Raw genomic sequence first — 44,763 nt, 5'->3', positions numbered from 1 at the left:
CCGTACATATACGGCCCCGGACCCCCACCCCGGAGCCCCCGCCCCCGGACCCCGGACGCGCCCGCACCCGCCGACGCCTCCCGCTCCGCAAGCCGCTCCCGCTCCCGCTCCGCAACCAGCTCCTGCCCCCGCTCCAGCACGCCCTCCGGCAGCCGCACCGTCCCCGAAGCCAGCGCGACGAGGTCCACCCGCGCCCCCAGCTCCGCCGCGAACCGCTCCAAGCGGGCCCGGTCCTCCTCCGACCGCATGTCGACCAGCGCAACGACCACGTACCGCGACCGCGGAAACCCCGCGTGCAGCGCCGCGATCGTGTTCAGAACCGTCCGCCCCGTGGAGAACTCGTCGTCCACCAGCACCAGCGGCCCGTCCCCGGCGAAGAACTCCGGGTCCTCCGGCAGCAGCAGGTGCGACGTCGCGTGGCTGTGCTCCTCCTCGAAGCCCCCGACCGTCGCGACCCCGGCCACGGCCCGCCGCGTCGAGTGCAGGTACGGGGCGAGCCCGAGCCCGTCGGCGACGGCGTGCCCCAGTCCCGTGGCCGTCTCGGCGTACCCGAGGACGACAGCCCGCGCCGCCTCCGCGTCGCCGAGCAGCTCGCGGACCCGGCGCCCGAGCCCGAAACCGGACCCGTACACGACCGCCGGAGACGCCGGCACGTGCTTGCCCAGCACGTTGGACACCAGCAGGTGCGCCCGCTTGGGATTGCGCCGCAGCGCCAGCCCGAGCAGTTCGGGAAGCCGCGCGTCACCGTCCAGCGAGACGCCCAGCCGGTCCGCGACCCACCGCCCGGACCACACCCCGCTCACACGCCCGCCCGAACGCTCGCCGCCAGCAGTTCCACAAAGCTCACGTCCTCCCGCGCGACGCCGAACACCTCGGCGCGCAGCATGATCCGCTGGGCCCAGGCCCGGTGCGGCTTCACTTCGTTCATCTTGTTCGTGTAGGCGGACCGCAGCACTCCGCCGCCGTCCCGCTCGGGCCGCAGGATGTCCTGCGCGTCGCTGAACTCTTCGTGGCTGACGACGGACAGGGCATGAACGGGCGCGACGTGCGAAGGATGAATGCAGGTCTTGCCCTGGAGCCCGTTCGCCCGGTCGAGCTGGATCTCCCGCAGCAGGCCGTCCATGTCGTGCTCGATGAGAGCCGTGCGCAGCTCTTCCGCGGGCCCGGCGAAGGGCGTCCGCCGCAGCTGCGGCTTGAACATCCGCTCGTGCTGTCTGAAGTACTCCCACACGGGGCCGGTGACCGTGAAGCCGCTGCCGTCCGCCCGCCCGAGCACGTTCACCACATCGGCGATCACGGACCCGACGATCTGCACGTCGTACGCGGTCATGTCGGGCGCGCGCCGCAGCCCGTACGCGGAGCAGAAGTCGGTGACGCCGAGTCTCAGCGCGAGCACCCGCTCGCGGTACTTGTCGACGGTGCGGGAGATCCCGGCGAGGGTCTCGCGCCGCGTCTCCAGGTGGAGCAGTTCGGGCGACTCCAGCACCGGCATGGCGAACAGCCGCTGCCCGCACTCCGCTTCGGCCTCGGTGAGGGCCTCCAGGAACGGCACTCCGCGGTCCTCGGTGAACTTCGGCAGGACGAAGCCGGAGAGCAGCCGTACGGCGGGCCCGAGCCGCCGTACGAGGTCGGTGATCTGTGCGGGCTCGCGCACGCGGATGAAGAGCAGCGGGGCCCGGGCGCCGGCCCGGTCCAGCTCGCTGAACTGCCGGACGAGGTTCTCCTCGGCGGCGACGACGTCGTGGTCGCCTATGGAGTCCTCCAGGCAGAGGACCATGGACACGACCCCCCGCTCGGTCTGCTTGACGACGTCCGCCGCGAGGGACGGCCGCGTGCCGGGGGCGTAGAGCGTGGCGCCGAGGGCGACGGAGAGCGTACGGGCCGGGGAACCGGCGTCGAAGGCGACCGGCTCCTGATGGAACAGCCCATTCCGCACTGAGGGCGCAAGGTGTTCGAAATGCCTCATTACTCTCCCCGTGACCACACCCGCGCGCAGGCTCGTCCAGGCGCAGAGGTGGCCGATTATCGTACGTCCGGCGACGGGTCAAGAGTTCCCCAAGTGCATGAAAATCTGGGACCCCGTATGAGTCGCCGGGATGTCGGAGCGGGGAGCCCACGGGTGCGTCATGTGCCGGTTTCGTGATCGTCGGCACCGTCTCCGACCCCTGCGTTGTCCCCCGGAGCCGCGGGAGGGCAGGATTGCGGACATGACGCACGCCATGCTGAAGGGGTCGAACATCCCGCTGGACGCCCGCGCCGTGCGGGCCGTACTGCGCTGGACCCCCGGCCCGGGCGTCCCGGACGTGGATGCCTCCGCCCTGCTCGTGGGCGAGAACGGCCGCGTCCGCTCGGACGAGGACTTCGTCTTCTACAACCAGCCGCGGCACCCCTCCGGCGCGGTCCGCCACCTGCCGAAGAAGCGACTGGTCGAAGGCTTGACCGACGCGATCGAGACCGACCTGGGCACGCTGGAGCCGTCCGTGCACCGCGTCGTGCTGGCCGCCTCCGCGGACGGGGGCGACTTCGGCCGCGTGCGGGACCTGTGCGTGCTGCTCTACGACGCCGCGGCGGTCCCCGCGGGGCAGAGCGGCGAGCCGCTCGCGCTGTTCGAGGTCCAGCCGGAGACCGGCTCGGAAACCGCCATGATCTGCGGCGAGCTCTACCGCCGCGGGGAGGGCTGGAAGTTCCGGGCCCTGGGCCAGGGCTACGCGTCGGGGCTGGTCGGCCTGGCCACGGAGTTCGGCATCTCGGTGGACGAGTCCGAGGAGACGGCCGGCGCCGGAGGCACCGGGGATGCGATCACGCAGGCCGCGGCGCCGGTGCCGGCACCGGCACCCACCCAGGCGCCCGAAGAGGCGCCTGCCGCCGCACCCACGGGCGCGCAGGTGCCCGGCCCGGCGCCCGAGCCCACCCCGGCGCCGCAGCCGCAGCCGCAGCCGGGTTACGGCTATCCTCCGCCGCCTCCCGTGCCGCCCACGGTGCCGCCGGCTACGTCGCAGCCGCAGCCCGCGTACGGATACCCGCATCAGCCCGCGCCCACGGGCGCGCCCGCCTACGGGTATCCGCAGTACCGGCCCGTGCCGGACCCGTCGTTCCGGCTGCCGCCGCAGGGCCCGCAGTTCCTGCCGAACCGCTGACCGCAGCACCGCCCCGGGGCTCCGCCCCGGACCCCGGCCCTCAAACACCGGACGGCTGAAGAAGGAGAAGGAGCCCCGGCCCTCAAACGCCAGGCAGGCTGACTTTCGACAGGCTCAGACCTTCGTCTTGTACCCCCTCCCCCACTGCAACCCCCACCCGTACAGCCGGTCCAGCTCCGCCTGGAACCCGTACACGTACCGCATCTCGCGCCGCAGCACGATCTCGCCCTTGACGTTCTCCAGCATCACCACGGCGCACGACCGCGCCTCCGGCGCGCGCTCGTCGAGCGCGATCTCGATCCGGGGGCCGTTGCCCGGGTAGAGCGTCACGAGGGCGTGCGTACGGTCGAACGCCGGGGTGCCGTCATAGATGTAGACGAAGATCAGCAGCCGTTTGAAGTCGGCGCGGTGGTCCATGTTGATGTAGATCGTCTCGCCCGACCCCGACCCGAAGCGGTCGTCGCCGCTCAGCTGGACGTACGGCGGGGCGTTGATGCTGCCCAGTATGTTGCCGAGGGGCTGCACCACGCCTTTGGAGCCGTCCTGGAGCTCGTACAGACAGGCGAGGTCGAGGTCCACGTTGACCATGGCCGGGCCCTGCGCCTGCACCATCTCCGGCCGGAATTTCCGCATGGGGTGCCGCAGCCCCTGGCCGAGCCCCGCCCTGTCGCCGAAGTCCGAGGTGCGCATCCGCCAGGAGAGGTTGACGCGCAGGTTTCCGGTGACCGCTCCCTGTTTGGTGAGGGAGAACGAGGGATGACGCTTGGTCAGCTCGACGGCGCCGTTGACCCCGCCGAAGTCGAGCTGTTGCGCGGCCGCGCGCCCCCAGTTGCTGAAGAACCTGTCCCAGACCGCCATGACCGACGAACCCCCCACCTTTTCCTCGCACATTTCCCGCTCAACTGCCGCGGGGCGGCCGTGAGGTGAGCCTCACGACCGCCCCGCTGAGAGCGTTCCTCAAATGTGCCAGGGTCACACCCCGGAAGGGACTTCCGCCTTCGCGCCGGACCCGTCTCCGGACTCCGCCTCCTTGCGGTTGCGCAGCACGGAGGAGAAGAAGGACAGCCCGATGAGGGCCACGCCGATGAGGCCCGTGACGACCTCGGGGATCTCGTACTTGATGCTGATCATCAGGATGACGGCGAGGGCACCGATGGCGTAGTGCGCGCCGTGCTCGAGATAGACGTAGTCGTCCAGGGTCCCCTTGCGGACGAGGAAGACCGTCAGGGACCGGATGTACATGGCGCCGATGCCGAGGCCGAGGGCCATCACGAAGATGTCGTTGGTGATGGCGAAGGCGCCGATGACACCGTCGAAGGAGAAGGACGCGTCGATGACCTCCAGGTAGAGGAACATGAAGAAGGCGGCCTTGCCGGCGAGGCCGACGACCGAGGTGCCGCCCTTCTTCGCGCCGGCGGGCACCGCGTCCTCCACGGCCCCGTCCTCGTCGTCCTCGTCCTCCTCGGCCTCTTCGAGGCGGTTCTCGAAGAAGTCGGAGATTCCGCCGACGATCAGGTACGTGATGAGACCGCCGATTCCGGCGAGCAGGACGGTGGTGGCCTTGTCGATCGTGCCCTCACCGTCGTGCACCGGAACGGCGGTGGCGAAGGTGGTGGCGGCGATGACCAGCACCACCAGGGAGACGACGACGGAGAGGGTGTCCAGCTTGCCGAGCTTGGCGAGCGGCTTCTCCAGCCAGGCGAGCCACTTGATGTCCCGGTCCTCGAAGATGAAGTCCAGGAAGATCATGAGCAGGAACATGCCGCCGAAGGCGGCGATGGCCGGGTGGGCGCTGGTGACGAGGGCTTCGTAGCGATCGTGGTCCTGAATCGCGACCCTGACCGCCTCGAACGGACCCAGCTTCGCCGTGATGGCGACGATGACGACCGGGAAGACGAGCCTCATGCCGAAGACGGCGATGAGGATGCCCACGGTCAGGAACATCTTCTGCCAGAACGGGTTCATCTTCCGGAGGATTCCGGCATTGATGACCGCGTTGTCGAACGAGAGCGAGATCTCGAGGACGGACAGTATCGCGACGATCGCGAGCCCCTGCCACCCCCAGAGGACACCGGCCAGGGCCAGTCCGGCCGCCGTGATGGCGAACGACCAACCAAAGGTTTTCAGGAGCACTGGCTACCCAATCCTTCGTTATGGGGTTTCCCCCGCGCCGTGCGCGGCTTTACGAAACGTTGACCCCGAAGTCTAGGGCGATGCCGCGCAGGCCTGATGCGTACCCCTGTCCGACGGCGCGGAACTTCCACTCGCCCCCGTAGCGGTACACCTCACCGAAGATCATCGCCGTCTCGCTGGAGGCGTCCTCGCTGAGGTCGTAGCGGGCGAGCTCGGAGCCGTCGGCCTGGTTCACGACGCGGATGTAGGCGTTGCTGACCTGGCCGAAGCTCTGGCCGCGGACGTCGGCGTCATGGATGCTCACCGGGAAGACGATCTTGTCGCAGGCGGCGGGGACCTTGGTCAGGTCGACCAGGATCGTCTCGTCGTCGCCGTCGCCCTCACCGGTGAGGTTGTCGCCGGTGTGTTCGACGGAGCCCTCGGGGCTCTTGAGGTTGTTGTAGAAGACGAAGTACTCGTCGCCGAGCACGCGGCCCGTGGCGCACAGCAGGGCGCTGGCGTCGAGGTCGAAGGGGGCTCCGGTGGTGGAGCGCGCGTCCCAGCCGAGACCGACGGTCACGTTGGTGAGGTTGGGTGCGGCCTTGGAGAGGGAGACGTTGCCTCCCTTGGCGAGCGTGACGCCCATGATCTTGTTTCCTCCCCGAGTCGAGATCCGGCGCCCCGGACTTGCCGCGGGGCGCCGGTGCGCGTCCGGCGCCGGACCCCCCCCGGGGGCGGGGGTCCGGCGCCGGGCGCGGCCGGCGGGGCTGGTCGGACGTCGACGGTCAGACGTCGACGATCAGACGTTGACGCCGAAGTCCTGGGCGATGCCGCGCAGGCCCGAGGCGTAGCCCTGGCCGATGGCGCGGAACTTCCACTCGGCGCCGTGGCGGTAGAGCTCGCCGAAGACCATGGCGGTCTCGGTCGAGGCGTCCTCGCTGAGGTCGTAGCGGGCGAGCTCGGTGTTGTCGGCCTGGTTCACGACGCGGATGTAGGCGTTGCGCACCTGGCCGAAGCTCTGCTGCCGCGACTCGGCCTCGTAGATCGAGACCGGGAAGACGATCTTGGCGACGTCGGCGGGCACGCCGGCCAGGTTGACCTTGATGACCTCGTCGTCGCCCTCGCCCTCACCGGTGAGGTTGTCACCCTGGTGCTCGACGGAGCCGTCGGGGCTCTTGAGGTTGTTGAAGAAGACGAAGTTCTGGTCGTTGGCGACCTTGCCCTGGTCGTTCGTCAGCAGCGCGCTGGCGTCCAGGTCGAAGTCCGTACCGGTGGTGGTACGGGCGTCCCAGCCGAGACCGACGATGACCGCGGTCAGGTTCGGGGCCGCCTTGGTCAGCGAGACGTTGCCGCCCTTGCTGAGACTGACTCCCACGAGTCCTCCATTGGTTTTCGAGGGGCCAGGAGTCTCACCTGCGCCCCCGTTGTGCGATGGCAACCGGTCAACGTCTGGATCCTAGTGACCGGTTCCCGGCGATGGCATGGTTCTCGGCGCGGATGGCTCCGCACCCGGCTCGGCGCGGCCGGCTCAGAGAGCGGCGAGCGCCTTGGTGTACTCGTCCAGGTCGCGCGCGTCGGGCAGGCCGTTGACGACCGTCCAGCGCACGACGCCTTCCTTGTCGATGATGAAGGTGCCGCGCACCGCGCAGCCCTTCTCCTCGTCGAAGACGCCGTAGTCGCGGCTGACGTTGCCGTGCGGCCAGAAGTCGGAGAGCAGCGGGTAGGTGAGGCCCTCCTGCTCGGCGAAGACGCGCAGCGAGAACGGGGCGTCGTTGGAGACGGCCAGCAGCTGCACGTCGTCGTTGACGAACTTCGGCAGCTCGTCGCGCAGGGCGCACAGCTCGCCGGTGCACACGCCGGTGAAGGCGAAGGGGTAGAAGAGCAGGACGACGTTCTTCTCGCCGCGGAAGTCGGAGAGCCGGACGGTCTCGCCGTGCTGGTTCCGCAGCTCGAAGTCCGGAGCCTTGGTGCCGACCTCGATCGCCATGTTCGAAATCCTTCTTCTCGGCAGGGCCGGTCCGCGAGGCCTGCCCGGCCCCGACCACCGGCGGGTAGGCCGCCAGTGTGTCACTGCGCGCCCCGGGGGACGCACGGAGCCCCCCGGGCAGCGGGCTGCCGGGGGGCTCGGTGCGGGTGTCGGTGCGCCTGCCCGGGGGCTAGCGCTTGGGGGCGGCCAGGCGGGTGCCGCTCCAGTCCTTGGCCACGCTGATGCTCTTGGTCTGGGAGAGACCGGCGGTCTGCGAGGCGTCCTGGATGTCGCTCGGCTCGATGTAGCCGTCGCGGCCCGTCTTGGGCGTCAGCAGCCAGATGTTGCCGCCGTCCTCAAGCAGGCCGATGGCGTCCACCAGCGCGTCCGTGAGGTCTCCGTCCTCATCCCGGAACCACAGCAGGACGACGTCGGCCACGTCGTCATAATCCTCGTCGACGAGGTCCTGGCCGATGAGGGACTCAATACCTTCACGGAGATCATGATCGACGTCGTCGTCGTAGCCGATCTCCTGGACCACCTGTCCGGGCTCGAAACCCAGCCTTCCGGCCGGATTGGTCCGCTCCTCCGCGTGGTCCGCGGTCGCGCTCACGGATTTCCTCCTGTCATCCTTCGAGACGTTGCATTCGGCTCGCGCGTACGCGAAACGATGGGCGTAGTCCACACGTGACGGACGGATCGCGCAAGTACCCGGCCATCGAGACCGCCGAAACGTTGACGGACGCGGACGTCCTGTGGCAACTCCAACCCTGGGGCTGGAGGGGCGAGTGATTCACCACACAGAACTTTGCCCCTTTTGCGAAGTTACTCCATGTGATTCCACGGAGCGACCCCGAACAGCCGTACACGGGGAACCCCCTTTGGGGGCGTAAGGTTGCGATTTGGCCGCCCCGGGCGACCAACAAACGCTGCTTCGTCTCACCCGTGGTGGTTACCGCCCAGTAGAGATGACGTTTCCGCCGCCGCGGTCCACGATGGGAGCCGGCGCCAGATAAGCAGCCCCATATTTGACCGCGTGCGCAGCAACACCGCGTGCAGAGCACGACCACGACCGACAGCGAAGGAACAGCGTGGCTTCCGGATCCGATCGCAACCCGATCATCATTGGCGGCCTTCCCAGCCAGGTCCCGGACTTCGATCCCGAAGAGACCCAGGAGTGGCTCGACTCGCTCGACGCAGCCGTCGACGAGCGAGGCCGGGAACGTGCCCGCTACCTCATGCTTCGCCTGATCGAGCGGGCTCGCGAGAAGCGCGTCGCCGTGCCCGAGATGCGCAGCACGGACTACGTCAACACCATCGCGACCAAGGACGAGCCGTTCTTCCCCGGCAACGAGGAGATCGAGCGCAAGATCCTCAACGCGACCCGCTGGAACGCGGCCGTGATGGTTTCCCGGGCGCAGCGCCCGGGCATCGGCGTCGGCGGCCACATCGCCACCTTCGCCTCCTCCGCCTCGCTGTACGACGTGGGCTTCAACCACTTCTTCCGCGGCAAGGACGAGGGCGACGGCGGCGACCAGATCTTCTTCCAGGGCCACGCCTCCCCGGGCATCTACGCCCGCGCGTTCCTGCTGGACCGGCTCTCCGAGCAGAACCTGGACTCGTTCCGCCAGGAGAAGTCCAAGGCCCCCTACGGCCTGTCCAGCTACCCGCACCCGCGCCTCATGCCGGACTTCTGGGAGTTCCCGACCGTCTCGATGGGCCTCGGCCCCCTCGGCGCGATCTACCAGGCCCGCATGAACCGCTACATGGAGGCGCGCGGCATCGCCGACACCTCCAAGTCGCACGTGTGGGCGTTCCTCGGCGACGGCGAGATGGACGAGCCGGAGTCGCTCGGCCAGCTGTCCATCGCCGCCCGTGAGGGCCTGGACAACCTGACCTTCGTCGTCAACTGCAACCTGCAGCGCCTCGACGGCCCGGTCCGCGGCAACGGCAAGGTCATGCAGGAGCTGGAGTCGCAGTTCCGCGGCGCCGGCTGGAACGTGATCAAGCTGGTCTGGGACCGCTCCTGGGACCCGCTGCTGGCCCAGGACCGCGACGGCATCCTGGTCAACAAACTCAACAGCACCCCGGACGGCCAGTTCCAGACGTACGCCACCGAGACCGGTGCGTACATCCGCGACCACTTCTTCGGCGACGACCACCGTCTCCGCAAGATGGTCGAGAACATGACCGACGACCAGATCCTGCACCTGGGCCGCGGCGGTCACGACCACAAGAAGATCTACGCGGCGTACGCGGCGGCCAAGGCCCACAAGGGCCAGCCGACCGTGATCCTCGCGCAGACCGTCAAGGGCTGGACCCTGGGTCCGAACTTCGAGGGCCGCAACGCGACCCACCAGATGAAGAAGCTCACGGTCGAGGACCTCAAGCGCTTCCGCGACCGCCTCCACATCCCGATCGCCGACAAGGAGCTGGAGTCCGGCCTGCCGCCGTACTACCACCCGGGTCGCGACTCGGAGGAGATCCAGTACATGCACGACCGCCGCAACGCGCTCGGCGGCTACGTGCCGAGCCGCGTCGACCGGTCGAAGCCGCTGGCCCTCCCGGACGACAAGGTCTACGCGGGCGCCAAGAAGGGCTCGGGCCAGCAGTCGATCGCCACCACCATGGCGTTCGTCCGCATCCTGAAGGACCTCATGCGGGACAAGGAGATCGGCAAGCGCTTCGTGCTGATCGCCCCCGACGAGTACCGCACCTTCGGCATGGACGCGTTCTTCCCGTCGGCCAAGATCTACAACCCGCTCGGCCAGCAGTACGAGTCCGTGGACCGCGAGCTGCTCCTCGCGTACAAGGAGTCGCCGACCGGCCAGATGCTGCACGACGGCATCTCCGAGGCGGGCTGCACGGCCTCGCTGATCGCGGCGGGCTCCGCCTACGCGACGCACGGCGAGCCGCTGATCCCGGTCTACGTCTTCTACTCGATGTTCGGCTTCCAGCGCACGGGTGACCAGTTCTGGCAGATGGCCGACCAGCTGTCGCGCGGCTTCGTGCTCGGCGCCACCGCGGGCCGCACCACCCTGACGGGTGAGGGCCTGCAGCACGCCGACGGCCACTCGCAGCTGCTGGCGTCCACCAACCCGGGCGTCGTCTCGTACGACCCCGCGTTCGGCTTCGAGATGGCGCACATCGTCAAGGACGGTCTGCGCCGGATGTACGGCGAGAACGCCGAGGACGTCTTCTACTACCTGACCGTCTACAACGAGCCGATCCAGCACCCGGCCGAGCCGGCGGACGTGGACGCCGAGGGCATCCTCAAGGGTCTGTACCGCTTCTCGCAGGGCGAGAAGGGCGCGATCCCGGCCCAGATCCTCGCCTCGGGCGTGGCGGTGCCGTGGGCGATCGAGGCCCAGAAGATCCTCGCCGAGGAGTGGGACGTCAAGGCGGACGTCTGGTCGGCCACCTCCTGGAACGAGCTCCGCAAGGACGCCATCGAGGTCGAGGAGCACAACCTGCTCCACCCGGAGGAGGAGCTCCGCGTCCCGTACGTGACGCAGAAGCTCCAGGGCGCCGAGGGTCCGTTCGTGGCCGTCTCCGACTGGATGCGTGCCGTGCCGGACCAGATCTCGCGCTGGGTGCCGGGTGCGTACCAGTCGCTGGGTGCGGACGGCTTCGGCTTCGCCGACACGCGTGGCGCTGCCCGTCGCTTCTTCCACATCGACGCCCAGTCGATCGTCCTGGCCGTGCTCACCGAGCTCGCCAAGCAGGGCAAGGTCGACCGCTCGCTGCTGAAGCAGGCGGTGGACCGCTACCAGCTGCTGGACGTCACGGCGGCCGACCCGGGCGCGGCCGGCGGCGACGCGTAGTCGCTCCGCCTCACCCCTACTGCCGCCGCCCCCGGCCAGCTCTGCTGGCCGGGGGCGGCGGCAGTTTTCGGTGAGCTAGTGCTCCCAGACCTTGTACGCCCGGACCACGTACGGACTCTCCGGGACCCACGTCCCCGACGGGTACGTCGAGAACTCACCCGTCTCCGCGCACGTAGCGCTCTGATACGTAGTGACAGGGCGCCCCGTGCGGTTGGCGAGGGACGTCGCGCTGCCGCCGGCCGGTAAGGTCACGCAGTCCTCGATGCCGATGTCCGCGAGCTCGCTCGTGCTGCGCGTCCCGCGGAAGCCGGTCTTCGTCCACAGGCACAGTTGCCCGGCGGCGCAGGGGCCGAGCCGCTCCCTGCCCGTCGCGGCCGCCGCGCCCGCCGTGGGCGCGCAGAGCAGGGCCAGCGCGGCGGACGCGGTGACGGCGGCGGCGACGGTGCGGATCGTACGCATGAGCATCACTCCCTGTGTCGGTGTTGTCGCACACCGCATCCTGACGGGAGTGGCGGACGCTGCCAAGAGGGCCCCGCGGTGCGGGGCCCTGATAGGGGAAGGCGTGCGTCCGGGTCAGAGGTGGGCCGCGCCGGCCGCCGCCTCGGGGTTCGCTCCGCGCTTGGTGAACAGCGCGACCAGGGCGGCGCAGGCCGCGACGACGCCCGCGACGGTGAACGACAGGTTCATCCCTGACACGAAAGTGTCATGCGCGATGTCCGTGATCTTCCCCGCCAGCTCCGGCGGCGCGCCCGGCGGCACCGGTGCGACGCCGACGGCGACGGCGTCGGCCGCCCCGGCCGCCTGCTGCGGCGTGCCGGCGGGCAGCCCCGCCTCCGCCCACCTGCCGGGGAGGGTGTCGTCGACGCGGGCGGCCATGACGGCGCCGAGGACGGCCGTCCCGAGCGAACCGCCCACCTGCATGGCGGCCTGCTGCAGACCGCCCGCGACGCCGGCGTGCTCCAGCGGGGCGTTGCCGACGATGACTTCGGTGGCGCCGACCATGACCGGGGCGAGGCCGAGGCCGAAGAGGGCGAACCAGACCGACATCACGCCCGTGCCGGAGCCGGCTTCGAGGCGGGCCATGCCGAAGCAGGCGACGGTGGTCAGCAGCATGCCCGCGACCAGCGGGATCCGCGGGCCCACGCGGGTGATGAGCGCGCCCGCGGCGGGCGAGCCGACGATCATCATGCCGGTGAGCGGCAGCAGGTGCAGGCCCGAGTCGACGGGGCTCATGCCGTGCACGTTCTGCAGGTAGAAGGTGACGAAGAACAGGCCGCCGATGAAGGCGAACGCCATCAGCAGCATCAGGACGGTGCCGGCGGTCAGCGGTACGGAGCGGAAGAGCCGCAGCGGCAGCAGCGGTTCGCGGGCCCTGGTCTCCCAGAAGGCGAAGAGGAGCAGGGCGAGGGCCGCGCCCGCCAGGAACAGCAGGGTCTTCGCGTCCCCCCAGCCCCAGTCGCGCGCTTTGATCAGCGCCCAGACCAGGCAGAACATCCCGGCCGAGAGCAGGCCGATGCCGGGGAGGTCGAAGGAGCGCGGGGCGTGGGCGGCCCGGTGGTCCTTGAGGATGGTGAGGCCGAGGACGAGGGCGACGACACCGACCGGCACGTTGATGAAGAACACCGACTGCCAGTTGACGTGTTCGACGAGGACGCCGCCGAGGATGGGGCCGCCGGCGGTGGAGGCGCCGATCACCATGCCCCAGATGCCGACGGCCATGTTGAGCTTGCCGGCCGGGAAGGTGGCGCGCAGCAGGCCGAGCGCGGCCGGCATCAGCAGCGCGCCGCAGAGGCCCTGGAGGACCCGGAAGACGACGACGGCCGACACGCTGCCGGAGAGCGCGATGGCTCCGGAGGCGACGGCGAAGCCGGTGGTACCTATGAGGAAGGTCAGCCGGTGGCCGAACCGGTCACCCAGCTTGCCCGCGGTGATGAGCGCGACCGCGAGGGCGAGGAGGTAGCTGTTGGTTATCCACTGGACATCGGCGAGCGAGGCGTGGAGGTCATCCCGGATGACGGGATTCGCGACGGCGACGATCGTGCCGTCGAGCGCGACCATCATCACGCCTATCGCCACGGTAACGAGGGTCAGCCAGGGGTGGCCGCGGAACCCCTTGGGGGAACCGAGCTCCGGCTGCGCCTCGGCGACAGCGGTCTGAGACGTCATGCCGAGAATTATGTCAGTGCCTGCCAATTGGCTGCCGACCGCATGCGCTGGTGTCTGCCATATTCGGGGATGGCTATCCTGAGCAGCACAAACGTGGCGGAGGAGAGACGATCCATGCACGCGATCGAGGGTGCGGCGGCCCGCCCGGCGGCGCCGTCCGGGCTGCGCGAGCGGAAGAAGCGGCGCACGCGGGACACCCTGATCCGGTCCGCCCTGGAGCTGTTCGCCCGCAAGGGCTACGAGCGCACCACCGTCGACGAGATCGCCGAGTCCGCGGAGGTCTCCCAGCGCACCTTCTTCCGCTACTTCGCGAACAAGGAGGAGGTCGCGCTGGCGATGCAGACCGCCGTCGACGCCCTCTTCCTCGCCACGCTGCGCTCCCGGCCCGCCGCCGAGGCCCCGCTGGCCGCCCTGCGCGGGGCCGTCCTCGACACGTGGGACGGCGCGCGCGCCGTCATCGAGGCGGTCGTGCCGCTGGAGGTGCACATGGGCACGTACCAGCTGATCGAGTCGACGCCCCAGCTGCTGGCGGCGCGGCTGCGCACGCTCTCGGCGGTGGAGGAGCGGCTGGCCGTGGAGATCGCCCGGCGCGAGGGGCTGGATCCGCAGGCCGACCCCCGGCCGCACGTCCTGGTGGCCGCGTTCGGCGGGGTGATGCGCGTCACGACGCGGGCCTGGGGCGAGCGCGGGGAGGGCGGCCTGGACGATCTCCGGGAGCTCACCGTCGCCTATCTGGACCAGCTGGGTCCGGCATTGGCGGAAAACTGGCGCGCTTGATCGAGAAAACCACGCTTGTGCCCAATTGCCTCCACTCAAACGTGAGATAGCTCACGGACTCCGCAGTCACCGCCGGGTTTCTCCTAGGGTGTTTCGCGGTGACTTCCTTCCCGGAGCTCGGCTCCCCCTCCTCCGTACCGTGGACGACCACGGCCACCGTGTGGCGTGCGCTGCTCGCCCTGGCCGTGGTCTTCGTGATGCTCGGCACGACCGGCTGGACCGCCGTCAGAAGCCACAAGGCGGCCGGGGACGCCCGTACGGTCTCGCTCAGCGCCTGGCTGCACGGCTCCATAGCGGGCCGCCCGCTGCCGGCCCCCGGGACGGCCTCCGACACCGTGGCCCGCTTCTTCGCCACCCTCACCGGCCCCCAGCGCACCCAGCTCGCCGACGAGTACCCCCTCGTCGTCGGCAACCTCAACGGCGCCCCGCCCACCCTGCGCTACCGCGCCAACCGCGCCGCCCTCGACCAGGCCCGCGTCGTCGAGAAGCGCCGCAGCCGCGAGAGCGGCCTGAGTCCCGTCGGCCGCCAGGAGGCGCTGCGGCGGATGCACCGCTTCGAGTCCCTGCAGCAGGACGGGCGGCAGATCCTCGCCTTCGACCCCACCGGCGACGGCCGGGTCGCGGAGGTCATCGGCGACCTCGACCGGGCCCAGCGGGTCTCCGTCGTCGTCCCCGGCGTCGACACCAACCTCCTCACCTTCGAGAAGTCCCAGCGCGCCTACAGCGCCCCCGTCGGCATGGCCCGCTCCCTCTACGCCGCCGAGCGCAAGGCCGCCCCCGGCACCCGTACCGCCGTCATCGCCTGGGCCGACTACACCTCGCCCGCCGGCGTCGGCATGGACGCCGCCACCGGCAAGCTCGCCGCCGAGGGCGCGCTGCGGCTGCGCGCCGCGGTCCGCGCGCTGCCCGGCGACTCCCGGGTCGCCCTCGTCTGCCACAGCTACGGCTCGGTGGTGTGCGGCGTCGCCGCCCGCGAGCTGTCCCCGCGCGTCACCGACGTCGCCGTCGCCGGCAGCCCCGGGCTGCGCGCCGACCACGTCTCCGAGCTGCGGACCAGCGCCCGGATATGGGCCATGCGCGACCCGGACGACTGGATCCAGGGCGTGCCCCACCTGGAGCTCGGCGGCCTCGGCCACGGCGCCGACCCCGTCTCGCAGGGCTTCGGGGCGCGCGTGCTCTCCGCCCGCGGCGCGGAGGGCCACGCCGGCTACTTCGAGCCCGGCACGACGAGCCTCGCCAACTTCGCGGGCATCGGCGTCGGCGCGCCGGGATCCGTCAGCTGCGCCGAGGCGGACTCCGCCTGCGCCGAAGGCGCGTAGCCATACGTCTCGGCTCCGGTGGCTCCGCTTGCCGCCGGACCCTCACCGTGGGGGCTCGGCGCCGTGGCGGCGGACACGTTTTCCGCTGTGCAGGCGAAATCCTTCCGCCGCAACGGCACGGCGCCGCAACGGCGCGACCCGGCGGTGCCGAGCCGAGCTCAGCCGTGCGCAGGGCAACGCGCGTAGCCGGGACGCTCCCCGCGGGGGGACGCGCGGGCGGGCGCCGCATACGATGACGGGCATGGGTGATGTGCTGACGGGTTTCCACACCGTCTGGGAGTTCGACACCGACTCCGTGCTCATCCGCTTCGAACGGGGGATCCGCACGCCGAAGCTGCTCCAGGCGCTCGGTGAGCGACGCATCCCCTACGAGGCGCTCGCGGCCGTCGAACTGGCCCCGGGAAAGCGCGGGACGGTGGTGCTGCGCGCGGTGCCGAGACCGGGCGCCGATCCGCTGATGGACGTCGCCGACGGCCAGCTCAAGGAGAGCACCGACCCGTACCGGCTGGTGCTGCCCGAGCAGCGCGACGCCCTCGCCGAGTACTACGCCGACGAGATACGGGCCGCCCTCGGCCCGGACGCGGCCGATCCCGCCCTGCGCCCGCTGGTCGCGGCGCCCGCTCCCCCGCCGTCCTTCAAGGCCTACGACGGCAAGGCCTCCTTCGACGGCCGGTCCGTGGCCTTCCGCTGGTTCTGGACGGGAGCCTCGTCCGCCAAGTGGAAGGCCGGCGACCAGCGGTTCGCCGTCGAGGACCTCTCGGGCGTCGAGTGGCGCTCCCCCGAGATCGCCGGCGGCTATCTGCGGCTCGTGCCGCGCGGCGGCGAGGACGAGCGGCCCGGCCAGGCCGACCAGGATCCGGCGGCCGTCGTCTTCGGCATGGGCTACGGCCTGCTGCACGAGTCGCTGCCCTTCGGCGCGGCCGTCCTCGAAGCGGTCCGCGCCGCGGCCCCCAGCGCGCCGGCCGCGCGCGTGCCGGCCGCCCGCCCGGACCCGGGCGGCATCGCCGACCGCATCCGCCACCTGGGCGCGCTGCACGACGCGGGGCTCCTGACCGACGACGAGTTCAGCGCGAAGAAGGCCCAGCTCCTGGCCGAGCTGTGACCGGGCCCCGCCACGGTGCCCTGCTACCAGTGCTACCCCGGTATGACCCGCAAGCCCCCACCAGGGTGTGACGCCCGCGCACGGGCCGCGGCCTAGGGTGAAGGGGTCATGCCCCAGTCACTCCCCGCCCCCCTCGCCCTGGCGCGCGCCTACCTGATCGACGTCTGCACGCCCGCCGGGCCGCCCGTGCCGCTGGGCGGCCGGTCGCGCCGCCGCTGGGTGCGGAAGCTGCCCTACGTGGTCGCCGGCCTGTTCACCGCCCTGCTGCTGCCGCTGACCGGCACCGTGCTGGCGAACGAGTACGGCCTGGGCTTCGGCCTCGCGCTGTCCCTCGCCGTCGCCCAGGCCGTGCCGCTGCTCGTCGCCGTCCGCAGGCCCCTCCTCGCCTGGGCGATCGCCTTCGCGGCGAGTGTCGCCACGGCGGTGGTCCTGCTGTCCGAGCCGGTGAACCACGACTGGACCTGGCCGTGGCCGCCCCCGACCACCATCGGCCTGCTGCTGTTGCTGCTCGCGGTCGGCATGCGGGAGCGGCGCCCGACGCTCGTCGCCGTCTGGCTGGCCACCGGCGTCGCGGGCGCGGTCCTGCGGGGCGTGTCGCCCGAGCGCAGCTCCACCAACGTCTGGATCACACTGTTCGTGGTCGGCGGCATGCTGATGCTGCTCGCCGGGGCGCTGCGCGAGCGCGGGGACGCGCGGCGCGCGCTCGCCGAGCAGGAGACGATCAGCGAGGCCGAGCGGGCCCGGCGCACCCTGCTGGAGGAGCGCACGCGCATCGCCCGCGAGCTGCACGACGTCGTCGCCCACCACATGTCGGTGATCACCGTGCAGGCGGACAGCGCCCCGTACCGGCTCGCGGGCCTGCCAAAGGAGGCGCGCGAGGAGTTCGGGACGATCGCCGCGACGGCGCGGGAGTCGCTGACCGAGATGCGGCGGCTGCTGGGGGTGCTGCGCAGCGAGGACGCCTCCGGCGCGGGCGCCGGCGGCGAGCGGGCGCCGCAGCCGGGCGTGGCCCGGATCCCGCAGCTGGTCGAGGGGACCGTGCGGTCCGGGCTGCCGGTGGAGCTGGCCATGCCGGATCCGCTGCCGGAGGCGGTGCCGCAGACCGTGGACCTCTCCGCGTACCGGATCGTGCAGGAGGCCCTGGCCAATGTGGTCCGGCACGCGCCGGGCGCGGCCACGCGGGTTTCGGTGTCGGCCGGCGACGCGGGCACGAGCCTTATGGTGCTGGTCGTCAACGCCGCCGCGGCCGACCGGGACGCCCGGCCGGTGGAGACCGGCGGCACGGGCCACGGCCTGGTCGGCATGCGGGAGCGGGTCCGGCTGGTCGGCGGCACGCTCGACACCGGCCCGCTGCCGGACGGCGGCTTCCGCGTCGCAGCCCGGCTCCCGTTCACGACAGCACCGGACGAAGAGGAACAGGACCCCGTTTCGCCATGACCATCAAGGTGATCATCGTCGACGACCAGGCCATGGTGCGGGCGGGCTTCGCCGCGCTGCTGGCCGCCCAGCCCGACATCGACGTCGTCGGCGACGCGGCGGACGGGAAACAGGGCGTGGACGTCAGCCGCCGCACCCACCCGGACGTCGTGCTGATGGACGTCCGGATGCCGGAGATGGACGGGCTGGAGGCGGCGCGGCGGCTCCTCTCCCCGCCGCCCGGCGTGACGCACCGTCCGAAGGTCCTGATGCTGACGACCTTCGACGTCGACGACTACGTCTACGAGGCGCTGCGCGCGGGCGCGTCCGGCTTCCTGCTGAAGGACGCGCCGCCCGCGGACCTGATCTCGGCCGTGCGGGTCGTGGCCGCCGGGGAGGCCCTGCTGGCCCCGTCCGTGACGCGCCGTCTGATCGCGGACTTCGCCAAGCAGCGCCCGGCGCCGCGCAAGGGCGGCCCGGCGCTGCGGCTGAACGGGCTCACCCCGCGCGAGACCGAGGTCCTGGAGCTCATCGCCCGCGGGCTGTCCAACCAGGAGATCGCGGCCACCCTGGTGCTGGCCGAGCAGACCGTCAAGACGCACATCGGCAGGGTCCTGGCCAAGCTGGACCTGCGCGACCGCGCCCAGGCGGTGATCTTCGCCTACGAGTCGGGGCTGGTGGCCCCGGGCGGGCGGTGACAGGACGTCACCGCCCGCCCCGGCCCCGGGCCCGCGGCGCGCGCTACTCGCGGCCGGCCGAGGTGAACGACATGTCGGCGTAGCGGCCGCCCGCGACCTTGTCCGCGATCGGCTCCAGGGCCGCGAGCTCGTCCGCCGTGAGGGTGATGCGGGTCGCGCCCGCGTTCTCCTCCAGGCGGGAGCGGCGGCGCGTGCCCGGGATCGGAACGACCGTCAGGCCGTGCGCCTGCGCCTGCTGCTGCAGCCAGGCCAGGGCCACCTGGCCCAGGGAGGCGCCGCGCTCCCGCGCGATCTCCCGGACCGGCTCCAGCAGCGCCGCGTTCGCCGCCGCGTTGCCGCCCGTGAAGCGCGGCATGGTGCGGCGGAAGTCGTCGCCCGACAGCTCCTCGGCCTGCACGAAGGAGCCGGTCAGGAAGCCCCGGCCGAGCGGGGAGTAGGGCACGAGGGCGACGCCCAGCTCCCGCGCCGCCGGCACCACGTGGGTCTCGATGTCGCGGCTGAACAGCGACCACTCCGACTGCACGGCGGCGATGGGGTGCACGGCCTGCGCGGCGCGCAGCTCGCCGCCGGTGACCTCGCTGAGGCCCAGGTGCTTGACCTTGCCCTCGGCCACGAGCTCGGCCATGGCGCCGACCGTCTCCTCGATGGGGACGTTCACGTCGCGCCGGTGCATGTAGTAGAGGTCGATCTCGTCGACGCCGAGCCGCCGCAGGCTGGCCTCGACGGCCCGGCGGATGTACGGGCGGTCGTTGCGGATCGTCCGGACCTGCGGGTTCTCCGGGTCGATCGAAAGGGCGAACTTGGTGGCCAGGACGACCTGGTCGCGGTGGGCCCGGACGAAGGGCGCGATGAACTTCTCGTTCTCGCCGGCGCCGTAGACGTCGGCCGTGTCGAAGAGGGTGACGCCCAGTTCGAGCGCCCGCTCCAGCGTCGCTCTCGCCTCCCCCTCGTCGGTGGTCGGGCCGTAGGCGAAGCTCATGCCCATGCAGCCGAGCCCCTGCACGCCCACCTCGGGGCCGCCGGTGCCGAGCGTGGCGGTGGCTATCTTGTCGTTGCTGTTGCTCATCAGTGCTTCAGGGCCCCTTCGGCGGCCTCGGCCCGGCGCCGGGCGTCGGCATAGACGTCGATCTTGTAGTCGAGCACTTCGAGGGTGCTCCGCAGCTCCGCGATGCGTTTCCGGACGTCCTCGCGGTGCGCGGTCAGCAGCTCTTCCCGCTCCGCCATGGTGTGTTCGCCCTCGCGGACGAGCCGCGCGTAGCGGACCATGTCCGCCACCGGCATGCCGGTCAGCCGGAGCCGTCCCACCAGGTCCAGCCAGTCCAGGTCCCGGTCGGTGTAGCGGCGCTGGCCGGTGTGCGAGCGGTCCACGTGCGGCATCAGCCCGATCCGCTCGTACCAGCGCAGCGTGTGGACCGACAGGCCCGTGCAGCCCGCCACTTCGCTGATCGTGTACCGGTCGCGCCCCACCGGGCGGCCGTGCCGCTGCTGTTCGAGCACGGTGCACACGATGTCCGGCGGTGTCGTCGTCCCTACGGGCGCACTGTCCAAGACGGTCATGGAGCCTTCCCCCTGTTCGCGGGCGTTCGCAGTCGTTGCCCTTGCGATCACCCCAACGCTAGAGAGCTGGAGCGCACTCCAGGCAAGCGAAGACTTGGGGGAATCTTGGCCGGGGCGGGCCGGCACCGGCCCCGGGATAGGCTCGGATCCATGGAGAGCCTGCGGATGATCGAGAACTGGCCGGTGGACACCGCTGCGGCGGCGGTCGTACGGGCCGACGGCACGACGGTGGGCACGCACGGGCCGGCCGGGCATCGCTTCCCGCTGGCCTCCGTCACCAAACCGCTCGCCGCCTACGCCGTGCTCGTCGCCGTCGAGGAGGGCGCGGTCGAGCTGGACGAGCCGGCCGGGCCCGCGGGGTCGACGGTCCGCCACCTCCTCGCCCACACCTCCGGGCTGGCCTTCGACGAGCACCGGGCGATGGCCGAACCGGGCACGCGGCGGCTCTACTCCAACGCCGGCTTCGAGGCCCTCGGCGACCACGTCGCCAAGGCCACGGACATCCCCTTCGCGGACTACCTGCGGGAGGCGGTGCTGGAGCCGCTCGGGATGACGGCGACGGACCTTCCGGGCTCGCCCGCCAAGGACGGCGTCTCGACCGTCTCCGACCTGGTGCGGTTCGCCGCGGAGCTGCAGGCGCCGCGGCTGCTCTCGCCGGAGACCGTGGCGGAGGCCACGTCGGTGGCCTTCCCCGGCCTGACGGGCGTCCTCCCGGGCTACGGGCACCAGCGGCCCAACGACTGGGGCCTCGGCTTCGAGATCCGCGACGGCAAGTCCCCACACTGGACGGGCGCGTCGTCCTCGCCCCGCACGTACGGGCACTTCGGGCAGTCGGGCACGTTCCTGTGGGTGGACCCCGCCGCGGGCGCGGCGTGCGTCGCCCTGACGGACCGGGCGTTCGGGCCGTGGGCGATCGAGGTGTGGCCGGCGCTCACGGACGCGGTCCTGGCGGAGCTCACCACCGATTAGCGCGTCCGGGCTCACACCCCCACAGCCCGTCCGGCGTTTGAGGGCCGGGGTCCGGGGCGGAGCCCCGGGAGCTCAGCCGAAGTGCGGCTCGGCGTGCATCTCCCAGGCCAGCAGCTCCACGGCGTGGCCGAGCGCCTCGACCTCGACGCCGGAGGCGTCCAGCAGCCGCGCGGCGTCCCCCGGGCGCAGGACATCGCCGTCCACCCGGACATCACCGCGTACCACGTGCACGTACACCCACGGCGCCCCCGGCAGGGAACCCCGCTCTCCGGCCGCGAGCCGCCGCACGTGCAGCACCGCCTCCACGCCCGGCAACGCGTACGACACGTCGTCGCCGACGCCCCGCACCACCTCGTACGAGGGCTCGTCCCCGTACTCCGACGGCGTCAGCCACATCTGCAGGAAGCGGAGCGGCTCCGCGCCCTCGTTGCGCTCGGAGTGCCGGACGCCGGACCCCGCGCTGAGCCGCTGCACGTCACCGGGCCGCACGACCACGACGTGCCCCGTGGAGTCCTCGTGGGTGAGCTCCCCCTCGATCACCCACGTGACGATCTCGACGTCGCGGTGGGGGTGCTCCGCGAATCCCGCCCCGGGCGCGAGCCGCTCCTCGTTGCAGGCCGCGAGCGGCCCGAAGCGCACGTTGTCGGGGTCGTAGAAGCCGGAGAAGGAGAAGGCGTGCCGGGTCTCGATGCCGGCGTCCGGGTCCCCGCCGAGGAAGCGTTCACCGGCTCGCTGGACGGACCGCTGTACGTGCGTCATCGGGCTACGGTAGCCCGGCGACCCCGCACCGGACCCGAATAAGGCAGGCTTGTCCCCGTGCCTGAACCCGCCGCTAACACCCCGCATCCGCACAGCGCCACCCTCCGCCGCCTGGAAAAGTCCTCCGGCACGCTGGCCGCAGCCGCCATCGCCAGGATGGACGCCCAGCTGCCGTGGTACCGGGCGATGCCCCCGGAGAACCGCTCCTGGATCGGCCTGGTCGCCCAGGCCGGCATCGCGGCCTTCACGGAGTGGTTCCGGCATCCGGAGACTCCGCAGGCCATCAGCACGGACGTGTTCGGCACGGCCCCGCGCGAGCTGACGCGGGCGATCACCCTGCGCCAGACGGTGGAGATGGTCCGCACGACCATCGAGGTCATGGAGTCGGCGATCGACGACGTGGCGGCGCCCGGCGACGAGGGCATTCTGCGGGAGGCCCTGCTGGTCTACGCCCGCGAGATCGCGTTCGCGACCGCGCAGGTCTACGCGCAGGCCGCCGAGGCGCGCGGCGCGTGGGACGCCCGGCTGGAGTCGCTGGTGGTCAACGCGGTGCTGTCGGGCGAGGCCGACGAGGGCGCCCTGTCCCGGGCCGCGGCCCTGGGCTGGAGCGCCCCGGCGAACGTCAGCGTGGTGCTGGGCACCGCCCCGAACGGGGACAGCGAGCTGACGGTGGAGGCGATCCGGCGGGCGGCGCGGCACGCGAAGGTGCAGGTGCTGACGGGGGTGCTCGGCGACCGGCTGGTGGTGATCTCGGGCGGCTCCGACCAGCCGCTGCAGACGGCCAAGGCGCTGATCGGGCCGTTCGCGGCGGGCCCGGTGGTGGCCGGCCCGGTGGTGCCGGACCTGCTGTCGGCGACGCGCTCGGCAGCGGCGGCCACGGCCGGTCTGAAGGCCTGCGCGGCCTGGCCGGACGCCCCCCGTCCGGTCCTTGCGGACGATCTCCTGCCGGAGCGCGCGATGGCGGGTGACACCACAGCCCGTGATCAGCTGGTGGAGGAGATCTACAGACCGCTACAGGAAGCGGGCTCGGCGCTGCTGGAAACGCTGAGTGTCTACCTGGAACAGGCGAGTAGCTTGGAAGGGGCGGCACGGATGCTGTTCGTCCACCCCAACACCGTGAGATACCGCCTCCGACGTGTGACGGACGTCACCGGCTGGTCACCCTCCGATGTCCGCTCGGCGTTCACGCTGCGAATCGCGCTCATCCTGGGGCGTCTGGCCGACACGGAGACGGCCCTTTAGCCTTTTGTCGAACGTCAACAATTCCCCTGACGGTTCTTGGTCCCCATCCCCACGGGTGGCCGGTGCCGTCCACGAGAGAGAGTGTGAGGGTGCTCGTACTCGTCGCTCCCGGCCAGGGCGCTCAGACGCCCGGCTTCCTGACCCCCTGGCTCGACCTCCCCGGTGTCGAAGACCGCCTTCGTGAGTGGTCGGCCGCCATCGGCCTGGACCTCGTCCACTACGGCACGAACGCCGACGCGGACGAGATCCGCGACACCGCCGTCGCCCAGCCGCTGCTCGTGGCGTCGGCGCTGGTCTCGGCCCGGCAGCTGTTCCCCACGGCGGACGACTTCGCCCGTCTGGTGGGCGCGGCCGCGGGCCACAGCGTGGGCGAGCTGGCGGCGTCGGCGCTGACCGGCGTCCTGTCCGAGCAGGAGGCCATGGAGCTGGTCCGCAAGCGCGGCCTGGCCATGGCCGAGGCCGCGGCGGTCACCGAGACGGGCATGGCCGCCCTCCTCGGCGGCGACCCCGAGGTCGTCGTCCCGCACCTGGAGAAGCTCGGCCTGACCCCCGCGAACGTCAACGGCGCGGGCCAGATCGTGGCCGCCGGCACCGCCGGGCAGCTCGCCGCGCTGGCCGAGGACAAGCCCGAGGGCACCCGCAAGGTCGTGGCGCTGAAGGTCGCGGGCGCGTTCCACACGCACCACATGGCCCCCGCCGTGTCGGCCCTGGAGGCCGCCGTGCAGGAGCTGTCCCCGGCCGAGCCGCACACCCGGTACGTCTCGAACAAGGACGGCGCCGTCGTGGCCTCCGGCGCGGAGGTCGTGCGGCGGCTGGTCGGCCAGGTGGCCAACCCGGTGCGCTGGGACCTGTGCATGGAGACGTTCAAGGAGCTCGGCGTGACGGCCCTGCTCGAAGTGGCCCCCGGCGGTACGCTCACCGGCCTGGCCAAGCGCGCCCTGCCCGGCGTGAAGACCCTGGCCCTGAAGTCGCCGGACGACCTCGACGCGGCCCGTGAGCTGATCGCCGAGTACGCCGCACCCGCCGGTTCCCCGGCCGAATAAGGAGCCTCAGAGCATGACCGCGAAGATCAAGCCGAGCAAGGGTGCCCCGTACGCGCGCATCCTCGGCGTGGGCGGCTACCGCCCCACCCGGGTGGTGCCGAACGAGGAGATCCTTAAGTACATCGACTCCTCGGACGAGTGGATCCGCTCCCGCTCCGGCATCGCGACCCGGCACTGGGCCGGCCCGGAGGAGACGGTCTCCGCGATGTCGGTCGAGGCGTCCGGCAAGGCCATCGCCGCCGCGGGCATCACCCCGGAGCAGATCGGCGCCGTGATCGTCTCGACGGTCTCGCACTTCCACCAGACCCCGGCGATCGCCACCGAGATCGCGCACAAGATCGGCGCGGGCAAGCCGGCCGCGTTCGACATCTCGGCCGGCTGCGCGGGCTTCGGCTACGGGCTGACGCTCGCCAAGGGCCTGGTCGTCGAGGGCTCCGCGGAGTACGTCCTGGTGATCGGCGTCGAGCGGCTGTCCGACCTCACCGACCTGGAGGACCGCGCGACGGCCTTCCTGTTCGGCGACGGCGCGGGCGCCGTGGTCGTCGGCCCCTCGGCCGAGCCGGCCATCGGCCCGTCCGTGTGGGGCTCCGAGGGCGACAAGTCGCACACCATCAAGCAGACCCGGGGCTGGGACGAGTACCGCACCACCCCGGTCCCCGGCGGAAACGGTCCGGAGGCCCGCACGCCCCTGGACGAGATCCGCTACCCGGCCATCACGCAGGAGGGCCAGGCGGTGTTCCGCTGGGCCGTCTTCGAGATGGCGAAGGTCGCCCAGCAGGCGCTGGACGACGCCGGGGTCAGCGCGGAGGACCTGGACGTCTTCATCCCGCACCAGGCCAACATGCGGATCATCGACTCGATGGTCAAGACCCTCAAACTGCCGGAGAGCGTCACGGTCGCCCGTGACGTGGAGACCACGGGCAACACGTCCGCGGCCTCCATCCCGCTGGCCATGGAGCGGCTCCTGGCCACCGGCGCCGCGAAGAGCGGGGACACCGCGCTCGTCATCGGTTTCGGGGCGGGTCTCGTCTACGCCGCCACGGTCGTTACCCTCCCCTAGGCGAGATCGTCGCAGCCCGGCCTCACCGCCGTACTGCGCGGAGCTCGCCGCACCGCAGTTCCTTACCACGCAGTTCCACCGCACAGATAGAAGGAGCGCCGCACATGGCCGCCACCCAGGAAGAGATCCTCAAGGGCCTCGCCGAGATCGTCAACGAGATCGCCGGCATCCCGGTCGAGGACGTCAAGCTGGACAAGTCCTTCACCGACGACCTGGACGTCGACTCGCTGTCCATGGTCGAGGTCGTCGTCGCCGCCGAGGAGCGCTTCGACGTCAAGATCCCGGACGAGGACGTCAAGAACCTCAAGACCGTCGGCGACGCCGCGGACTACATCCTGAAGCACCAGGACTGACCTGAGCGTTCGTCGCCACCCCGGCGGTGGCGGTTCACCAGCACCTCTACACGTGGAGACAATTCCTGTGAGCTCGACCAATCGCACCGTGGTCGTCACCGGTATCGGCGCAACCACACCGCTGGGTGGCGACAGCGCGACGACCTGGGAGGCTCTGCTCGCCGGCCGGTCCGGCGTGGGGCCCCTCGAAGGTGAGCGCTACGCCGACCTTCCGGTCCGGATCGCCGCCGCCGCCGCGGTCGACCCCGAAGACGTCCTGCCCCGCCCCCTCGCCCGCAAGCTGGACCGCTCGGCGCAGTTCGCGCTGATCGCGGCCCGCGAGGCGTGGGCCGACGCGGGCTACACCGCCAAGGCCGGCGAGGACTCCTCCATCGCCCCCGAGCGCCTCGGCACCGTCATCGCCTCCGGCATCGGCGGCGTGACCACCCTGCTCGACCAGTACGACGTGCTCAAGGAGAAGGGCGTCCGCCGCGTCTCCCCGCACACCGTGCCCATGCTCATGCCGAACAGCCCCTCGGCCAACGTCGGCCTGGAGGTGAACGCCCAGGCGGGCGTGCACACCCCGGTCAGCGCCTGCGCCTCCGGCGCCGAGGCCATCGGCTACGCCGTCGAGATGATCCGCACCGGCCGTGCCGACGTGGTCGTCGCCGGCGGCACCGAGGCGGCGATCCACCCGCTGCCCATCACCGCCTTCGCCAACATGATGGCGATGTCCAAGAACAACGAGGAGCCCGAGAAGGCCTCCCGCCCGTACGACAAGGCCCGTGACGGCTTCGTCCTCGGCGAGGGCGCCGGCGTCGTGATCCTGGAGTCGGCCGAGCACGCCGCCCGGCGCGGCGCGCGGGTCTACTGCGAGGTCCTGGGCCAGGGCCTGTCCGCGGACAGCCACCACATCGCCCAGCCCGAGCCGACCGGCCGCGGCATCGCCGCCGCCCTGCAGAGCCTGCTCGACAACACCGACCTCAAGCCGTCCGAGGTCGTGCACCTCAACGCGCACGCCACGTCCACCCCGCAGGGTGACGCGGCCGAGATCAAGGCGCTGCGCAAGGTCCTCGGCGACGACCTCGACCACGTCGCGGTCTCCGCGACCAAGTCGATGACCGGTCACCTCCTGGGCGGTGCGGGCGGCATCGAGACGGTCATGACCGTCCTCGCCCTCCACACCCGTACGGCCCCGCCGACCATCAACGTCGACGACCTGGACGAGGACATCGACGCGGACATCGTCCGCGACGTGCCGCGCGCCCTGCCCGCCGAGGGCACGATCGCCGCGATCAACAACTCGTTCGGCTTCGGCGGCCACAACGTGGTGCTGGCCCTGCGCTCGGTCTGACGCCGGCTTCCAGCCTGTACGGCCCGCCCCGGGATCTCCCGGGGCGGGCCGTTCGCGTGGTGCGTTCAAGCTCCGGGGGGGGGCTCGCCCAGACCCGGGTTCCCTCAGTGGCGGGGCCGCTCTTGCTGATGCCCCAGGTGCCGTCGCATTCGTGCACGACTGCGGCGAGGAGGAGCAGGGTGCGCTTGCGCTGCGCTGTGCAGTGGGCGGCTTGGTGGGCGTCGGAGTGGGCGTGGTGGGCGTCCCAGTTGACGATGCGGAGTGCTCCGTCGCACCAGCGGAGGGAGTGGTAGATGTCCTGTCCGTACAGATCGACAGCACGCACGGCCCGGAATTCCTCTACGGAGAGGCACAGTTGTCCAAGTACCGCGCGCACCTCGACTGGATGGAGCGCCTCGCACTGGACCCGGGCAGCTCACGTGAGTTCATCCGGGACGTTGCGAAGCAGCTATGAGGAGCCACCCCATGACCAACATCACCTGGGAAGAGCCTTACTGCGGCGAGGGAAGCGCTTGCTTCCGCATAGGCACGGACAGTGCAGGCAACGCCTACATAGCCGTATCCGGCGCCGAGGACCACTACGTCACCGACTCCCGCGAAGCGTTGCGCGCTCTGATCCGCGACATCAAGGCCGGCAAGGCCGATCACCTGCTCTGACGGCGTCAGGACGGCTCCTGGGCGGCATGCACGAGCAGGTCGAGGCCGAGTGGCGTGCAGCAGTGCCACACCGCCTTGCCCTCCCGCCGGGAGTGGACCAGCCCGGCGTACCGGAGGGCCTTGGTCTGCGTGGAGGCGGTGCTGAGGCTCATCGTGAGCTGCCGTGCCAGGTCCGTCGTCGTGCGGCGGTGGACCAGGAGGCTCAGGATGTGGGCCCGTGTGCTGCCCAGCAGGGTGACGAGGGGGTCGCCGGCCGGTCCGAGGGGGTGGAGGCTCAGCGGGGTGACGGCCGGGTAGACGAGGAGGACGCGGCCGTCGGGCTGCGGGGCCGCCAGGAGGTGGCGGGTCCAGGAGAAGGTCGGCAGCAGGACGATGCCCTGCCCGTGCAGGGTGATCTCGGCGTCCCGCGGGAGGTCCGCTTCCAGGGTGGTCCCGCGCCACCGGGTGCCCGGGGCCAGCGAGGTGATCGCGGCCTGGAGTCCCTGCTGGGCGATGACGCGGGCGCGCCAGGCGGTCTCGGCGCGGAAGCCGGACGCGAGCCTGGTCCAGTCCCGGCGGATGACGTGCCGGTGGCCCGCGCGCAGGGCGAGTTCGAGTTCGTGCCACGCGGAGCGGTCGTGGTCCGCGACGGAGCGGAGCCACGGGGTGGCCGGCAGCCCCGTGGCGCACACCCGCCGGAGTTCGGCCCGCACCCGTGCGCGGGGTGTGGCCAGAACCGACTCCAGGCCCTCTTCGAACCCCTCGCTGGGCGGGTCCAGGAAGAGCGGGCCCACGCCCTGCGGCGTGACCAGCCGGAACAGCGGGTGCGCGGCGCGCGGCAGGCCCCTCAGGGCGCGTCTGCGCCACCGGGCCTGCTCCGGCGGAACGTCGTGGCGCTGCAGTGCCGCGAAGGCCAGGCAGAGTTCGAGGAGCGGCGCGGGGTGATCCGCGACGGTGACGTTGAGCAGGTCCTGAGGGGTGCAGTGGATGCGCAGCATGACGACCTCCTGCCCGGCGCGACGGCGCGACCTTTCAGCGGGAGCCGAAAGGATGGCGGCCGCCGCGCGGGGCCGGGAAGGCTGTTCCGAGTCAAACCGCTCGCCCGTTCGCCGAACGTCCGGCGCGGGGCGTGCACCGCACTCGACGGGGAGAAACCATGAACAAGGTCCAGAAGGCCGGGCTCGCGCTGGCCGCAGGCGTGGCCGGGCTCACCATGGCCGTGGCACCGGCGGGCGTCGCCGCCGCCGACAGCGGCGGGGCCGGCATCCTCAGCGCGACCGGCTGCCACGGCACGACCTGCATCTACGTCAACGGCAAGGGCCTGACGGTCTCCTACGCGGTGGTGACCAACAAGAAGGGCAGCACGGTCGGCCGCGGAATGATCTCCAGCAACTGGGACGGCGCCACGCACACGGGCCCCCGGCTCAAGAAGGGCCAGTCCTGGCGGTTCGACTACAACCGGCAGATGAACAACGGCAACAAGGTGTGCGGCTCGATCGAGGGCATCGACGTCGCCTGCGTGACGATCCACAAGTAGCCGTACGGTCTCGCGCGACCCGGCCGGGCCGGACTACCGGCCCGGCCCGACCCACATCCGGTCCGGGCGGTCGTTGTTCGCGCCGGTCTCCACCTGGAGCTCCTTCGCGCCGTCCGGGCGGACCGAGTACGTGAACGTGGTCTCCGCGCGCTTGCCGGGCAGCAGCTTGCCCGTGAAGGGCTTCGTCGCGCCGCGGCCGTCGAAGATCTCCGAGGCCCTCTTGCCGGTGGCGTCGCGCACGTACGGGACGTGGGCGAGGAGGTCGATCGGCTCCTTGCCGTCGTTGGCGACGGTGACCTTGAACCGGAGCGCCAGGTCCCCGTCCTCGTGCCCGAAGGCGATCCGGTCCAGTTCGTACGGCTCGGGCTTGTCGACGGTGATGGCGACGCCGTCCTGGTACGTGTGCGTCTCGCCGAACTTCAGCGGCTTCGGTGCCGTGGAGGGCGAGGCCGAGGGCTCGGGCGCCGCGGCCGCCGGCGGGCGGTCCTCGTACGGGTCGTCGTTCTCCTCGTCGGCCTTGTCGACGAGGAAGAGGGTGAACAGGAGGCCGCCGACGGCCATGAGCAGGGCCACCCCGCCCAGGATCGTGCCGGTCAGGGCCATGCCCTTGTTCGTGGCCTGTCCCCTGCGGACGAGGACCAGGCCGACGGTGCCCAGGCCGAGGGCGACCAGGGCGAGCGGGCCCGAGAGGAAGAAGAGGAACGGGACGAGCCCGATGACCGCGCCGCAGATGCCGACGATCATCGCCGCGGTGCCCATGCCGTTGCGGGGGTGCGCGGGCGGGTAGGGCGGGTAGTACGCCCCGGGGTGGCCGTGGGGATACCCGGGCATGGTCATGCGTGCGTCGTCCTTCGGAAGCCGGATGGGGTGATGAATCACCCTATCCAGCCCTTGATCGGACCTTCACACCGCATCGAAGGACGCGTAGTAGGAAGCCGCCATGTCCTCCTGGGCGTGCCCCTGCTCGGCGGCCCGCCGGAACCGCTCGGCGCCCGCGGCCGCCACGTCCATCCGTACGCCCGCCCGCTCGCCCGCCGCGACGATCAGCCGGGCGTCCTTCTCCGCCGTGGCGGTGGTGAAGCTGGGGGTGAGGTCTCCGCCGAGGATCAGGCCGGCCTTGGCGCGCAGGTAGCCCATGTCCAGGGGGCCGCCGGCGACGGCGTCCAGGAATCCGGCCGGGTCGACGCCGAGGCCCTTGGCGAGGGCGAGCGCTTCGGCCGTGCCGTGGGTGACGGTCAGCACCCAGCTGTTGATGACGAGCTTGAGCCGGGTGGCCGTGCCGCCCGCGGCGTCGTCGCCGAGCCACATCGTGCGGCTGCCGACGGCGGCGAAGACCGGCTCCAGGGCCTGCCGCGCCTCCTGCGGCCCGGCGGCCAGCACGGTCAGCTTCCCCTCCTCCGCGGGCTGCTTGGTGCCGAGGACGGGCGCGTCGACGAGGGTGAGGCCGTGCTCGCGGGCGAGGGCGGCGAGGCCTTCGAAGCCCTCCAGGCCGACGGTGCCCGACTGGGCCCAGACCGTGCCGGGCCGCAGGGCGGGGGCGGCGGCGCGCAGCGCGTCGAGGGTGGCCGGGCCGTCGCGCAGCATGGTCAGGACGACGTCGGCGGTGCGGACGGCGTCGGCGGGGGTGTCCGCGATGCGCACGCCGTCGGCGGCGAGGGGCTCGGCCTTCGCCCGGCTGCGGTTCCAGACGGTGACGGGGAGGCCCGCGCGCGCGAGGTTGCGGGCCATGGCGGCGCCCATGATGCCGGTGCCGAGGACGGTGACGGCCGGTGCCGGGCTTGCGCTGGTGTCGGTCATGGCCCCGACGCTAGGGGCTGGAGTCCGCTCCAGGGCAAGCGCGGGCGTCCGTTCGGACGACCATCCGTTCAGCCCACCATCGGTTCAGACGACCTGGTGCAGCCAGCGGACCGGGGCGCCCTCTCCCGCGTACCGGAAGGGCTCCAGTTCGTCGTCCCACGGCTTGCCCAGGAGCTTGGCGACCTCCGCCTCCAGCTCCGTCTCGCCGCGGGCGGCGCGGGCGAGGGCGGCGCGCAGCCGGTCCTCGGGGACGAGGATGTCGCCGTGGATGCCGGTGACGGCGTGGAAGATGCCGAGGTCGGGGGTGGAGCTGTAGCGCTCGCCCTCGGCCGTGGCGCACGGCTCGGCGGTCACTTCGAAGCGCAGGAGGTGCCAGCCGCGCAGCGCGGAGGCGAGCTTGGAGGCGGTGCCGACCTGCCCCTGCCAGGAGAATTCGGCGCGCCAGGTGCCGGGCGAGGCGGGTTGTCGGATCCAGTCGAGGGTGACCCGCACGCCGAGCACGCCCGCGACTGCCCATTCGACGTGCGGGCACAGCGCGCGCGGCGCGGAGTGCACGTAAAGAACTCCACGTGTCGTCACCGGGACCTCCAGTGCGGTTCGAGGTTCGCCTTCCCCAGCGGCCTCGCACCCGTACCGGTCCCGCCCGGGACAGCATGCAAGATTCTGCCCCAATGGCCACTCCCGCACCAGCTCGCGAGGTTACCAACAGTAAACACCATCGGGAGCATTTCTCCTGAAAGGGACAGGATGTGACGTGTCGTATTTCAGTTGTGCCGGAAGTGCGAAGCCGCCCCGGGGCACGGCACGACCGCCCCGGGGAAAAGCTACCGTGCGAACGGACCCCCGCGGTGACGTACCGTCGGACCCGAACAGATATCACCCGGCCGGAGGGGAAGAGCGATGCACCGCAGCACGGGACGGAAGGCGCGCGGGGCCGCCAGGGCCGCCGTCGCAGCGGTCACCGCCTTTTCGGCGGCCCTCCTCGTCACGGGGTGCGACTCCGGCAAGGAGGACGCCTCCGCCGGAAAGCCGAGCGCCCGCCCCGCCGCCGCCCCCGCCTGGAACACCCGCCCCGCGTCGATCGCCTCACTGGGTGACTCCATCACCCGCGGATTCGACGCCTGCTCGGTCTTCAAGGACTGCCCGGAGGTCTCCTGGGCCACCGGCACCCAGGTCGACAGCCTCGCCCGCAGGCTGCTGGCCTCACCGCAGACCAGCAGCTGGAACTACGCGCGGACCGGCGCGCGGATGACCGACCTCCCGGGTCAGATGCAGTCCGCCGTCGCGCAGAAGCCGCAGCTGGTGACCGTGCTCCTGGGCGCCAACGACGCCTGCCGCGACAAGGTGGCCGACATGACGCCGGTGAGCGCGTTCCGCGCGGACTTCGAGGCCTCGGTGAAGGAGCTGCGCACGGCGCTCCCGAAGTCCCAGCTCTACGTCGCCGGCGTGCCCGACCTGCAGCGCCTGTGGTCCCAGGGGCGCACGAACGGCTACGCCAAGACCGTCTGGAACCTGGGCATCTGCCCCTCCATGCTCAAGGACTCCGGGTCGGCCGACCCGGCGGCGGAGGAGCGGCGCGCCCAGGTCGTGAAGCGGGTCGGCGAGTACAACGCGGCCCTGAAGGACGTCTGCCGCCGCGATGCGCTGTGCCGCTTCGACGGGTCGGTCAGCGCCTACGAGTTCACGGGCGAGGCGCTGAGCAAGTGGGACTGGTTCCATCCGAGCAAGCAGGGCCAGGGCGAGCTCGCGGCGCTGGCCTACCGGACCGTCACGGCCGAGAAGCACCCCTCCTAACGGGGGGGAGCACTGGTGGGGCGGGGCCTGTCAGGTGGCCCCGCCCCGGTCAGACACGGGCCGTGCGGGCCGCGCGCGGCGCGAACGTACGTACCCTCGCTCCGGACGTCCGGCACCGCGCGCACGCACACGGAGGCGTCCGTGCCTGCTCTTCCGCACGGTATCCGATGAACAGACCTTACTCATAAGCAAGTTCACCCCTGGGCGGGTCAACTTGCGCACGACGGGGGTGAAGGCGGGGCGCGGGCTGCCACGCGGACGTCGGGCAAGCTTTACCTATCGTCATCCCGGAGGGGGCTCGCAGGCCGCCCGCGGCCCGTGCCCGACCGGTACGGTCTGGCCATGACGGAAATCGACCCGCGGACCACCGCCCTCGTCCTCATCGACCTGATGGAGCGCGTCGTCGCGCTCCCCCTCGCCCCGCGCAGCGGGGACGAAGTGGTCCGTACGGCGGAGGAGCTGGCGCGGTCGTTCCGGAAGTCGGGCGGCACGGTGGCCGTGGTGCGCACCGAGCGGCCCGGGCCTGCGGAGCAGCCGCCCGGGGGCGGGCTGCTCGCGGGGGTCGCCGAGGAGGGCGACGTCGAGGTGGTGAAGCGGTCGCCGGGAGCGTTCCACGGCACGGACCTGGACGAGCGGCTGCGGGAGCGGGGCGTGCGGACGCTTGTCCTCGGCGGGATCGTCACCAACCTGGGCGTGGAGTCGACGGCCAGGGCGGCGGCCGACCACGGCTACGGGCTGGTCTTCGTGGAGGACGCGATGAGCGCGCTGACGGCGGAGGAGCACCGGGGTTCCGTGACGCTGAACATGCCGCGTCTGGGCACGGTGGTGCGGGCGGGGGACTTGCGGTTCCCCGCGTGAGGGGCCTGACGGCCCCGGGTTCCGGGGCGTCCCGGGGCGTCCCGTTGGGCCGGGGCCCGGCGCCTCTCCTCCGCCGCGACGGCGGGCCACCACAGCGGGGCTGACCGGCGGTGCCGGACCGACCCCATGCCCCTCGGCGGATGCCCGCCCGAGCTCGTGTGCGGTCGGCCGACTGCAGGTCGTCCGTGGCTGGTCGCGCCGTTCCCCGCGCCCCTTACGGGGCATAGCCGCCTCGCCTCCGCCGCAACGGCGGGGCTGACCGGCGGTGCCGGACCGGATCGCACCCCTAACGGGGCGCACCCGCGCCCGGTTCCAGGACCCGACGCAGCAGGTCCCGCAGGGACGTCCGTTCTCCGGCCGAGAGGCCGGCCAGCGGCTCGCGGGCGAAGTCCAGTGACTCGCTCAGGCGGTCGGCGGTCTCCAGGCCCGCCGGGGTGGCCGCGGCGAGCTTGACGCGGCGGTCGTCCGGATCGGGGCCGCGCTCCACGAGGCCGCGGGCCTCCAGGCGGTCGACGATGCCGGTGACGTTGGACGGCTCGCACTTCAGGAGCTGGGCGATCCGCCGCATCGGCATGGGCTCGCTCGCGAGCAGGCGGAGCACCTTGGCCTGGGCGCCGGTGAGCGCGTGCTTGGCCGCCGCCTCCTCGTACTCCTCGTGATAGCGGGCCACGACGGCCGCGATGAGGTCGACGACCTCACGGGTCAGGGCATCGGTTCGGGGGGCCATGACACCCAGGCTACCGCGTTGCTTGACAACATGAAATATCGAGGCGCATGGTTGTTTCAGTTACTGAACCATTTAGGAGGCCGGGTTCCATGTCCGCAACGCCCACCACCAGCCGTGAATGGCACCTCGTCGCCCGCCCGCACGGCTGGCCGAAGCCGGAGGACTTCGCGCTGCGCGAGGCCGCCGTGGCCGAGCCCGGTGAGGGGCAGGTCCTGGTGCGCAACATCCACATGTCCGTGGACCCGTACATGCGCGGCCGGATGAACGACGTCCGCTCCTACGTCCCGCCCTTCGAGCTGGACCAGCCGATGCAGGGCGGTGCGGTCGGCGAGGTCGTCGCCTCGCGCAGCGACGCGTTCAAGCCGGGCGACCACGTCCTGCACCCCTTCGGCTGGCGCGAGTACGCCCTGGTCGGCGCGGAGCACGCGGTGAAGGTCGACCCGGAGCTCGCGCCCCTGTCCGCCTACCTCGGCGTGCTCGGCATGCCGGGTCTGACCGCCTACGCGGGCCTGCTGGAGGTCGCCTCCTTCAAGGAGGGCGACGCCGTCTTCGTCTCCGGCGCCGCGGGCGCGGTCGGCCTGCAGGTCGGCCAGATCGCCCGGCTCAAGGGCGCCTCGCGCGTCATCGGCAGCGCGGGCACGGACGAGAAGGTCAAGGCGCTGGTCGAGGAGTACGGCTTCGACGCCGCCTTCAACTACAAGAAGGGCCCGGTCGCCCAGCAGCTGAAGGAGGCCGCGCCCGAGGGCATCGACGTCTACTTCGACAACGTCGGCGGCGACCACCTGGAGGCCGCGATCGGCGCGCTGAAGCTGCACGGCCGTGCCACGCTCTGCGGCGCGATCGCCGGTTACAACGACACCGAGCCGCAGCCGGGGCCGCGCAACATGGTCGCGATCATCGGCAAGCGCCTGCGCCTGCAGGGCATGATCGTCCGGGACCACCAGGCGCTGCAGCCGCAGTTCGTGGAGGAGGTCGGCGGCTGGGTGCGCTCCGGCGAGCTCAAGTACCGCGAGACGGTCGTGAACGGCGTGGAGAACGCGGTGGACGCGTTCCTGGGCATGCTGCGGGGCGAGAACACCGGAAAGATGATCGTCACGTTCTGAGGCCGGCGGCCCTCCGGATAGCCTTCCCGCCATGCGAGATCTCATGGCGGGAATGACGTACCTCGGCAAGGGCCAGCGCTGGGTGGCCCGGAACCGCCGGCAGTGGGGGTTCGGGCTGCTGCCCGGGCTCGTCACGCTCGTCGGCTACGCGGTCGCGGTCGTCTGCCTGGCCCTGTACGCGGACGACGCCGTCGCCTGGGCCACGCCCTTCGCCGACGACTGGGCCTCCCCCTGGGCCGGCCTGTTCCGGGGCGCGCTGACGGGGATCCTCTTCGGCGGCGGCCTGCTGCTCGCCGTCGTCTCCTTCACCGCCGTGACCCTGCTGGTCGGACAGCCCTTCTACGAGGAGCTGTCCGCGCGGGTCGACCGCTCGGTGGGCGGCGAGGCGCCCGAGTCCGGGCTGCCGCTCTGGCGGGAGCTGTGGATCTCCGCACGCGAGAGCCTCGCGGTGCTCGTGCGCGCCGCCGCCTGGGGCGTGCTGTTCTTCGCCCTCGGGTTCGTGCCGTTCGTCGGGCAGACCGTGGTCCCCGCGATCGCCCTCTGCTTCTCGGCCTTCTTCCTCGCCGAGGAGCTCACGGCGGTGGCCCTGCAGCGCCGCGGGGTGCCGCTGCGCGAGCGGCTGCGGCTGCTGCGCTCCCGCAAGCTGCTCACGCTGGGCTTCGGCGTGCCGCTGGCGCTCCTCTTCCTCGTGCCGGTCGTCGCGGTGTTCGTGATGCCGGGCGCGGTGGCGGGCGCGACCCTGCTCGTGCGGGACCTCATGGGCGAGGAGGGCCCGGCCGGAGCCGAGCCCGAAGCGGCGGGCGAAGGCGCCCTCAGCTGAGAGACGCCTCGGATGAGGGACGCCTCAGCTGAGGGACAGCTCCGCCGTCACCAGCCCCTCCCCCGCGTCCGGGCCCTCCGCGAGGACGCCGCCGTCCGGCGCCCACACCGCGCTGAGGCCGCAGGCGTCGTAGGGGCCCGAGGGGCCGTAGTGGTTGGCCAGCAGCACGTGGAGGCCGTTGTCCTTCGCGAGCGCCGGGAAGATCTCCATCCGCTCCCGCGCACCGCCGCCCCGCCCGTACAGCGAGCTGGCGAGCAGCACGCCGCACCCGTCCTCGGCGGCACGGGCCGCGCACTCCGGGAAGTGGGCGTCGTAGCAGATGACGTGCCCGAAGCCGACGCCGTCCAGCGTGAACCGGCCCTCCCCCGTCCCCGGCACGAAGCCCGCGGCGCGCTCCGTGTCCGTCACGTGCACCTTGTCGTAGCGGGTGAGCAGCGCCCCGTCCGGACCGTAGACGAAGCTGCTGATGGTGGGGCCTCCGGCGGCGGCCCGCCCGGGGGCGTTGACGACGGCGGCGACGCCCGCGGTCCGGCACGCGTCCCGTACGGGGGCGAGCCGCGGGTCGTCGGGGTCCAGGAGCAGCCGGTCCCCGCCCGCGACGATCGCGTCCAGTTCGTAGCCGGTGACGGCGAGTTCGGCGAAGACCACGAGCGCGGCGCCGCGCTCCCCCGCCTCGGTGACGAAGGCGGCCATCCGGGCGGCGTTCGCCCCGACGTCGCACGGCCGGGCGGTGAACTGTGCTGCTGCGATGATCATCCGCCCATCATGGCGTCCGGGCGTGCGCGAGGGCCACGACTGTGAGCGACCGCACCTGGTCGGTGATCGCGAGCCGGTTCCGTACGAACTCGGGGTCGGTGACCGTGCCGGTCGCGGGATCGGTGTTGCCCGGGCCGAACCGCAGCACCGGGGTGTGCAGGTGCCCGCCGGGGACGGGCAGGCGCACGGCGTCGCGCAGCAGGGTCGCCCGGTAGGCGATCTCGTTGGAGAGGTAGTCGCCCCCGCCGCCCGCGCGGGCGGTCGAGCCCGGGGTCGGGCCGTCCGGCCGGTCGACCGGTTCGGTGGCGCCCGCGGGTATCTCGGTGACCTCGGTGTTGTCGTGCACGGGGAACGGCCCCGTCGTGGCGGCCGTCATCGCGGCGTACGGGAGGCTCGTCGACGTCCACTGCGGCTGCGGGCGGACGGTCGGCACGTCAGGCGGTACGGGCACGGTCTCCGTGCGGGAGGCGTTCGCGTTGTCGGGGGAGCCGCCGCGCCAGGCCCCGTTGGTGCGTTCGACGTCGAAGCGGCCGGGCCGGCCCTGGCTGATCGTGGTGAAGAGGTCCACGCGGCGGGGGCCCGGCCGGAAGTGCGGCAGCAGCGTGCGCTCCACCGTGCCGTCGGCGAAGTCCGCCCAGCGCACGGGGAAGACGGCGGCCTCGATGCGCGCCGGGCCGGCCGGGGTGTCGACGGTCGTGCCGTCCAGGGCGAGGGCGCCCGCGCCGGAGGGGTTGGAGCGGCGGGGGTCCGCGTCGAGCTGGAAGGGGTCGAAGCCGGTGACGATGACGCGCTTGACCTGAGTGCCCGCCGGGAGGTCGAGGGAGTCCTGGCCGCGCGAGGAGCGTTCGACGCGGCCGGTGAGCTCGGCGCGCTGCGCCCCGGACAGCCGGAAGGCGGGCTTCCATTCCTGCAGGGCGCGGGTCATGCCGAGCCGCGCCCAGTACAGCGGGCGGTCGTCGTCGCGGCTCAGGTCCCCGGCGCGCTCCGGGCCCGGCCCGCGGCCCTGCGCCCGGTCCACGGCGCGCCGCCACAGCCGCCGGCCCTCGGCCGTCGCGAGGCTCTGCGCCTGCGGGAGCGTGCGGGTGCGGCCCAGGGCGGCGGCGAAGCCCGGAGCCGCGTCGGCGAAGCCGCCGCGCCGCAGGATCTCCTGCGGTACGGGGCCGCCGAGCCGCTGCTCCTCGGCGGTGAGGGACGGCCGGGGCGCGGGGGCGGCAGCGGCGGCCGTGGGAGCGGAGGCGCCGGCGGCGAGGAGGGCGGCAGCGAGGGCTGTTCCGCCGAGTCTGGAGGGATGCATGAGGCGGAAGCTATCCACTGCGTCCCGCCGCGCGATAGAGGGGTCGTCAACTCCCTTTTACGACAGTCGAGTTCAAGCCACAATGACGCAATGAACATAGCTCAGCACTTAGCGGCCCCTCTCTTCGATCCCGGCAGCGGTCAAGGCGTGCGGCAGTTCACCGAGCTGGGCCTCGCCCTGCTGCTCTCCTCGCTCATCGGCCTGGAGCGCGAGCTGCAGCAGAAGAGCGCCGGACTGCGCACCCACACCCTCGTCGGGGTGGGCAGCGCCCTGTTCATGGAGGTCTCGATCCACGGGTTCGGCGCGGTGTCCGCGCTCGTCGGCGCCCGGCAGGACCCCTCGCGGGTGGCGGCCCAGATCGTCTCCGGCATCGGCTTCATCGGCGGCGGCCTGATCTTCGTGCGCCGCGACGCGGTGCGCGGCCTGACGACGGCGGCCACGATCTGGCTGACCTGCGCCCTGGGCATGGCCTGCGGCGGCGGCCTGCCGCTGCTCGGCGCCGCCGCGACCCTGGTGCACTTCCTGGTGGTGCGCGGCTACCCCGTGATCACCCGGCGCATGGCGCTCGTGCCCGGCGACCGGGTCGAGCTGCACCTGTCGTACCGCACCCGCAGGGGGCTCCTGGGGCGCGTGCTGGAGCTGTGCACGAAGCGCGGCTTCCGGGTCACGGACGTGCACATCGAGCCGGAGCAGGCGGCGGCGGACGGGCGGGAGAAGGGCAAGGCCAAGGAGGCGGGGGTGGTGCTGAGCCTGGAGGGGAAGGGGCCGGCGTTCCCGCTCGTGGAGGAACTGACGGACTGGGAGGGGATCCTGGGGGTCGGGCTGCGGGCGCAGCAGGAGAGCGGGGACTGAGGGGCGCGCGGCGAGCGGGCCGGGGGGACGCGCCCCGGACCTGCCCCTACGGGCGATTGTCAGTGCCGGGTGTCAGGCTGGCTTCGCAGAGGATCCGCGAAGGGAGATCGCTTCCATGATCACCACTGACTCCGTCCCCGGCTCCCCCTCCTGGCTCGACCTCGGTGCGCCCGACACCGCGGCCGCCGCGCGCTTCTACGGCTCGGTGTTCGGCTGGGAGTTCCAGCCCCACGGCCCCGAGACCGGCGGCTACGGCATCTTCCAGCTGGACGGCAAGACCGTGGCCGGGATGGGTCCGCTCACCGAGGAGGGCGCCCGGTCCGCCTGGATGATCTACTTCAGGACCGCGGACGCGGACGCGACGGCCGCGTCCGTGCAGCGCGCGGGCGGCACGGTGCGGGTCCCGCCGATGGGCCCCGGCTCGGGCGAGGGCCGGGCGGCCCAGTTCACCGACCCCCAGGGCGGTCAGTTCGCCGTCTTCCAGCCCGGGACGTACAAGGGCCTGGAGACGGCCGACCGGGCGGGCACCCTGTCCTGGACCGAGCTCTACACCACCGACGCGGCGGCGGCGAAGCAGTTCTACGGCACGGTCTTCGGCTGGGCCACGGAGGACGTTCCCCTGCCGGGCGGCGGAGGCACGTACTCCCTGATCACACCGGCGGGCCGGGGCAAGGAGCGGACGCAGGGCGGCCTCATGGAGCTCCCGGCCGAACACCTCGCCCTGAACCGCGGCCGCCCCTACTGGCACCCGGTCTTCGGCTCCGACGACTGCGACGCGACGGTCGCGAAGGTCACCGAGGGAGGCGGCACGGTCCGGATGGGCCCGGAAACCGCACAGGGCGTCGGCCGCCTGGCGGTCTGCCTGGACCTCGCGGGGGCGGACTTCGTCGTCCTCCAGCCGGAAGAGGGGTCGCCCGGCTGACGGCCGTGGCGCCGGCGAGGGCGGGGCGGCCGGGGAAAGGGCTCGCGCGGCCGTACGGACACCGGCATGATCGCGGAATGACATGGACAGCACCGGGGGTCACCCGGGCCGGCGGATCACTCGCGGCCGGCGAACGCACCCTGCTCACCGGCCTCCTCGCCTGGCACCGCAGCACCCTGCTGCACAAGTGCGCGGGGCTGACCGGTGAGCAGCTGGCCGAGCGGTCCGTGCCGCCGTCGGACCTGTCGCTGCTGGGCCTGATCCGGCACATGGCGAAGGTCGAGCGCATCTGGTTCCGCGAGCGGTTCGCCGGCCAGGACGTGCCCCGGCTGCACGGCACGGAGGGGAACGGGGACGCCGACTTCGGGGAGGCGGATCCGGCCCGCGCCGCCGAGGACTACGCGTGCCTGCTGGAGGAGCAGCGCCTGGCCGACGCGGTGGTGGCGGAGGCGTCCCTGGACGACACGTTCACGACCGGCGGCGAGACGTGCTCGCTGCGCTTCGTCCTCCTCCACCTCATCGGCGAGTACGCGCGCCACAACGGGCACGCGGACCTGGTGCGGGAGCGGGTGGACGGCGTCACGGGGGCGTGACGGCGCCCCGTCCCGGCCGTGCGGGCCGGGACGGGGCGCCTTTCGGGTCGCCCGGTCTACAGGGCGCCGTCGAAGAGGGCCACCGTGAGCCCATTGTTGATGTTGTAGTGGTGGGCGTGGTTGACCGACTGGGTCCCGCGTCCGAACTCCTCCTCGTTGGAGGGGTGGAAGAGTCCGCTGATGCTGTCGCCCGTCCCGGCTTCACGCACCCTGTTCCCCAGGGTCGGCACGAACTCCCGGACCTCCGTCAGGTTGGTCACTTCGCCCGTGTTCCAGGTGATCTTGTCGGTGGTCGTGGTCGTCACCAGAGTGTCGCTGATGGTGCCCAGGCCCGACATGGTGATGACGCCCGAGGTCAGCCCCGGGTGCCCGGGGGCGCTGCAGTCGGTGAGCGTGCCGAGGCCGGTCGCCGCGTCGTTGACGTCCATGGTGAAGCTGCCGCCGGTGCAGCGGACGAGTGCCGGAAGCTGCTGGGCCGACGCGGCCGTGCTGCCGAACGTGCCGAGCCCGAGCGCGAGCGCTCCGGCGAGTGCGGCCGCGCCGGCCGTCAGTCGGCGGGGGGTGGTGGGAAACATGCGGTCCTCCTTCGCTGTGCAGGCGTCCCGGCAGAAGGGCAGCCGGGGGCCGGGTGGAGGGCGCGCGCCGTCCTGTGCCGAGAGTGTGCTCGCGTCAACCCCCAGACGGAATCACTCGTTCAGGTGAATGCGCCCGTGCTCGCGAGCCGGGCGTGACCAGCGCGAAGAGCGTCAACTCCCGGGCCGTACGAGCCGGTCGGCGGACCGTGCGGCGAAGAACAGCAGTCCGGTCGTCAGCACCGCCGCCGCACCGGCCGCAACGCCCACGGCACCCGCATCCGGCACCGCACGCCGCAGCACCCCGTGGAGGACGATCCCGAGCCCGCCCACCGACACCAGCGGCCCCGCCGCATACCAGGCGAAGAAGCGGAACACCCCGGGGTCGCCCATCGGCGAGCTCACACCGGAGAACAACATGTCCGTACGGGCCGGTCCGCGGCTCGCCGAGAAGACCGCCGCCGCGGCGAACGGCACCGCGCACACCGGCATCAGCACCAGCGCCCACGGCGCCCCCGCCACCGCGAAGGGCACCGCCGCGAGCAGCGCCAGCAGGGCGCCCAGCACCGCCGGCACCACCGCGTGCTGGAGCATGAGCGTACGGAAGCGGAAGGGGGACCAGGCCGCGCGCCGCACGTCGTCCGTCTCCAGCCGGGCCGGCTCGGCGAGGACGCCCACGGCGAAGTAGCCGAGCAGCAGGGCGGCGGCGAGGCCGGTGAAGCGGGCGCCGCCGTCGAACTGCAGGCCCAGGGCGGCCACCGCCGTGGCGCAGGCCAGCCACATCAGGGCCTTCCCCACGCGGGCGGGCGTCCGCAGCAGGGACAGCAGGTCCCGCCAGACCACCACGAGGTACTTGCTGCGCGGGCGCGGCAGCCGGACGCCGCGCACGCGGCCGGCGCCGGGGCCGGCGGCGGCCGCGTCCATCAGGGCGAGCTTGGCGGCCCGCAGCTCCGCCGAGTACATCACCGACGACACGGTCTGCGCGGTCGCCGCCCGCCGCCGCAGCTGCGCCGTGGGCACGAGCGCGGCGTCCCGGTGCCCCTGTACCAGGCCGGCGGCCGTCAGGAGCACCAGCAGGACGACCGCGGCCGGCCAGCCGGCGGCGTGGCCTCCGGTGACGGAGACGACGGGCTGGGCGGCCCAGCCCCAGGGCCCGGACCACAGCTCCACCTGCTCCAGCACCGCGCTCCGGTGCCCGGACGCGGCGGCCGCGGTCTGCCCGGCGAGCAGCATCAGCACGACCACGGCCAGGGGCGAGAAGCGGCGGACGAGGTGCGCGAGCCCGGCCCGGTGCTCCACCGCCATGCCCGCCGCGACGGCCAGCAGCGGCAGGCACACCGCCGCCGGGAGCAGCGCGAGCAGGGCGCCGCCCGGCGAGGCCAGGCCCAGGACGCGCAGGACGACGGCCGCGGCGACCGCGGCCACCAGGGCGGTGGCGACCGACACCCCGGCCGACAGCCAGAACCAGGGGCGCAGGACGACGGCCCTGCGCACGGGCTGCGCGAGCAGCCAGCCGACCGAGGGGGCGGGGACGACGACGGGGCCGCGCCACAGGGCGTCGCGCGCGGCGAGCAGGACCAGGGCGGCGGTCAGGAGCGTGAAGAAGGCCGGCAGCACGGCCTGGACGTGCGCGCCGACGTCGCTGTAGTCCGCGCCGAGCCGGAGCCGGCGCAGGAAGTAGACGGCGTACCCGCCGCCGTAGCCTGCGCCGAGGAGCACGACGGAGTAGACGTAGACCGCGATGTCGCGGCCCTTCTGGCGGCGGTGGCCCTTGCGCTTCTCCCGCAGCCAGCGCAGCGTCTCGGCGGTGCGGTCGTCCTCCTCCTCGCTCCATGCGGGCTCGTCCGGCACCGGCTCGCCGGGCCCGCCCCGCACCTGTTCGCCGAGCTCGTCCCGTACGGACTCGTCGTGGCTCATCCGCGCAGCCCCAGCTCGCCCAGGACCTCCGCCGGCGGGCCCTCGGCGATCACCCGGCCGTCCTCCAGGGCGATCATCCGGTCCGCCACGGTCTCCGCGAGTTCGGCCTGGTGCGTCGCCAGCAGGACGGCCACGCCGTCGCGCTTCTCGCCGTTCAGCAGCTCCGCGAGGCGGACCCGGGCGTCCGGGTCGAGCCGCTGCTCGGGCTCGTCGAGGACGAGCAGGTCGCGGGGGCGCACGAGGGCGGCGGCCAGCAGCAGGGACTGGAGCTGGCCGGAGGAGAGCGAGCCGGGCAGCGCCTGCGCGTGGCCGGACAGCCGGCGGTCGGCGAGCACCTCGTCGATCCAGGCGTCGGCGTCCTCCACGGCATGGGCGACGGTGACGAGTTCGAGGTGCTCGCGCACGGTCAGGTCCGGGTAGGTCGCGACGGTGTCGCCGACGACCGCGACCCTGGCCCGTACCTCCGGATCGTCCTCCGAGATCTTGCGGCCCGCGAACCGCGCGGTGCCGCTCGTCGGCTCGTCCCGGCCGCACGCGATCCGCAGCAGTGTGGACTTGCCGGAGCCGTTGTGGCCGAAAAGGGCGGTGCAGGTGCCGGGTTGCAGGTCCAGGTCGAGCGGGAGCAGCGCCTTCCGGTCCCCGTAGGTGCGGCTGACCCCGCGCAGCCGCAGCAGCGGGGCGGGGGCGCCTTGCTGCGCCGTCGAGCCGGTCATGAGAAGCCTCCGTACGCGGGTGATCACTCAGCCAGACCCTAGCCAGTGAACGGGCGACGCCCGGCGCCGCCCGCCCCCCGTGCGCGACGATGGCCCCCATGAACCCAGCGCGCGACTCCGCATCCGAGCCCGCCCCCTCGTCCGGCGCCTCCGGCACCGCCGGCACCGGTGGCGCCTTCGGTCCGCTCGGCTTCCAGCTCGTCCTGCTGCGGCGGATGGCCGACCACCAGCCCGGTCTCGTCGAGGACGCCCTGCACGAGCTCGGCGTCGGCAGGGCGGAGATGCGGGAGGCCAACCGGCGCTGGCAGGCCATGTTGCGGGCCCCGGGGCGGCGCGGGGCCGGCCCGCGCTACCGCTCGGTGCTCGGCCCGCCCGACGCCACCGGCGAGCGCCGCGTCGGCGACCTGTCCTTCGAGGCGTCGGCGTGGCGGCTGCCGCTCTGGCCGGACCTGCGGTTCGAGGTGCTGGCGGCGCCCGGCGGGGCCGTGTGGAACGAGTGGCTGGTCCGCGCGCCCGGCGCGCCCGGCCCCGAGCTGCGCACGGTGGAGGACCTGCGGCCCTGGTCGTGCACGGTGGACGAGGTGGCGCGCGCCTTCGCCCCCGCCCGCCCCCTGGAGGGCACCGCCCCCACCCGCTGGCGCCTCGCCTTCACCGCGCCGGACGCCACCGGGAAGCGGGGAAAGTACGTGGTCGAGTTCACTTGGGGGCTTCTGCAGCGGTTCGTCTGAGGCTGCGGTTCGTGTGAGGCAGCGGTTCGTCTGAGACGGACAGGGCGCACGGTCTGCGGAAGACAGTGCTTCAAACCCGAAGCATCCTCATCCTTTGGAGGGATACAGAACTGGCCGTTCACCCGAGGCCCCGGGCACCGGCCGGTCCCTAGCGTGAACGGGTACCACGACCGGATCCCCCACACCGGACGGACAGCCCATGCCCCGCAGGACCTTCTCCGTACCCGCCCTCGCGGCGGCCCTGATCCTGCCCGCCGCGCTCACCTCCGTCCTGCTCACCGCCTGCTCGTCCGGCACGGCCGGCAGCACGG

48 protein-coding genes (1 of these 48 only partly in view) are annotated in these 44,763 nt (G+C 72.4%); 25 read left to right on the top strand and 23 right to left on the bottom strand.

Annotated features, from left to right (window positions below; all coding sequences use genetic code 11):
• Nucleotides 1-803, bottom strand: an 803-nt coding sequence (locus ACOTKD_RS05100) for a phosphoribosyltransferase domain-containing protein (protein WP_424887646.1), incomplete at its 3' end; no start/stop codon positions are given.
• Complete coding sequence (locus tag ACOTKD_RS05095) at nucleotides 800-1,966, bottom strand: HpcH/HpaI aldolase/citrate lyase family protein (protein WP_424887645.1); 1,167 nt, start codon at nucleotides 1,964-1,966, stop codon at nucleotides 800-802. The genes ACOTKD_RS05100 and ACOTKD_RS05095, both read right to left, overlap by 4 nt.
• Nucleotides 1,967-2,207: 241 nt before the next feature.
• On the opposite strand from ACOTKD_RS05095, the gene ACOTKD_RS05090 reads away from it, so the two are divergent.
• Nucleotides 2,208-3,137 (top strand): TerD family protein, encoded by a 930-nt coding sequence (locus tag ACOTKD_RS05090; protein ID WP_424887644.1) that lies wholly within the window; start codon nucleotides 2,208-2,210, stop codon nucleotides 3,135-3,137.
• A 114-nt stretch (nucleotides 3,138-3,251) separates the two neighbouring features.
• Here the strand turns inward: ACOTKD_RS05090 and ACOTKD_RS05085 are convergent, their stop codons facing one another.
• The 6 genes from ACOTKD_RS05085 to ACOTKD_RS05060 form a co-directional block, all read right to left on the bottom strand.
• A complete protein-coding gene (locus ACOTKD_RS05085) occupies nucleotides 3,252-3,995 on the bottom strand; it encodes a TerD family protein (RefSeq protein WP_424887643.1) in 744 nt (247 codons plus the stop codon).
• A 114-nt stretch (nucleotides 3,996-4,109) separates the two neighbouring features.
• Nucleotides 4,110-5,270, bottom strand: coding sequence for a DUF475 domain-containing protein (locus ACOTKD_RS05080; protein WP_424887642.1), 1,161 nt, complete (start codon nucleotides 5,268-5,270; stop codon nucleotides 4,110-4,112).
• A 49-nt stretch (nucleotides 5,271-5,319) separates the two neighbouring features.
• Nucleotides 5,320-5,895, bottom strand: coding sequence for a TerD family protein (locus tag ACOTKD_RS05075; RefSeq protein WP_030369881.1), 576 nt, complete (start codon nucleotides 5,893-5,895; stop codon nucleotides 5,320-5,322).
• Nucleotides 5,896-6,048: 153 nt separating this feature from the next.
• Nucleotides 6,049-6,624 (bottom strand): TerD family protein, encoded by a 576-nt coding sequence (locus ACOTKD_RS05070; RefSeq protein ID WP_030369882.1) that lies wholly within the window; start codon nucleotides 6,622-6,624, stop codon nucleotides 6,049-6,051.
• 153 nt (nucleotides 6,625-6,777) lie between these two features.
• Nucleotides 6,778-7,236: a peroxiredoxin gene (locus ACOTKD_RS05065; RefSeq protein WP_030369883.1), complete on the bottom strand. Its 459-nt coding sequence runs from the start codon at nucleotides 7,234-7,236 to the stop codon at nucleotides 6,778-6,780.
• A 169-nt stretch (nucleotides 7,237-7,405) separates the two neighbouring features.
• Entirely contained in the window at nucleotides 7,406-7,828 is a 423-nt protein-coding gene (locus ACOTKD_RS05060) for a DUF3052 domain-containing protein (RefSeq protein ID WP_424887641.1), read from the bottom strand.
• A gap of 478 nt (nucleotides 7,829-8,306) precedes the next feature.
• Here ACOTKD_RS05060 and aceE point away from each other — a divergent pair, with 478 nt between their 5' ends.
• The gene (aceE, locus tag ACOTKD_RS05055; RefSeq protein ID WP_424887640.1) at nucleotides 8,307-11,039 is read left to right on the top strand and encodes a pyruvate dehydrogenase (acetyl-transferring), homodimeric type; all 2,733 of its coding nucleotides are present in this window, start codon (nucleotides 8,307-8,309) and stop codon (nucleotides 11,037-11,039) included.
• 75 nt (nucleotides 11,040-11,114) lie between these two features.
• On the opposite strand, the gene ACOTKD_RS05050 is transcribed toward aceE, so the two are convergent.
• Complete coding sequence (locus ACOTKD_RS05050; protein WP_424887639.1) at nucleotides 11,115-11,498, bottom strand: peptidase inhibitor family I36 protein; 384 nt, start codon at nucleotides 11,496-11,498, stop codon at nucleotides 11,115-11,117.
• Between the two features lie 114 nt (nucleotides 11,499-11,612).
• Complete coding sequence (locus ACOTKD_RS05045) at nucleotides 11,613-13,205, bottom strand: MFS transporter (protein ID WP_424887638.1); 1,593 nt, start codon at nucleotides 13,203-13,205, stop codon at nucleotides 11,613-11,615.
• Between the two features lie 114 nt (nucleotides 13,206-13,319).
• Here ACOTKD_RS05045 and ACOTKD_RS05040 point away from each other — a divergent pair, with 114 nt between their 5' ends.
• From ACOTKD_RS05040 to ACOTKD_RS05020, 5 genes are all read left to right on the top strand, one after another.
• On the top strand, nucleotides 13,320-13,982 hold the full coding sequence (locus ACOTKD_RS05040) for a TetR/AcrR family transcriptional regulator (RefSeq protein WP_424887637.1): 663 nt from the start codon (nucleotides 13,320-13,322) through the stop codon (nucleotides 13,980-13,982).
• A gap of 98 nt (nucleotides 13,983-14,080) precedes the next feature.
• Entirely contained in the window at nucleotides 14,081-15,301 is a 1,221-nt protein-coding gene (locus ACOTKD_RS05035) for an alpha/beta hydrolase (RefSeq protein ID WP_424887636.1), read from the top strand.
• Between the two features lie 241 nt (nucleotides 15,302-15,542).
• The gene (locus ACOTKD_RS05030; RefSeq protein WP_424887635.1) at nucleotides 15,543-16,403 is read left to right on the top strand and encodes a DUF4429 domain-containing protein; all 861 of its coding nucleotides are present in this window, start codon (nucleotides 15,543-15,545) and stop codon (nucleotides 16,401-16,403) included.
• 108 nt (nucleotides 16,404-16,511) lie between these two features.
• Nucleotides 16,512-17,840, top strand: a complete 1,329-nt coding sequence (locus ACOTKD_RS05025; protein ID WP_424887634.1) for a sensor histidine kinase — start codon at nucleotides 16,512-16,514, stop codon at nucleotides 17,838-17,840.
• A complete protein-coding gene (locus ACOTKD_RS05020; RefSeq protein ID WP_424887633.1) occupies nucleotides 17,837-18,517 on the top strand; it encodes a response regulator in 681 nt (226 codons plus the stop codon). Before ACOTKD_RS05025 ends, ACOTKD_RS05020 begins: the two co-directional genes overlap by 4 nt.
• Before the next feature lie 43 nt (nucleotides 18,518-18,560).
• Here ACOTKD_RS05020 and ACOTKD_RS05015 read toward each other — a convergent pair whose 3' ends face one another.
• Complete coding sequence (locus tag ACOTKD_RS05015; protein WP_424887632.1) at nucleotides 18,561-19,583, bottom strand: aldo/keto reductase; 1,023 nt, start codon at nucleotides 19,581-19,583, stop codon at nucleotides 18,561-18,563.
• Nucleotides 19,583-20,074 (bottom strand): MerR family transcriptional regulator, encoded by a 492-nt coding sequence (locus ACOTKD_RS05010; RefSeq protein ID WP_424887631.1) that lies wholly within the window; start codon nucleotides 20,072-20,074, stop codon nucleotides 19,583-19,585. The genes ACOTKD_RS05015 and ACOTKD_RS05010 overlap by 1 nt, the downstream gene beginning before the upstream one ends.
• Before the next feature lie 150 nt (nucleotides 20,075-20,224).
• Here ACOTKD_RS05010 and ACOTKD_RS05005 point away from each other — a divergent pair, with 150 nt between their 5' ends.
• Entirely contained in the window at nucleotides 20,225-21,043 is an 819-nt protein-coding gene (locus ACOTKD_RS05005; protein ID WP_424887630.1) for a serine hydrolase domain-containing protein, read from the top strand.
• Nucleotides 21,044-21,115: 72 nt separating this feature from the next.
• Here the strand turns inward: ACOTKD_RS05005 and ACOTKD_RS05000 are convergent, their stop codons facing one another.
• A complete protein-coding gene (locus ACOTKD_RS05000; RefSeq protein WP_424887629.1) occupies nucleotides 21,116-21,802 on the bottom strand; it encodes a pirin family protein in 687 nt (228 codons plus the stop codon).
• Nucleotides 21,803-21,859: 57 nt separating this feature from the next.
• Here ACOTKD_RS05000 and ACOTKD_RS04995 point away from each other — a divergent pair, with 57 nt between their 5' ends.
• The 7 genes from ACOTKD_RS04995 (at nucleotide 21,860) to ACOTKD_RS04965 (ending at nucleotide 27,490) form a co-directional block, all read left to right on the top strand.
• Nucleotides 21,860-23,044 carry a PucR family transcriptional regulator gene (locus tag ACOTKD_RS04995; protein ID WP_424887628.1) on the top strand — a complete coding sequence of 395 codons (1,185 nt, stop codon included), beginning with the start codon at nucleotides 21,860-21,862 and terminating at the stop codon, nucleotides 23,042-23,044.
• An 89-nt stretch (nucleotides 23,045-23,133) separates the two neighbouring features.
• On the top strand, nucleotides 23,134-24,087 hold the full coding sequence (locus tag ACOTKD_RS04990) for an ACP S-malonyltransferase (protein ID WP_424887627.1): 954 nt from the start codon (nucleotides 23,134-23,136) through the stop codon (nucleotides 24,085-24,087).
• 13 nt (nucleotides 24,088-24,100) lie between these two features.
• Entirely contained in the window at nucleotides 24,101-25,147 is a 1,047-nt protein-coding gene (locus ACOTKD_RS04985; RefSeq protein WP_424887626.1) for a ketoacyl-ACP synthase III, read from the top strand.
• 104 nt (nucleotides 25,148-25,251) lie between these two features.
• On the top strand, nucleotides 25,252-25,500 hold the full coding sequence (locus ACOTKD_RS04980; RefSeq protein WP_367136902.1) for an acyl carrier protein: 249 nt from the start codon (nucleotides 25,252-25,254) through the stop codon (nucleotides 25,498-25,500).
• A 67-nt stretch (nucleotides 25,501-25,567) separates the two neighbouring features.
• Entirely contained in the window at nucleotides 25,568-26,833 is a 1,266-nt protein-coding gene (fabF, locus tag ACOTKD_RS04975; protein ID WP_424887625.1) for a beta-ketoacyl-ACP synthase II, read from the top strand.
• Nucleotides 26,834-27,119: 286 nt separating this feature from the next.
• On the top strand, nucleotides 27,120-27,287 hold the full coding sequence (locus tag ACOTKD_RS04970; RefSeq protein ID WP_424887624.1) for a Scr1 family TA system antitoxin-like transcriptional regulator: 168 nt from the start codon (nucleotides 27,120-27,122) through the stop codon (nucleotides 27,285-27,287).
• Between the two features lie 11 nt (nucleotides 27,288-27,298).
• Nucleotides 27,299-27,490, top strand: coding sequence for a hypothetical protein (locus ACOTKD_RS04965; protein WP_424887623.1), 192 nt, complete (start codon nucleotides 27,299-27,301; stop codon nucleotides 27,488-27,490).
• A gap of 5 nt (nucleotides 27,491-27,495) precedes the next feature.
• On the opposite strand, the gene ACOTKD_RS04960 is transcribed toward ACOTKD_RS04965, so the two are convergent.
• A complete protein-coding gene (locus ACOTKD_RS04960; protein ID WP_424887622.1) occupies nucleotides 27,496-28,467 on the bottom strand; it encodes an ArsR/SmtB family transcription factor in 972 nt (323 codons plus the stop codon).
• A 158-nt stretch (nucleotides 28,468-28,625) separates the two neighbouring features.
• Between ACOTKD_RS04960 and ACOTKD_RS04955 the strand changes: the two genes are divergently transcribed.
• On the top strand, nucleotides 28,626-29,006 hold the full coding sequence (locus ACOTKD_RS04955; RefSeq protein WP_424887621.1) for a hypothetical protein: 381 nt from the start codon (nucleotides 28,626-28,628) through the stop codon (nucleotides 29,004-29,006).
• 33 nt (nucleotides 29,007-29,039) lie between these two features.
• On the opposite strand, the gene ACOTKD_RS04950 is transcribed toward ACOTKD_RS04955, so the two are convergent.
• The 3 genes from ACOTKD_RS04950 to ACOTKD_RS04940 form a co-directional block, all read right to left on the bottom strand.
• Complete coding sequence (locus ACOTKD_RS04950) at nucleotides 29,040-29,843, bottom strand: DUF4190 domain-containing protein (protein ID WP_424887620.1); 804 nt, start codon at nucleotides 29,841-29,843, stop codon at nucleotides 29,040-29,042.
• Between the two features lie 66 nt (nucleotides 29,844-29,909).
• On the bottom strand, nucleotides 29,910-30,803 hold the full coding sequence (locus ACOTKD_RS04945; protein ID WP_424887619.1) for an NAD(P)-dependent oxidoreductase: 894 nt from the start codon (nucleotides 30,801-30,803) through the stop codon (nucleotides 29,910-29,912).
• A gap of 84 nt (nucleotides 30,804-30,887) precedes the next feature.
• Entirely contained in the window at nucleotides 30,888-31,382 is a 495-nt protein-coding gene (locus tag ACOTKD_RS04940) for a DUF3145 domain-containing protein (protein ID WP_058044575.1), read from the bottom strand.
• 321 nt (nucleotides 31,383-31,703) lie between these two features.
• Between ACOTKD_RS04940 and ACOTKD_RS04935 the strand changes: the two genes are divergently transcribed.
• Entirely contained in the window at nucleotides 31,704-32,597 is an 894-nt protein-coding gene (locus ACOTKD_RS04935; RefSeq protein ID WP_424887618.1) for an SGNH/GDSL hydrolase family protein, read from the top strand.
• Between the two features lie 342 nt (nucleotides 32,598-32,939).
• A complete protein-coding gene (locus ACOTKD_RS04930) occupies nucleotides 32,940-33,455 on the top strand; it encodes an isochorismatase family protein (RefSeq protein WP_424887617.1) in 516 nt (171 codons plus the stop codon).
• 286 nt (nucleotides 33,456-33,741) lie between these two features.
• On the opposite strand, the gene ACOTKD_RS04925 is transcribed toward ACOTKD_RS04930, so the two are convergent.
• Nucleotides 33,742-34,182: a MarR family winged helix-turn-helix transcriptional regulator gene (locus ACOTKD_RS04925; RefSeq protein WP_424887616.1), complete on the bottom strand. Its 441-nt coding sequence runs from the start codon at nucleotides 34,180-34,182 to the stop codon at nucleotides 33,742-33,744.
• Nucleotides 34,183-34,271: 89 nt separating this feature from the next.
• Between ACOTKD_RS04925 and ACOTKD_RS04920 the strand changes: the two genes are divergently transcribed.
• Nucleotides 34,272-35,285 carry an NADP-dependent oxidoreductase gene (locus ACOTKD_RS04920; protein ID WP_424887615.1) on the top strand — a complete coding sequence of 338 codons (1,014 nt, stop codon included), beginning with the start codon at nucleotides 34,272-34,274 and terminating at the stop codon, nucleotides 35,283-35,285.
• A gap of 31 nt (nucleotides 35,286-35,316) precedes the next feature.
• On the top strand, nucleotides 35,317-36,105 hold the full coding sequence (locus ACOTKD_RS04915) for an EI24 domain-containing protein (RefSeq protein ID WP_424887614.1): 789 nt from the start codon (nucleotides 35,317-35,319) through the stop codon (nucleotides 36,103-36,105).
• A gap of 24 nt (nucleotides 36,106-36,129) precedes the next feature.
• Here ACOTKD_RS04915 and ACOTKD_RS04910 read toward each other — a convergent pair whose 3' ends face one another.
• Together ACOTKD_RS04910 and ACOTKD_RS04905 are read right to left on the bottom strand one after the other, a co-directional pair.
• A complete protein-coding gene (locus ACOTKD_RS04910) occupies nucleotides 36,130-36,861 on the bottom strand; it encodes a carbon-nitrogen hydrolase family protein (RefSeq protein ID WP_424887613.1) in 732 nt (243 codons plus the stop codon).
• A gap of 7 nt (nucleotides 36,862-36,868) precedes the next feature.
• Nucleotides 36,869-38,155, bottom strand: a complete 1,287-nt coding sequence (locus ACOTKD_RS04905; protein WP_424887612.1) for a pyroglutamyl peptidase — start codon at nucleotides 38,153-38,155, stop codon at nucleotides 36,869-36,871.
• A gap of 90 nt (nucleotides 38,156-38,245) precedes the next feature.
• Between ACOTKD_RS04905 and ACOTKD_RS04900 the strand changes: the two genes are divergently transcribed.
• From ACOTKD_RS04900 to ACOTKD_RS04890, 3 genes are all read left to right on the top strand, one after another.
• Nucleotides 38,246-39,007, top strand: coding sequence for an MgtC/SapB family protein (locus tag ACOTKD_RS04900; RefSeq protein WP_424887611.1), 762 nt, complete (start codon nucleotides 38,246-38,248; stop codon nucleotides 39,005-39,007).
• A gap of 115 nt (nucleotides 39,008-39,122) precedes the next feature.
• Nucleotides 39,123-39,929, top strand: coding sequence for a VOC family protein (locus ACOTKD_RS04895; protein WP_424887610.1), 807 nt, complete (start codon nucleotides 39,123-39,125; stop codon nucleotides 39,927-39,929).
• Nucleotides 39,930-40,006: 77 nt separating this feature from the next.
• Entirely contained in the window at nucleotides 40,007-40,522 is a 516-nt protein-coding gene (locus tag ACOTKD_RS04890) for a DinB family protein (RefSeq protein WP_424887609.1), read from the top strand.
• 56 nt (nucleotides 40,523-40,578) lie between these two features.
• On the opposite strand, the gene ACOTKD_RS04885 is transcribed toward ACOTKD_RS04890, so the two are convergent.
• From ACOTKD_RS04885 to ACOTKD_RS04875, 3 genes are all read right to left on the bottom strand, one after another.
• Nucleotides 40,579-41,097 carry a hypothetical protein gene (locus tag ACOTKD_RS04885; protein WP_424887608.1) on the bottom strand — a complete coding sequence of 173 codons (519 nt, stop codon included), beginning with the start codon at nucleotides 41,095-41,097 and terminating at the stop codon, nucleotides 40,579-40,581.
• Nucleotides 41,098-41,268: 171 nt separating this feature from the next.
• Nucleotides 41,269-43,011: a hypothetical protein gene (locus ACOTKD_RS04880; RefSeq protein ID WP_424887607.1), complete on the bottom strand. Its 1,743-nt coding sequence runs from the start codon at nucleotides 43,009-43,011 to the stop codon at nucleotides 41,269-41,271.
• Nucleotides 43,008-43,724, bottom strand: coding sequence for an ATP-binding cassette domain-containing protein (locus ACOTKD_RS04875; RefSeq protein ID WP_424887606.1), 717 nt, complete (start codon nucleotides 43,722-43,724; stop codon nucleotides 43,008-43,010). The genes ACOTKD_RS04880 and ACOTKD_RS04875 overlap by 4 nt, the downstream gene beginning before the upstream one ends.
• A 98-nt stretch (nucleotides 43,725-43,822) precedes the next feature.
• On the opposite strand from ACOTKD_RS04875, the gene ACOTKD_RS04870 reads away from it, so the two are divergent.
• Nucleotides 43,823-44,452, top strand: coding sequence for a hypothetical protein (locus tag ACOTKD_RS04870; RefSeq protein WP_424887605.1), 630 nt, complete (start codon nucleotides 43,823-43,825; stop codon nucleotides 44,450-44,452).
• A gap of 199 nt (nucleotides 44,453-44,651) precedes the next feature.
• A protein-coding gene (locus ACOTKD_RS04865) for a sortase domain-bontaining protein (RefSeq protein ID WP_424887604.1) crosses the window boundary here: on the top strand, nucleotides 44,652-44,763 show its beginning. The gene runs 470 nt beyond the window's last position; the window shows 112 of its 582 coding nt (coding positions 1-112); its start codon is at nucleotides 44,652-44,654; the stop codon falls past the right edge of the window.

This window comes from Streptomyces sp. XH2, from assembly GCF_049725035.1.
GTDB lineage: Bacteria > Actinomycetota > Actinomycetes > Streptomycetales > Streptomycetaceae > Streptomyces > Streptomyces roseoverticillatus.
Note: the sequence above shows the minus strand (reverse complement) of the source record. Positions and strands in the feature narration are given on the sequence as shown.

Coding starts and splice junctions, on each gene's coding strand:
- ACOTKD_RS05095 (WP_424887645.1), bottom strand. CDS start 1,966: ATGAGGCATTTCGAACACCTTGCGCCCTCAGTGCGGAATGGGCTGTTC.
- ACOTKD_RS05090 (WP_424887644.1), top strand. CDS start 2,208: ATGACGCACGCCATGCTGAAGGGGTCGAACATCCCGCTGGACGCCCGC.
- ACOTKD_RS05085 (WP_424887643.1), bottom strand. CDS start 3,995: ATGGCGGTCTGGGACAGGTTCTTCAGCAACTGGGGGCGCGCGGCCGCG.
- ACOTKD_RS05075 (WP_030369881.1), bottom strand. CDS start 5,895: ATGGGCGTCACGCTCGCCAAGGGAGGCAACGTCTCCCTCTCCAAGGCC.
- ACOTKD_RS05065 (WP_030369883.1), bottom strand. CDS start 7,236: ATGGCGATCGAGGTCGGCACCAAGGCTCCGGACTTCGAGCTGCGGAAC.
- ACOTKD_RS05050 (WP_424887639.1), bottom strand. CDS start 11,498: ATGCGTACGATCCGCACCGTCGCCGCCGCCGTCACCGCGTCCGCCGCG.
- ACOTKD_RS05045 (WP_424887638.1), bottom strand. CDS start 13,205: ATGACGTCTCAGACCGCTGTCGCCGAGGCGCAGCCGGAGCTCGGTTCC.
- ACOTKD_RS05040 (WP_424887637.1), top strand. CDS start 13,320: ATGCACGCGATCGAGGGTGCGGCGGCCCGCCCGGCGGCGCCGTCCGGG.
- ACOTKD_RS05030 (WP_424887635.1), top strand. CDS start 15,543: ATGGGTGATGTGCTGACGGGTTTCCACACCGTCTGGGAGTTCGACACC.
- ACOTKD_RS05025 (WP_424887634.1), top strand. CDS start 16,512: ATGCCCCAGTCACTCCCCGCCCCCCTCGCCCTGGCGCGCGCCTACCTG.
- ACOTKD_RS05020 (WP_424887633.1), top strand. CDS start 17,837: ATGACCATCAAGGTGATCATCGTCGACGACCAGGCCATGGTGCGGGCG.
- ACOTKD_RS05015 (WP_424887632.1), bottom strand. CDS start 19,583: ATGAGCAACAGCAACGACAAGATAGCCACCGCCACGCTCGGCACCGGC.
- ACOTKD_RS05010 (WP_424887631.1), bottom strand. CDS start 20,074: ATGACCGTCTTGGACAGTGCGCCCGTAGGGACGACGACACCGCCGGAC.
- ACOTKD_RS05005 (WP_424887630.1), top strand. CDS start 20,225: ATGGAGAGCCTGCGGATGATCGAGAACTGGCCGGTGGACACCGCTGCG.
- ACOTKD_RS05000 (WP_424887629.1), bottom strand. CDS start 21,802: ATGACGCACGTACAGCGGTCCGTCCAGCGAGCCGGTGAACGCTTCCTC.
- ACOTKD_RS04985 (WP_424887626.1), top strand. CDS start 24,101: ATGACCGCGAAGATCAAGCCGAGCAAGGGTGCCCCGTACGCGCGCATC.
- ACOTKD_RS04980 (WP_367136902.1), top strand. CDS start 25,252: ATGGCCGCCACCCAGGAAGAGATCCTCAAGGGCCTCGCCGAGATCGTC.
- ACOTKD_RS04965 (WP_424887623.1), top strand. CDS start 27,299: ATGACCAACATCACCTGGGAAGAGCCTTACTGCGGCGAGGGAAGCGCT.
- ACOTKD_RS04960 (WP_424887622.1), bottom strand. CDS start 28,467: ATGCTGCGCATCCACTGCACCCCTCAGGACCTGCTCAACGTCACCGTC.
- ACOTKD_RS04955 (WP_424887621.1), top strand. CDS start 28,626: ATGAACAAGGTCCAGAAGGCCGGGCTCGCGCTGGCCGCAGGCGTGGCC.
- ACOTKD_RS04950 (WP_424887620.1), bottom strand. CDS start 29,843: ATGACCATGCCCGGGTATCCCCACGGCCACCCCGGGGCGTACTACCCG.
- ACOTKD_RS04945 (WP_424887619.1), bottom strand. CDS start 30,803: ATGACCGACACCAGCGCAAGCCCGGCACCGGCCGTCACCGTCCTCGGC.
- ACOTKD_RS04935 (WP_424887618.1), top strand. CDS start 31,704: ATGCACCGCAGCACGGGACGGAAGGCGCGCGGGGCCGCCAGGGCCGCC.
- ACOTKD_RS04930 (WP_424887617.1), top strand. CDS start 32,940: ATGACGGAAATCGACCCGCGGACCACCGCCCTCGTCCTCATCGACCTG.
- ACOTKD_RS04925 (WP_424887616.1), bottom strand. CDS start 34,182: ATGGCCCCCCGAACCGATGCCCTGACCCGTGAGGTCGTCGACCTCATC.
- ACOTKD_RS04920 (WP_424887615.1), top strand. CDS start 34,272: ATGTCCGCAACGCCCACCACCAGCCGTGAATGGCACCTCGTCGCCCGC.
- ACOTKD_RS04915 (WP_424887614.1), top strand. CDS start 35,317: ATGCGAGATCTCATGGCGGGAATGACGTACCTCGGCAAGGGCCAGCGC.
- ACOTKD_RS04910 (WP_424887613.1), bottom strand. CDS start 36,861: ATGATCATCGCAGCAGCACAGTTCACCGCCCGGCCGTGCGACGTCGGG.
- ACOTKD_RS04905 (WP_424887612.1), bottom strand. CDS start 38,155: ATGCATCCCTCCAGACTCGGCGGAACAGCCCTCGCTGCCGCCCTCCTC.
- ACOTKD_RS04900 (WP_424887611.1), top strand. CDS start 38,246: ATGAACATAGCTCAGCACTTAGCGGCCCCTCTCTTCGATCCCGGCAGC.
- ACOTKD_RS04895 (WP_424887610.1), top strand. CDS start 39,123: ATGATCACCACTGACTCCGTCCCCGGCTCCCCCTCCTGGCTCGACCTC.
- ACOTKD_RS04890 (WP_424887609.1), top strand. CDS start 40,007: ATGACATGGACAGCACCGGGGGTCACCCGGGCCGGCGGATCACTCGCG.
- ACOTKD_RS04885 (WP_424887608.1), bottom strand. CDS start 41,097: ATGTTTCCCACCACCCCCCGCCGACTGACGGCCGGCGCGGCCGCACTC.
- ACOTKD_RS04880 (WP_424887607.1), bottom strand. CDS start 43,011: ATGAGCCACGACGAGTCCGTACGGGACGAGCTCGGCGAACAGGTGCGG.
- ACOTKD_RS04875 (WP_424887606.1), bottom strand. CDS start 43,724: ATGACCGGCTCGACGGCGCAGCAAGGCGCCCCCGCCCCGCTGCTGCGG.
- ACOTKD_RS04870 (WP_424887605.1), top strand. CDS start 43,823: ATGAACCCAGCGCGCGACTCCGCATCCGAGCCCGCCCCCTCGTCCGGC.